The sequence below is a fragment of the Pseudomonas sp. GX19020 genome (genome assembly GCF_023371075.1).
In the GTDB taxonomy this organism is placed as follows: Bacteria; Pseudomonadota; Alphaproteobacteria; order Rhodobacterales; family Rhodobacteraceae; genus Pseudogemmobacter.
Map to the genome: position 1 here is coordinate 1 of NZ_JAMCCR010000024.1, position 53,954 is coordinate 53,954.

Below are 53,954 nucleotides of genomic sequence, written 5' to 3' on the forward strand. Positions count from 1 at the left end.
AGGGGAATATTTTTACAAACAGGCAGCGATTCCCGGTTCGCTGCTGCGGTTCAGCCATTCGGGGCATCTGGTACAGCGCCCAACCTGGCCCTTTGGCACAGCCAGCCTGGTCGGCACGGTCGGACACAGAGCGCCGACGCCTGCTGCTCGCCCCGGAATCAGCAGAAAAACCTGATATCTTCGCCTCTCACATCCAGATTTTTCCACGCTCTATCAGTCTGTTAAACGGGGTCCGACCGGAGCAGTCTTCCCTATGGGAATAGTTTTTTCCTGGATGGTTGATTTTCATTTCGCTTGCTCGCAATGTAGCCCTGCACACCAGACCAGATCGGCAATCGGTATGATCTGGCGCGGCAAGTGGTCTGCCCTCTGGTCCATTGGAACGGTACTTTTCTCGGTTGGCGCTTTTCTGCTGCGGGAAATTCAGCCCTCACAGCATGAAAGAAAGCCGGGAAGACCGGCAGCAAGGACCGGCGGGCAGGCGGAATAATCCGGCGCTTCCGGGACGCAGCCCTGCTGCGCGCGGAACTCCAAAAGACCGGAACGGCCGGCGACATGCCGGAAAGACCAGAAACCGGCCCCATGAGAGGAGCCGGACCCACAACAGGGAGTGCGTATATGGAAGAAACTGCCACGTTCTTCGCGGAACAGGTAAACCTCAGCCAGCTCGTCCAGAACCTCGTCTATGCGTCTGGTACGGTGGGGGCGCTGATGGTTGTCGCCGGGCTTTTAATGATCGATGCCGGCACAACGCGAAGCGCTAATCTCTACAACTCCACCATCGAGAAAATGGTGGGGTTTTTTATTGGATTCGCGACCTATTTCGCGGTCGGCTTCGGCTTCTGGGCCGGGCAATATTACATCATGGGCGGCGCCACGATGATGGATTCGCTGAAGGACTGGTGGTTCTTCGGTACGTTGTCGAATGCCCATGCGCAAAATGTCGATCCCGCCGTCTGGCCGGGGCTGAACACATTCCAGATCTTCATCTTCTTCCTCGCCACCTTTGCGGGGATCGTGAACGTGCTGCTGCATTTCGCGGTGTCCGAGCGGATGAAGGCCTCGGCCTTTTACATCACCTGCGTGGTGGCAACGGTCGTTTCCTCGATCCTGAGCTGGGTGGTCTGGGGTTCGGTCGGGCCGCTGACCAATGCCGGCTTCCATGACTTCTTCGGGATCGGCTTCGTCTATATCTTCCCGACGGGGATCGCGATGGTGCTGGTGCCGCAGCTTGGAAAGCGCCCCGGCATGTTCGCGCCCCATCCCAAGGTGCCCTCTTACCAGGCGCCGTCGATCGGCCTCGCGGCAACCGGCATCATCACCATTTTCTCGGGCCTCCCGATGGTGATTCTTTCCTGCCTGTTCTTTGTCGACCCGGAAGCCCGCGCGATTTCGGTCACCATGGCCGATACCTCGCTGGGGATTGCCTTCAACAACTATGCGCTGGCCTGGGCCGGCGGCGCCATCACCGGCGCAGCAATCTCGTATAAGACGAAGAACTACATCTACCTCCTGTTCGGACCGCTCGGCGGCTATGTCGCGGGTGCGCCCGGATTTGACGTCTGGCTGCCCTGGCAGATGTTCCTCGTGGCGCTTGGCGCACCGCTGACCTGCTGGCTGGTCTATGATTTCACCTCCAAGCGTGAAATCGACGAGCACAAGCTGTTCCCCCTCTTCATCGGCTGCGGCTTCTACGGCCTCGTGATGATTGGCCTCTTCAAGGCCGGCACGCCGCGCGGCGGGTATTGGGGCATCACCGAAGGGCCCTTTGCCTATCAGCATGGCCATATCAGCCTGCTGATGCAGCTTGCGGGCTTTGCGCTGTGCCTTGGCGTCGGCATCATCACCGGGCTGATCCTGTCGGTGGTGCTTAAGGCAACGACCGGGCTGCGTGTGCCCGAAGAGGAGCAGGCCGAAGGGCTCGACAAGCTTCGCTGGGGGCTCGACAACGGCAAATAAGCCGGGCCTTCGCGTCCCTGACTGCAAGCCGGCGGGAGATCCTTCCGCCGGCTTTGCCATGTCGCATCCAGGCGTCGCACAAGGATCGGGCAGCTCCGCGCGCCGCGCCCGGAGACAGAATGAGGAACAGGAAAATGTTCTCTGTCAGGAAACCTTTTTTAACATGAATGTTGCTTTTCCGATCCCGACCTTTCAGAATGAGTCGCAACATTCATTAAGAAAACGACGGGAGGAATCATGACCAATTCCTGGAGATTCTCTGCACTCGGTGATCGCCACCGCGCGCTCGGCTCGGATATGGAAGACTGGAGCGGGATGGGCACGGCCTGGTCCTACAAGGTCGGTGACGCAGATGCCGAATATATGGCCATCCGTACCAAAGCCGGCCTGATGGACGTTTCGGGCCTGAAAAAGGTCTATCTGAACGGACCGGCCGCCAGCCACGTGATCGAACGCGCCACCACGCGCAACGTTGAAAAGATCATGCCGGGCCGCTCGTCCTACGCGACCATGCTGTCGGATGGTGGCAAATTTGTCGATGACTGCGTGATCTACCGCACCGGGCCGAACAATTTCATGGTCGTCCATGGCACCGGCAACGGCCATGAGCAGCTGGCCATGTACACCACCGGCCGCGATGTCGATATCCGCTTTGACGACAACCTGCATGACCTGTCGCTGCAGGGCCCGCTGGCCGTTGACTACCTGCAAAAGCACGTGCCCGGCATCCGGGACCTGAACTATTTCAGCCATATGCAGACCTCACTTTTCGGCAAGCCCGTCATGATCTCGCGCACCGGCTATACCGGCGAGCGCGGCTATGAGATCTTCGTGCGTGGCCAGGATGCCGGCATGGTCTGGGACCGTATCCTGGAAGAAGGCGCCGATATGGGCATCATGCCCTGCCGCTTCACCACGCTCGATATGCTGCGGGTCGAAAGCTACCTGCTGTTCTACCCGTTCGACACGTCGGAGAATAACCCCTTTGACAACGAGCCGGGCGGCGACACACTGTGGGAGCTTGGCCTCGATTTCACCGTCTCGCCGGGCAAGATCGGCTTCCGCGGCGCGGAAGAACATTACCGCCTGAAGGGCAAAGAGCGCTTCAAGATCTGGGGCCTGAAGCTTGAGGGCAACAAAGTCCCGGGCAATGGCGCGCCCGTGTTCAAAGACGGCAAGAAAGTGGGTGTCGTGACCCAGGCGATGCATTCGCCGCTGAACAACTGGACCGTCGCAATTGCGCGACTGCCGGTTGAATATGCCAATAACGACACCAAACTTGTGGTGAATTGCGAGACCCATGGCGAGATCGCGGCGACCAGCCATTCGATGCCGTTCTACGACGTCGAGAAAAAGCGCCGCACCGTCAAAGGCTGATACCGTCAAAGGCTGATCAGGTTCAGCCCTGTCTGTTCCCCTCCCCGCCGCGCATCTTTGTGGCGGGGAGGTCATCACCCTCCAGGGAGGAAGGCCCGCAAGAGGCTTTGGGGTGAGGAAGAGACATGAAGCCGATGCGCCGGCCCTCGCGGGTGCATCATGCCAGAGCGAAAGAAGAAGAATGTCGCAAACGCAAGCAGATGACATCATGAGATCCCGGCCGCTCTATGGCCGCCTTGTTCCACGGCAGGGTTCCTCGCATTTCATTGTGGCCGATGGCGAAGGGGGCGAGGCTGTGGCTGCGCTTCTGACGGCCGCGCCGGATCTGAAATCCACGACCCATATCGTCTATATTCCCGGCACCAATGGCACCGATCTGACCACGATGGTCTCGGGGCTTGGCGCGCAGGTTTTCCACCCCGCGCCCAGCTATGCCTCTGCCTCGCAACGCATCCGCAAGGTGCTGGGCGATGCGCATATGGGGTTGCAGCTTTACGCCGCCGGCACCGAGGGGCTGATCGGCCAGGTGCAGCGCGACGCGATTGCCGCCGGCCTGCCGCATGATGCGCTCCAGACCGAGCAGCGCGGCTCACTCGCGCGGCGTGTGCAATGCGTCCATTGCAAAGGCATCACCGAAAACGTGACGCTTGACCCGTTTGTCTGCTCGCATTGCGGGCTCAACCTCTTCGTGCGCGACCATTATTCGCGCCGCCTCGCTGCCTTCCAGGGTGTCTGTATCGACGCCGAAGATCCCGGCGAAGTGCCCGCCTCTGAGGAGCGTTTCAAATGAGCGGCTCGACCAGATTGCCCGTGATCGTGACCGAAGTGGTCGAGGTCAACAGCCTGATCAAACGCTTCCGTTTCGTGCGCGAAGATGGCGGGCTGATGCCGGGTTTCTCGGGCGGCGCCCATACCGTCGTCGAGATGGATGACAATGGCACCCGCCGCCTGAACGCCTATTCGCTGATGTCCGACCCGTCGGACAGCTCGGGCTATGAGATTTCTGTGCGCCGCGACGAGACCGGGCGCGGCGGATCTTTGTTCATGCATTCCGGCGTGAAGCCCGGCATGAAGATGGTGATCTCGCAGCCGGTGAACCTCTTCGGGCTGGACCTGCGCGCGAAGAAACATCTGCTGATCGCAGGCGGTATCGGCATCACCCCCTTCATCGCGCAGATGGCACAGCTGGACACGCTCGGCCATAAGTTCGAGCTGCATTACGCCATGCGTGACCGCGAGCTGGGCGCCTATATGAAAGAGCTCTCCGCCCGTTACGGCGACCGGGTTCATCCCTATTACGACCTGGAAAAACAGGCGATCGACCTCGCGACCCTGTTGAAAACGCAACCCCTTGGCACGCATCTTTATGTCTGCGGCCCCAAGGGGATGATCGGCTGGGTGCTTTCGACCGCTGAAAAGATGGGCTGGCCGAAAGGCGCGCTCCATTCCGAAGAATTCCTCGCGCCCCCGGTGGGCGAGGCGTTTAAGGTCGAGCTGTCAAAGTCAAATATCACCGTCAATGTCGGCCCGACCCAGTCGATGCTGGAGGCGCTGGAAGCCGCAGGCGTCGATGCCCCCTATCTCTGCCGTGGCGGTGCCTGTGGCCAATGCGAATGCAAGGTCAACGCCGTCGAAGGCGAGATCCTGAATTATGATCACTGGCTTTCCGACGAACAGAAAGCCGCGAAATCCCATATCATGCCCTGCGTCTCGCGTTTCAAAGGCGAGCGCCTGGTGATCGAACTCTGAGGAGGATGCGATGAGCCTTGATAATGCGTTCAAAGACCCGTTCTTCCGCGACGAGAGCTTTTTCGGCGATTACACCTATCGCAACTCGCCCCATGCGGTGAACCGTTTCCCCTTCCCCTTCCCCGAAGACGACTACATGTATTCGGTGAATATGGAGCCCCATGTCGCGGGCCGCCCCGGCTCGATCTTTGAACATTACTTTGACGTGGACGAGCATTACGTCTCGGAAATGCGTGACCGCGCCCGGGTGCTGGAACAGGACCCGCTGCGCTGCCAGTCGCTGCCACATATGACGCTGGCGGGCTGGGATCTCCTTGAACTGATCATGGAGAAATTCTCGGAGGAATACCCCCAGTGGTTCTCGCTGACGAAAGACGGGAACAAGTGGCACTGGATCAACCGCCCGCTGGGGATCGACCAGAAGTTCACCTTCCTGGACGAATCGACTCTGCCGATGGGCCCGTTTGAATATATCACCCGCCAGGCCCAGGGCGATTTCACGCTTCAGGATCAGCGCGACGACAATCTCTGGATCGAAGCCGGCATGGTGACCAGCCAGGCCGACTGGAGCCTCGATTTCGATATCGGGATGAATTTCCACGAATGGCATGCGCCGGTGCCGCTGGCACATCAGATGGGGATCTTTGACCGGGCGCTGAAATTCCTGCTCGCGCTTCAGTATGGTGCGCCGGTGCGGCGGTTCAACTGGACGATGACCGTCGATCCGCTTCTGGATACCAGCCCCGAAAATTACCACAAATGGGGCCCGTCAAAGACCACCATGACGCCCGAGACCATCGGCAAGCGCCAGCATCTGCGGGTGGAATTGCAGACGCTGATCCGGCTGCCGCGCTCGAATGCGATTGTTTTCCCGATCCGCTGCTACCTGATCAGCCTGGATGATCTGGTCACCAAGCCGAAATGGGCGCGGCGTTTCCACCGGGTGATCAAAACCGTGCCCGATGAGCTGGCGACCTATAAGGGCTTCATCCGCAACAAGCCGATGATCCTCGACTATCTGGCGAAATATGATGATGGCGCGCCGACCTCGCCCGGCTGGTGGCCAGAAGACTGACCCTGAGACTGACCCGGAGACGAGAATGACCCCGCGCCGCCCCTCCCCCGGGCGGCGCTGGCTTATCCGCACCGGGCTTGCCATATAGCAGGCATGGAACAGCTGCCCGTCACCGAGATTCTGCCTGACCTGCGTGCGGCGCTGGCCCGCGCGGGGCGGGCCGTTCTGCAGGCCCCGCCCGGCGCCGGCAAGACCACGCTGGTGCCGCTCGACCTGCTGAAATCAGGGCTGTTCGCGCAAAAAATCCTGATGCTGGAACCGCGCCGCCTTGCCGCCCGCGCCAGTGCCGAGCGTATGGCGGAAACCCTTGGCGAAAAGATCGGCGAAACAGTCGGCTACCGCATCCGGGGCGAGGCGAAGGTCTCGGGCGTTACCCGGATCGAGGTGGTGACCGAGGGCATTCTGACCCGGATGATCCAGTCTGACCCCGAACTGCCGGGGATCTCCTGCATCATCTTTGATGAATTCCACGAACGCTCGCTCCATGCTGATTTCGGCCTTGCGCTGGCGCTCGAGGTCCGCGCGGCCTTGCGCCCCGATCTGGCGCTGCTGGTCATGTCTGCGACACTCGATGCCGCACCGGTCGCGGCCCTGATGAATGACGCCCCGATGATCACGGCAGAGGGCCGCGCCTATCCTGTCGAGACCCGCTGGCTGCCCCGCCCGGTTGATGCCTCGATGCGGTTTGATGCCGCCATGGCCGGGCTGATTGCCCAGGCGCTGGAAGAAACCACCGAAGGGGGCCTGCTGGCCTTCCTGCCCGGCGAAGGCGAGATCCGGCGCGTCGAGGCGCGGTTGAAAGACATCCCCGGGATCGCACTGCGCCCGCTGTTTGGCGCAATGGATTTTCAGGCGCAGCGCGCAGCACTGGCACCGGTCGAAGGTCTCAGGCGTGTGGTGCTGGCGACCTCGATTGCGGAAACCTCGCTGACTTTGCCCGACATCCGCGTGGTGGTCGATGGTGGCCGTGCGCGCCGCGCGCGGTTCGACCCGGCTTCGGGCATGTCGCGGCTGGTGACCGAGCGGGTCACCCGCGCCGAGGCAGAACAGCGCCGGGGCCGCGCCGGCCGGGTTGCGGCTGGCATCTGCTACCGGCTCTGGACCAAAGGCGAGGAAGGCGGGCTTCTGGCTTTCCCGCCGCCCGAGATCGCCTCGGCCGACCTGACTGCGCTCGCGCTCGAACTGGCGGAATGGGGGTCGGACGATCTGCCTTTCCTCACGCCGCCGCATCCCGCGACCCTGCGCGAGGCGCGCGATCTTCTGACCACGCTGGGCGCGCTCGACGGCTCAGGCTCGATCACCGGTCACGGGCGCCGGCTCTCGCGCCTGCCGCTGCATCCCCGCCTTGGCCATATGCTGATGATCGCCGGGCCAGATGCCGCCCGCCTGGCGGCGCTGGCGGAAGAACGCGACCCGATGCGCGGTGCCGGGCCGGATCTGATGCTGCGCCTCAAAGCCATTGAACGCCCGCCCGAAACCGCCAGCCGCGCGGTGATCGAACGTATCCGCCAGGAGGCGAAACGCCTCGCGCGCGCGGTGCCGGAGGGCGCGCGCGCCGGGCTTTCGGTCGCGCAATGGGCGGCACTCGCCTGGCCTGACCGTATCGGGCTCCGGCGTAAAGGTGACGCACCGCGCTACCTTCTGGCCAATGGCAAGGGTGCGGTGGTCGCGACCGGCACCGCGCTGGCCAAAGAACCGCTGATCATTGCAACCGACCTCGATGGCGATCTGCGCGAGGCCACGCTGCGCCTTGGGCTGGCCATCAGCGAAGAGGAGCTGCGCGAGATCCATGGCGCGGCGATCACCTGGTCCGACGAGGTGATCTGGAACAGCCGTGAAAACCGCGTCCAGGCGCTGAAACGTGAACGCTTTGGCGCGCTGGTGCTGGCCGAGCGCCCCTGGCCTGACGCACCCGCCGCAGCGCTCGCCCGCGCGGCTCTGGACGGTCTTCGCGAAAACGGGATCTTCTGGTCGCCCGCCGCCGCGCGGCTGCGCGCCCGTATCCGCCTGACCCGTAACGCGGACTGGCCAGAGGTCAGTGACGAAGCACTGCTGGCCAGCGCCGAAGACTGGCTCCTGCCGCATCTGACCCGCGCCCGCAGCCTGTCTGACCTGAAGGCCCTGGATCTGATCGAGCCCCTGAAAGCCCATATCGGCTGGGACCACATGGCAGAGGTGAACCGCCTTGCCCCCGCCCATTTCACCACGCCTCTGGGGCGCGAGGTGCCGATCGATTATGACGGCGACCACCCCGCAATCGAGGTCCGTCTGCAGGAAATGTTCGGCGTCACCCGCCATCCGGTGGTCGGCCAGAACCGGCTGCCTTTGCGCATCACGCTTCTGTCGCCGGCGCGCCGTCCGGTGCAGGTGACACTGGATCTGCCGGGTTTCTGGGCCTCGTCTTATGCCGATGTCAGAAAGGATATGCGCGGGCAATATCCGAAACATCCCTGGCCAGAAGACCCGCGTGAGGCAGAGCCGACCCTGCGCGCCAAACCCCGCAGCTGATCCCCCTTCCCGCCGCCATTAGCCCAGGATAGGGATGCTGGCGCTAACGGAGGAACGACAGCCATGAGCCTCACCATGACCCGCCAGGAAGCGACACGTGCCCGCTGGGCGCTGGCCGCGATGTTTGCCGGCGGCGGTATGCTGGTGGGCGCCTGGGCGCCCCAGATTCCGCTTTTGCTGCCAAAGCACGGCATCGACAAGGCGGTGCTCGGCTTGCTGATCCTGGGGCTTGGGGTGGGGGCTATGCTTGCGATGCTGGTTGCGGGCAAGGCGATCCAGAAATATGGCACGCTGCCTTTGCTCCGCCTCGCGGCGCTGGCCCAGGCGCCGGTGCTGCCCCTGGTGGTTTACGCGCCCTCGCTGCCGCTGCTTGCGCTGGCGATGGTGCTCTTTGGCCTGATGATGGGCTTTCTCGATGTGCTCGCAAATTCCAATGCGGTCGAGATCGAACGGCGGCTCGGGCGGGCTGTGATGTCATCGCTGCACGGGTTCTGGAGCCTTGGCGGCTTTATCGCGGGTACTGTCGGGGCATGGATCATCTCGAAAACCTCGGCTGAGACCCAGTCCCTGGTGGCTGCGGGGGCGATTGCCGCGCTGGTATTGATTGCGATGCCCTATCTCCGCGGTGCTCCGCCCGAGGGGGTGCCCCAGCCGGGGACTGCTGCGGCAGTGAAGGACAGTTTCCTGCCGAAAGATCCAGGCATCTGGATCCTTGGCGTGATGGCGCTGATGGCCTTTGTACCGGAAGGATCAATCCTGGACTGGGGCGCGCTTTACCTTGGCGAAGCCTTTGGCGCCGATGAGTTCACTGCGGGCCTTGGATTCGCGTTTTTCGCGGCGAGCATGGCGATCACCCGCTTTCTTGGTGACCGGCTCAGGAATATTTTTGGCGGCGTGCGGATCTTCTTTTTCTCAGCTCTGATTGCCGGGATCGGGATGGCGCTGGCTGCCGCCGCGCCCGGGTCCTGGATTGCGATCTTCGGCTTTGCCATTTCCGGGCTGGGCTGTGCCAATCTGGTGCCGGTGATCTTTTCTGCCGCCGGCAATTACCCCGGCCAGCGCGCGGGCGCGGCTTTGTCGGTGGTGACGATGGTGGGCTATGCGGGCATTCTGATGGCGCCGGCCTCGATCGGCTGGCTGGCCGAGCATTTCGGCCATCGCGTCACCTTCGGCGGCCTCGCAGTGATGATCTTCGGGCTTGCGGCGCTGGCCGGACGAACCGCCAGCGCCGATGATCGCCAGGTGGTGTGAGACAGTCTCAGACCCCGAGGCACCAGCGCATCACGGCCTTCTGCGCATGCAGGCGGTTCTCGGCCTCGTCGAAGATCACCGAATGCGGACCGTCCATCACGGCGCTGGTCGCCTCGTCATTGCGGTGTGCCGGCAGGCAATGCATGAAGAGCGCATCGGGTTTGGCGCGGCTCATCAGCTGTTCATTGACCTGATAGGGGCGCAGCTGATTATGGCGGCGTTCGCGCGCGGATTCCGGGTCATGCATTGAAACCCAGGTGTCGGTGACCACCAGATCGGCACCCTCAATCGCGGTGAAGGGATCGCGCTGGATGGTGACTTTTGAGCCTTTCGAGCGCGCGAAATCCAGCCATTTTCCTTCGGGGTCAAGCGTTTCCGGCCCGGTGAAGGTGAAGTCAAATCCAAACTGCCCGGCCGCATGCAGAAAGCTTGCGCAGACATTGTTGCCGTCTCCGGCCCAGACCACCTTGCGGCCCCTGATCGGCCCGCGATGTTCTTCATAGGTCTGGATATCGGCCATGATCTGGCAGGGATGGGTGCGGTTTGTCAGCCCGTTGATCACCGGCACCGTGGCATGTTCGGCCATCTCGAGAAGCGTGTCTTCCTCGAAGGTACGGATCATGATCAGGTCGACATAGCGCGAGAGCACTTTGGCGGTATCGGCAATGGTCTCGCCATGGCCGAGCTGCATTTCCTTGCCGGAAAGCACCATGGTCTCGGCCCCGAGCTGACGGGCGCCGACATCGAAGGAGACGCGGGTACGGGTCGAGGGCTTTTCAAAGATCAGCGCGACCATGCGGCCTTTCAGCGGCTGGTCATCATCAGGCGTGCCTTTCGGGCGATCCTTGCGGGCGGCCTTCATCGCATGGGCCTTGTCCATCATCGCCCGGAGATCATCGGTCGAAGTGGTGTGGATATCGAGGAAATGTTTCATTTCGGTTCGCTTTTTGACAGGTCGGGCAGCGGGGGCCAGCCCCCGCACCCCCGGGATATTTAAGGACAGATGAAATCAGGCGGCCTTCAGGCTGGTCGCCACCTGGTCGAGGCGGGCAAGCGCCTCGGTGATGTCTGCATCGGGAATATTGAGGGCCGGGAGGAGGCGCAGAACGTTGTCAGCGGCGGCGACGGTCAGGAGACCGGCCCGGTAGCCTGCAGTGACCACATCGCCCGGCGCCGGGACGCATTTCAGCCCGAGCATCAGGCCTTCACCACGGACTTCGGTGAAAATATCCGCATGGCGCGCGACGAGGGATTCGAGCCCCTGGCGCAGCAGCGCCGATTTGCGCGACACCTCTGCGAGGAAAGCCGGGTCAGAGATGATTTCGGTGAGTTTTGCGCCCACGGCACAGGCGAGCGGGTTGCCGCCATAGGTTGAGCCATGTGTGCCTGCGGTCATGCCTTTGGCGGCGCGCTCGGATGCGAGCACCGCGCCGAGCGGGAAGCCGCCGCCGATGCCTTTGGCGACCATCATGATATCAGGTGTGACGCCCTTCCATTCATGCGCGAAAAGACGTCCGGTGCGGCCCATACCGCATTGTACTTCATCGAGGATCAGAAGCGTGCCGGTCTTGTCGCAAAGCGCCCGGATCTCCTGCAAAAGCGCGTCGGGCACCGGGCGGATGCCGCCTTCGCCCTGGATCGGCTCGATGATCACGGCACAGGTCTTGTCGGTGATGGCGGCGCGGATCGCGTCTGCATCATTCCAGGCAAGCTGCTGGAAGCCCTCCATCAGCGGACCATAGCCCTTGACCATCTTTTCCGAGCCGGCAAGCGCGATGGCACCGGTGGAGCGGCCGTGAAAGGCGCCTTCAAAAGCGATGAAGCCGGTCCGCTCCGGCTGGCCATTCTCGTAATGGAATTTCCGCGCCATTTTGATCGCAAGCTCGGCAGCTTCCGTCCCGGAATTGGTGAAGAAAACGGTGTCGGCAAAGGTTTTGTCGACCAGCAGCTCTGCCAGCTTTTCCTGTTCCGGGATCGTATAGACATTCGAGACATGCCAGAGCCGCCCCGCCTGTTCGGTCAGCGCGGCCACCAGTTCCGGCGCGGCATGGCCAAGCGCATTCACCGCGATCCCGGCGCCGAGGTCCAGATATCGGCGGCCGTCGCTCGCCTCCAGCCAGCTGCCCTCGCCCTTTACGAAGGACAAAGGCGCGCGGTTATAGGTGGGAAGCACGGGCGTGATCATGGATTTTCCCTCAGGAATGGAAGCCAAAGGCGTAAAGCCGGGGCAATGGGGGTGTCAACATGCGGATTCTATTCCTGCGTGGTGACGGGTCGCTGACAGACAGAGCTCTGTCGGGATATGCGGGGGATTGCCCTGAGTGACCGGCGGGCAAGCCGGGACCAACGCCTCAGCGGCGTCGCGAATGAATAAGCTGTTTCGCATTCATGGTCATGCGCATCTGATAAAACGACGATGGCGCTTTGTAAACGGGAATGCGGGGGATCTGCGGTCAGGATTTTGTGCGGCGGGGCTTTTGCGCGGCAGGCCGGGCCATGCGAGGATCTGCGGATGCGTGATCCCCTGATTCTGCCCCTGATCCTGACCGGCTGGCGCCACAGCATCCACACTGCCATCGTGCGGCTGACCCTCGCTGAAAAAGGCGTGGCAGCGCGTTTCGTCGAGGTTGACCCGTTCCGGGCGCCTGATGCGGCGGGGCTTTCCCCCTTTGGCATGGTGCCAGTGCTGCGCCAGGGTGAGTTCACGCTTTATGAGACCGGGGCAATCTGCCGCTGGATTGACGAGGGTTTTGAGGGCCCGGCGCTGCAGCCCGGGGATCCGAAGGCGCGGGCGCGGATGGTTCAGGCCATCGCCATCATGGATGCGCATGGTTTTCGCCCGATGCTGCGCGACCATTACGGGGCGGGGGTCTTTGCGCTGGCCGAGGGCGAGCCGCCGGATCCGGCGCGGGTTTCGGTCGGGCTGCGCGCGGCGATGTCGGTTCTGGCCGCGCTGGACGGGATCGCGGCTGAGGGCCTGGTGCTCTCCGGTCCGCTGACCCTTGCCGATCTGCATCTGGCAGCGATGTTTGCAGGTTTTACCCGCAGCCCGGACGGAGCGGCAGCGGTGGCTGCCTTTCCGGCCTTGCACAACTGGTGGCAACGCCAGGTAAAACGCCCGCATGTCGCCACCTGTCTCGGCCCTTTGCCGGACCATTAATCCTGACCTGCGATCAGGAACGGGATTTGATTCGCTATCCCCTTGCGGCCCCCTGCCCCCTCCCCTTATTATGCAGCGGTTATCAGACAGGCGGAGAGGCATATGTCCTGGACGGACGAGCGGGTTGAAACCCTCAAGCGCATGTGGGGCGAGGGTCAGTCGGCCAGCCAGATCGCCAAGGAACTTGGCGGCGTCACCCGCAATGCAGTCATCGGCAAGGTCCACCGGCTGGGCCTTTCGAACCGCGTAGGCGGCAAGGATGACGAAGAGGCCGCGCCGGCTCCGGCAGCAGCGGCCCCGCCGCCACGCCCGGAACCCGTCGCCGAGGCAGCCCCGGCTCAGCCGGCGCCGCCGCGTGAAGAGCCCGCACCGGCTGCACCGCGCGCTGCACCTGCGCCGTCGGCGGCTCCGGTGTCGAATGTCACGCCGCTGCCGCTCCGCAAGGCCATCGTGCCCGCAGGTCAGCCGCTGCCGCCGCAGCCCTCGCTCAACGAAATCAGCCCCGAGGCGCTGGCTTCGGTGCGTGAAGTCGAAAAGCGTGCCCGCAAGCTGTCGCTGATGGAACTGACCGAACGCACCTGCAAATGGCCGATCGGCGACCCGGCAACCGATGATTTCTGGTTCTGCGGCCTGCCCTCGCTGCCCGGCAAACCCTATTGCGAGGCCCATGTCGGCGTCGCTTTCCAGCCGATGAGCGCCCGCCGCGACCGCCGTCGCTGATGCCTTCGGACGTATTCGCCCGGGCCCCGGAATGACAAAAGCCCGCAGGAGAAATCCTGCGGGCTTTTTGCGGTACCCGCCCTGCTGAGACTGAGCGGGCCAGAAGATCAGAAGGCCGAAGGTCAGAAGGCCGGGTTGAGCTTTGTCTCGAACGCCCCGGTGATATCGCGGCAAAGCGCGGCATCCGGCTCTTCCTGGTCCCAGTCTGTGACCGAACAGACCCTGCCGCTGAAGCTGCCGCTGATCGCCCCGGCCTGCCCGTCAAAGGCGTAGCGGGTGACCGTGACCTCCGGCGGGCTGGCCAGAAGGCTGGCAAAAAAGGGCGGCTGCTGCCCGGCCGGATACCAGGTGATTTCAGGCTTCAGCACCGGCTCGGCGCCTTCGCCCGGCCAGCCGAAGGCGAGGTGGAAGAACGGCCCGCTGCCATCCGGCTCCTGTCCGCCCGAAACGGCCACAATCGTTTCATTGCCGGTCAGCGCGCCATCTGCAACCGAAGCTGTGCCGACCCTGACCGTGTCGAACAGGAAGCTGACCGTCATGAATTCATGGCTTTCGCCATCGCTTTCCAGCCTGATCCAGCCATCGACCTGCTGGCCGGTGACTTCCTCCATCTCCTCCCCCTCTTCCTGTGCCAAAGCCGGGCTCGCAGAAAAGACCGCAGGAATGGCCGCAGAGAGGATCACGGAAAGAAGGGCGGCAGAACAGACAAAGCGCATGGCGCGGATCCCCGGAGAGAGGTGAAAACTGCGGGTAAACTGGCGGCGCAGGGTCGGGATGTAAAGCCGTGATCCGGATATGGAAAACCCGCCTCTGGCACAGCCGGGGCGGGTTCGGGTCTGTTCCCGGACCAGATCAGCCGCGGCGGATCGCCGCGCCGAGCCCGTTCATCAGCGTCTCGAAGACCGGGAAAGAGGTCACAATCGGCGAGCCGTCATCAACCGTGATCTCGCGCTTCGCGGCCATGCCGGCGACGAGGAAGCTCATGGCGATGCGGTGATCAAGATGGGTCTTGCAGGTGGCGCCGCCCGGCATTCCGCCCGCGCCCATGCCGTGGACGATCAGCACGTCTTCCTCTTCCTCGATCTTCACGCCACAGGCCTCAAGGCCGCGCGCCATGGCGTCGATCCGGTCGGATTCCTTGACGCGGAGCTCTTTGACACCGCGCATGGTGGTGACGCCTTCGGCAAAAGACGCCACGACCGAGAGGATCGGATATTCGTCGATCATCGAAGGTGCGCGATCCTCCGGCACTTCGATGCCCCTGAGATCGGGCGAGAAGCGCACGCGCAGATCTGCCACCGGCTCGCCGCCCTCTTCTCGCGGGTTCTCAAAGTCGATCAGGGCGCCCATCTCGACCAGGGTCAGGTAAAGCCCGTTGCGGGTGAGGTTCTGGCTGACGCCCGGCACGCGGATATCCGAGCCCTCGGTGATCAGCGCGGCGCAGACCGGGAAAGCAGCCGAAGACGGGTCACGCGGCACAGCCACAATCTGCGGGCGCAGTTCGGGGCGACCCTTCAGCGTGATGACATGGCCTTCCGAGGTTTTTTCAACGGTCAGATCGGCGCCGAATCCCAGCAACATACGCTCGGAATGATCGCGGGTCGGTTCGCGCTCGATCACGACGGTCTCGCCCGGCGCATTCAGACCGGCGAGCAGCACGGCAGATTTGACCTGGGCCGAGGCGACCGGAAGCGTATAGCGCACCGGAACCGGATCGGCGGCGCCGACCACGGTCATCGGCAGACGACCGCCCTTACGCCCGTAAGCTTCGGTTCCAAACAGCGACAAAGGGTCGGTCACCCGCCCCATCGGCCGTTTCCGCAGGCTCGCATCCCCGGTGAAGGTAGCCGAGATCGGCGTCGTCGCCATGGTCCCCATGATCAGCCGCACGCCGGTGCCGGAATTGCCGCAATCGATCACATCGGCAGGTTCCTGAAAGCCACCGACGCCAACGCCGTTCACCGACCAGATCCCCTCGCCATGGCGGGTCACGGTCGCGCCGAAAGCGCGCATCGCTTTCGCGGTATCGATCACATCCTCACCTTCCAGGAGGCCGGTGATCTTCGTTTCTCCGACAGCCATAGCCCCGAAGATAAGCGAGCGATGCGAGATCGACTTGTCGCCAGGCACCGATGCCACGCCTTTCAGCGGCCCGCTTTTGGCGGAAATCATCACCTGTGCGTCACCATGGCCAGACATATTTCTCTCCCGTCCCGCAAATGCCCCTGCCTGATAGCGCAAGCAGAAGAGGGGGTCCAGCATCGCAGCGGCATGAGAGACGGAAAGCGCAGATGCCTCCGTCGGGTGCCTTTGGATCAGGAGGAAATACGGGCTTACGTTTGACGGAAATACGCCCCGCGAAGCGTTCCGCGGTTTCAGTCCCGCCGGAAGGTCAGGTAATGCGGGAAACGCCCCTCACGAAAGGCCTTCTGCTCGTACCGGGTTGAGATCCAGTCTTCCCATGCGCCGCCGTCGCCGGCTTCACGCTCCAGCCGGAACCCGGCCTCGGGCACTTCCTCATGCGCCTGACGGACATAATCGGGGATATCGGTCGCGATGCGGAATTCGGTCGCGGGCGCCATTACGCGGTGAAGCGCGCGCAGATAGCCCTGCGTCACAAAGCGGCGGCGATGGTGGCGGGCTTTCGGCCAGGGGTCGGGGTAGTTGAGGAAGGTCTTGCCGATCACCCCATCCGGGAGCACGTCAAAAAGGTCACGCACATCGCCCGGATGGATCGAAAGATTCGTCACCCCGGCGGCGCGGATCTTACCGATCAGCATCGCCACCCCGTTCACAAAGGGTTCGCAGCCGATCAGGTGGATCTGCGGGTTCAGCGCCGCCATATGCACCAGATGTTCGCCACCGCCAAAGCCAACCTCCAGCCAGAGCGGCAGGCCACCGAATTGCGTCAGATCCAGCGGCGCACGGCCCGGGTTTTCGTCACGGGTGACGCCCCTCAGCCGCAGCGTCTCGAGATCATTGGCGAGATAGTCTTTCTGGCTCGCCCTGAGGGTCTTGCCTTTTGAGCGGCCGTAGAAATTGCGGCGGGGCTCGGCGGGGAGCTGTTCCGGAGCAACGGGATCGGACATCGGGCGGGCCTCTGGCGGGGTGCGGTCAGGGCGCGCGTCTAAGCGCCGCGCGGCACCGGGTCAAGCACAGGCCGGCCGGGAAGCATGAAAAAGGGCGCCGCTATGGGCGCCCTTTTTAGAATTTGGCAGGCAGACCGGCCTCAGACCGCTGCTTTGAGGGCAGCGACGAGATCGTCGCGCTCCCAGGAGAAACCGCCATCCGCTTCCGGCGCGCGGCCGAAATGGCCATAGGCCGAGGTGCGGGCATAGATCGGGCGGTTCAGACCCAGATGGGTGCGGATGCCACGCGGCGTCAGATCCAGCACTTTCGGGATCGCAAGCTCGATCACGCTGTCAGGAACCGCGCCGGTGCCATGGGTATCGACATAGATCGACTGCGGCTCGGCCACGCCGATGGCATAGGAGACCTGCACGGTGCAGCGATCCGCAAGGCCGGCTGCGACGATGTTTTTCGCGAGGTAACGCGCGGCATAGGCGGCCGAGCGGTCAACCTTTGTCGGATCCTTGCCCGAAAACGCACCGCCACCATGGGGGGCAGCCCCGCCATAGGTGTCGACGATGATCTTGCGCCCCGTCAGACCCGCATCGCCATCCGGACCGCCGATCACGAAAGATCCGGTCGGGTTGACATGCCAGACGGTCTTTTCAGTGATCCAGCCCGAAGGCAGCACTTCGCGGATATAGGGCTCCACGATGGCGCGGATATCATCCGAGCTTTGCGCGATGTCGGAATGCTGGGTCGAGAGCACGATCGAGGTGGCCTCGACGGGTTTGCCATCCTCGTAGCGCAGCGAAAGCTGCGATTTCGCATCCGGGCGCAGGGTCGGCTCGGCGCCGGATTTGCGCACTTCCGCGAGGCGGCGCAGGATCGCATGGCTGTACTGGATCGGCGCCGGCATCAGCTCGGGCGTTTCGCGGCAGGCATAGCCGAACATGATTCCCTGGTCGCCTGCCCCGTCCTTATCAACGCCCTGCGCGATATGGGCCGATTGTGCATGCAGCAGATTGGTCACTTTCAGCGTGTTCCAATGGAACTCGTCCTGCTCGTAGCCGATATCTTTCACACAGTCGCGCACGATGGTCTCGACGCGCTCCAACATGGAGGTCAGCGCGCCCTTGTCGGTCAGACCGACCTCGCCGCCCACGACCACGCAATTCGTCGTGGCGAAGGTTTCACAGGCGACGCGGGCATTGGCTTCCTCAGTCAGGAATGCGTCAAGCACGGCGTCGGAGACGCGGTCGCAAACCTTATCGGGATGCCCCTCCGACACGGATTCGGAGGTGAAGACATAGTTCTTGCGGCTCATTGGGGAAGTGCTCCGTTGGAAAGGACCGCGTCACGCCAGGAAGCCGTTGTGACGGTGTGTCATTGCGCTTAGCGCTCACGGGGCCAACAATCAAGCGCCAGCTCGGCCCACGGCCCGGCGGCGGGCCGACAGAACCCGCACCAAAAGGCCAGATAGCAGGAAGATCAGCAACGGCGCCTCGCCGACACTGCGCAGCATCCGCGCATAGGGCGGCGGCGCCATCGGGCCGGGAAGCTGCGCATCGATCACGCCCTGCAGCCCGAGGCCAAGACGCGCCGGCTGGCCTTCGCGGTCTGTCGCGACAAAGCCCCGCGCATCGACCACGGCCGAGATCCCGGTATTGGCAGCACGGATCAGCGGCAGCCCCTGCTCAATCGCGCGAAGCCGGGTCTGGGCGAAATGCTGATACGGCCCGGTCAGGGTGCCGAACCAGGCGTCATTGGTGGCCTGCAAGATCCAGTCGGGGCGCTCATCCGTGACCAGATCGCCGGGAAAGATCGCCTCATAACAGATCAGCGGCAGCGCCCGCCCCCCCGTGGCGCCAAAATCCAGCAGATTGCGTGCGAGCCCCGCCGAATAGCCCGCCCCGGCCTGGCTTGCAAAAGCGCGGATGCCGAAACGATCATAAAGCAGATCCCCCATCGGCATATATTCCCCGAACGGCACCAGATGGATCTTGTCAAAAGTCTGTGAGATGCGCCCGCCCGGACCAAAAACGCCCAGCGTGTTCCAGGCCGCGGCACCTTCGTCGCGCTGATACCCGGCGACGACCAGCGCATCGCCTCCTGCCTGTGCGATCGACAGCGCAGCGCCATCGCCCTCTGTCACCAGATAGGGCACCGAGGTCTCGGGCCAGATCACCAGATCTGCCCGGGCGCCGGCGGTCATCGACAAAAGCCGCGTGAAATTGCTGCGCGCCTCTTCGGGATCCCATTTCAGGTTCTGCGCGATATTGGGCTGCACGATGCGCAGGACTGTGTCACGCGGCGCGGGCTCGGGCAGGGAAAGCCGGTAGCCCGACCAGCCGACGCCGAGCGCGAGAATTGCAGTGGAAACCGCCCCTCCGCGCCGCCAGCCATAAGAGAATGGTGCGGCCAGCGCGATCAGCGTGAGCGCCGTCATGCCATAGCCGCCCATAAGCGCGCCCATCTGCACCAGCGCGGTATCGAGCCAGATATGGCCGGGTAAAGACCAGGGAAAGCCGGTCAAGACGAAACCACGCGCCAGTTCCGTCAGCGAAAGCGCAAGCGCGAAGGCCATCGCCCCCCCGCCGGCACGCCGCGCGATCAGCCCGGCAAGGCCCCAGAACAGCCCCAGCCCGAAGGCGATCAGCAAAAGCGCGAAAGGCGCCATCCAGCCATGCCGCCAGGGATCAACGAAAAACGGCTGCACGATCCAGTTGAGCGAAAGCCCGAACCAGCCGGCCCCGGCAAAAAGCCCGCGCCAGAAGGCCTCGCGCCCGGTCTTTGCCGCGCCCACCCGCCTGAGGATCAGCGCCAGCGCCACCAGCGCCACCGGCCAGAGGCCAAAAGGCGAAAGGCCCAGCGCCGCCACGGCACCGATGACAAAATCACGCAGCCTCTGATGCCAGAGGCGATTGCGCTGAGGCTGCATGAGACCTGTCCCCGTTCAGTTTCCCGCCGGGATGACCGCCGCCTGCGGCAGCCGCAGCCGCAGCCGCTTGATCCGGCGCACATCGGCATCGATCACTTCAATCGTGGCGCCGTTTTCCAGCACCACCATCTCGCCCCTCACCGGCACATGGCCGGTGCGCAGGAACACCAGCCCGCCCAGAGTGTCGATATCATCATCTTCCGCGAGGCCCCGCAGCCGGATGCCATAAGCGGCCTCCAGATCTTCGAGCTCCGCCGTGGATTGCGCGAGGATCACCCCCGGGCTTTCCTCTTTCCACAAAAGCCCGGCGACCTCGTCATGCTCATCCTCGACCTCGCCGATCACGGCTTCGATCAGATCCTCAAAGGTCGCCAGCCCATCGACGCCGCCATATTCGTCGATCACCAGCGCCATATGTGCGCGTTCCTTTTGCATCTTCTGCAAAAGCACCGCCGCCGGCATCGAGGGCGGAGCGAAGAGGATCGGCCGCAACAGGTCTTTCAGGGTGAAAGCCTCAGATGCGCCGAAGCCGAAACGCAGCGCCACATCCTTCAGAAGCACAAGCCCCAGCGGGTGATCAAGGCTTTCCTCATAGACCGGCAGGCGCGAAAATCCATGGCTGCGGAAGACACGGACCAGATCTTCAAGCCCGGTATCAAGCGCAACCGCCACGATCTCGGCCTTGGGGATAGCCACATCATCGACGCTGACCTCGGCCAGCAGGGCAAAGGCCTGCTCGCCCTGGGTCAGCGCGGCCCCCTCGGCATCTGTGCCCGAGAAAGCCGAGATCAGGCGACCGAAAAAGCCCCTGGGACCACTTTGCCCGCCACCAGGCATTCCTGCCGGCGTATTCCCCTGTCCCGCATTATCCTGCGGGACCGTTGTTCCCGCTAATGACGCCGCATCCTGCGCCGTAACCGGCCCGTCGCTGCTACTGCCCATTGTCCCTTTGTCCAGAGCCACCCGTTATGTGGGTGCGTTTCAATATGGGTCAGGAATGCCCAGGCCCGCAAGTATCCGCGTTTCGAGATTTTCCATCACCGCGGCATCTGCGTCATCAATGTGATCATAGCCCAGAAGATGCAAAATCCCGTGAACCATCAGATGGGCGACATGTTCCCGTGGCGCCTTCTCCTGTTCTGCGGCCTCCCGCATACAGGTCTCATAAGCGATGGCGATATCACCAAGCTCTTCGGGATCCTCGGCATCACCCGGCTCCGGCAGGTCGGGAATACCGCCGGCCTCCTCCGCCGCGCGCTCCTCCGAGGGCCAGGACAGCACATTGGTCGGCACCGGCTTGCCACGAAATTCGGTATTGAGCGCGGCGATCCTTTGGTCATCGCAGGCGAGCAGCGAGATCAGGAAGCCGGTCGGGGAAAGGCCAAGCTGCGCAAAAACTGCGGCCGCAGCTGTTTCGGCGAGGCCTTCCAACCCGAATTCCTGCCAGCGCGGATCTTCAAAAACGGTATCTACGATCTGTTCCATAGAACCCGCGCTATCGCGCTGTTTTGCACATGACAAGAGAGGAAAGAGAGGGGGCCAGCCCCCTCGCGGCACTGCCGCTCATCCCCGGGATATTTAAGGACAGATGGAAGGGGCAGTGTTTTCATCTGTCCTTAAATATCCCCGCCGGAGGCATTCCCGGAGCCATGGCTCCGGGAAAGTCTTATATGTCGCGATCAGACCGATGCTTCGTCTTTCTCCCAGGCCTCAATGATACGGGCGACCAGCGGGTGGCGTACGACATCGGCCGAGTTGAAATAGTTGAAGCTGACGCCCCTGACCCCTTTCAGGATCCGCTCCGCCTCGGCAAGACCCGAGGTCACGCCGCGTGGCAGATCGACCTGGGTGCGGTCCCCCGTGACCACCATGCGCGAGCCCTCGCCAAGCCGGGTCAGGAACATCTTCATCTGCATTGCGGTGGCGTTCTGCGCCTCGTCCAGCACGACGAAAGCATTGGACAGGGTGCGCCCGCGCATGAAGGCCAGTGGCGCGATTTCGATGCGTTTCTCGGCGAAGAGCTTCTCGACCTGGCGCGCCGGCAGGAAATCATTCAGCGCGTCATAGAGCGGCTGCATATAGGGATCGACCTTCTCCTTCATATCGCCGGGAAGGAAGCCGAGCCGCTCGCCGGCCTCGACCGCGGGGCGCGAGAGCACGATCTTTTCAACCGCACCGGAGATGAACATTGTCACCCCGACCGCGACCGCGAGATAGGTTTTACCCGTGCCTGCCGGCCCGATGCCAAAGCCCAGCTCATGTTTGAACAGGTTCGCCACATAGGCCTTCTGCGCCTCGGTGCGGGGCTCGATCGGCTTTTTGCGGGTACGCAGCTCCATCCCGGGGGAAAAGAGTTCGATCTGTTCGCCGTCGCGCGGCGGCGCCGGGATCGACAGGCGCAGCGCACCATCAACATCGCCGGCTTCAACGCTGCGGCCGGCTTCGAGCCGGGCATAGAGCGCGCGCAGCACGGCTGCGGCCTGCTCTCGTGCTGCCGGAGCGCCGACCACCGTCAGGCGGTTGCCGCGCCTGAGCACATGGACCCCCAGCTGATGCTCGACCTGGGCCAGATTGCGGTCGTATTCGCCGCAAAGCCCGATCAGGAGCCGGTTATCGGGAAATTCCAGGACGGTTTCCACCATATCCTCGGGGCTGGTCGGGGGGGTCAGCGCGCTGATGCCCAAATGGGCCTCCTTCCTGCAAGAGCCTTAATCATGATGCTGCGCCTGAACGCGGCATCTGGCAAGACCTTTCATTGCCACCACCAGATCTTGCGGATGAAGATCAGAATTTGATGACAACCTCTACAATATGGGACGTCATGCGCCGGAGGGAAGGCCCCGGATGTGAAAACGGGCCGCAGGTTCCCCTGCAGCCCGTTGAAGTCAGCGATCTGACTGTGCAGTTCAGTTCGTGCGGCGCACAACCACGGTCTTGCGGCCCGGGCCAGAGACACGGTCCCGGATCCCCGGATTGGCCGACTGATAATCGCCCAGCACGGTGCCCGGGGGATATTTGTCATTGCAGATCGGCAGGCCCGAAACCGGGTCGAAACGCGGCGTCGAATAGCCTTCAAGACCATCATCGATGATCCAGTTCTGGCAGCCATCCGGATCATAGGCGATGGCGGCGCGGCCATTTTGCAAAACGCCGCGGTCGCGGCCCTTGTCCACACCGGTCGCGATCACCGAATCCGGGCCATAATAGGCCCGGGTGCCTTCAAAACTCTCGGCACAGCCGGCCACCAGGCCAGCCCCGAGCAGCACAGTCACAAGTTTCATGCTCATGCTCATGCCCCCTTACCAGCGATAGCAGACGATTTCGACACGACGATTCTTCGCCATGCCGGCAGCGGTCGAGTTGGTGGCGATCGGATTGCGCTCGCCGAAACCGATCTCGCGCTCAACCGAGGCGCCGACCGAACGGGCCACATCCGCCACCGCCTTCGCGCGGCGCTGCGAGAGGCTCATATTATATTCATCCGAGGCGCGGCTGTCGGTATGGCCGTAGATCGCGTAGCCAAACGCATCGGTTGACGTGAAGAAATTCGCCAGCCTTTGCCGCCCGGCTTTGGTGAGCTTCGCACTGTCGGTCGCGAAAAGCTGATCAGTGTTCTCGTTCAGGCAAAGGTTCTTTTTCAGGCAGACTGGCTTGCCGGTTTTCGGATCGCGTCGCGGCACCATATAGCCTTCGAGACCGCCATCGGCCCACCAGTGCATACAGCCGTCATCATCGACCCAGACACCCCATTCGATCTGGCCGGTGACCACGGTGCGATCAATCGTGCTTTGCGACAGGGCAGCACTGCCCCCGGAAATCGCAATTGCCAGCGCGGTCGCCCCCAGGCTCATTCGAGCGCCCATCTTCCGCGCGGCGCGTGAAAGCATATTCACAGCCAGCCCCCTGTTCTCTTGTGCAGCACCTGCAGATTTGCCCCCCGCTCACGCGCAAGTAAAGGAGAATTTACCGTAACCAATTCATTTATGTAGACTTCAACTTTAAGTTGCACACAAGATGATGTGGTTCCCGTGCCTGATCTCCCAGGCCCGAAAGCAATGCTGTCCGGCCCGGATCACTGGCGCATTCCCGGCACAGGGGGGATCAGAAAAGCCGTTCCGCCGCAAGGGAGTTAGAGGACGCAGCTGTCACACGCGCCCGGACGAGGTCGCCGATTCGGCCCTCCGGATCGGTGACATGCACCGCCATCAGATGATCTGATTTGCCAACCATCTGCCCCGGGAGACGGCCGGGTTTCTCATAGAGCACAGAAATCTCGCGCCCGACCATCGCCGCCTGGGCCGCGTGCTGCTGATCCAGGATCAGCCTTTGCAGCGCCTGAAGCCTGGCATCCGCCACCGCCGCCTCAACGCCGGGCTTTTCCGCCGCAGGCGTGCCGGGACGCGCGGAATATTTGAACGAAAACGCCGCGCCATAGCCGACCCGCGCCACCAGATCCATCGTATCGGCGAAATCCTGGTCGGTCTCGCCCGGGAAGCCCACGATGAAATCCGAGGTCATCAGAATATCGGGCCGCGCCGCGCGGATCCGGTCGATCAGGCCGAAATACTGCTCGCGCGTATGCTTGCGGTTCATCGCTTTCAGGATGCGGTCGGACCCGGATTGCACCGGCAGATGCAGATAAGGCATCAGCTGTGGCACATCACCATGGGCGGCGATCAGATCGTCGTCCATGTCATTGGGGTGGCTGGTCGTATAGCGGATGCGGTCCAGCCCGTTGATCTCTGCCAGCTCGCGGATCAGCCGGGCAAGGGTCCAGTCTTTCCCCTCCCCTTCGCCGTGATAGCCGTTGACGTTCTGACCCAGCAGCGTGATCTCGCGTACGCCGCGGGAGACCAGCTCGCGCGCCTCGCGCATCAGCCGCGCGGCAGGGCGCGAGACCTCGGCACCCCTTGTATAGGGCACCACGCAAAAGGCGCAGAATTTGTCGCAGCCTTCCTGCACGGTCAGAAATGCCGTCGGGCCGCGGTAGCCCTTCCGTTGCGGCAGATGTTCGAACTTATCCTCGACCGGGAAATCGGTATCGATCTGGGCGCCGCCCGCCTCGACCATCGCGGGCAGCCGATGATAGGCCTGCGGGCCGACCACGATATCCACCAGCGGCATGCGGCGGCGGATCTCAGCGCCCTCGGCCTGGGCAACACAGCCCGCCACCCCGATCTTGAGGTCCGGCTTTTCCCGTTTCAGCGGCTTCAGCCGGCCAAGATCGGAATAAAGTTTTTCCGATGCCTTTTCGCGGATGTGACAGGTGTTCAGCAGCACCATATCGGCGTCATCCGCCTTATCCGTCAGCACATAGCCCTTCGCGCCCATGGCTTCGGCCATGCGCTCGCTGTCATAGACATTCATCTGACAGCCGTAAGTCTTGATGAAAAGCTTCTTTACCGCATCCGCATCACTGCCCTTTGCAAGGCCGGCATTGCTTTCTGCGACATCTGTCAGGCTTTCGGGGTTCGACATGGCGTGCCTCCTGGAGCGCGCTTTTACACGCGCGGGCCGCCCGGGGCAACGCCATGCCCGGCAGGGCAACGACCAGGCCCGCTTTGCGGATTTATGCGGCCATACACCGCCATCCGCGCCTGGGTAACGTCTTGTCATCGGCGGCGTGATAGCAGAGTCTTATTCGCGGCCGGATGCGGGCCGATCCTCCACCCGGGCGAGACATGCAGTATAGTTCAATTGGCCAGTTTCTGGAAATGGCGAAGCCCGCACCGGGCAAGGGCCCAGTGGCGCTGATCCTTGCCGAGGACAATTGTGAGACCGCCGCGACGCTGCGCCATCACCTCAGGCTGGGCTTCGGGCGCGTCGTGTTGCTGGCCGGCGAAGAGATCATCCTGCCCCCCGAGCTGGAAGCGCAGATCGACCGGATCGAGACCGATGCCTTTGCAGAAGACGCGCTTGTCACTGCCGTGAACCTCATCGCCCAGGGGATGCAGGGCGAATGGATCTACTACGGCTACAACGCCGAATTCCTGTTCTTTCCCTTTTGCGAGACCCGCTCGATCCGTGATCTGACCACCTTCCACAGCGAAGAGCGCCGAAATGCGATGCTCAGCTATGTGGTTGATTTGTATTCCTGCGATCTGGCCGCCCATCCCAACGCTGTCTCGCTGGACCACGCCCATCTCGACCGCGCCGGCTATTACGCCCTGCCCCGCAAGGATCCGGAACGCGACTGGGTCGAGAAAGAGCGCCAGATGGATTTCTTCGGCGGGCTGCGCTGGCGGTTCGAAGAGCACGTGCCCTGGGCGCGGCGCAAGATCGACCGCATCTCGCTGTTTCGTGCAACGAAGGGCGTGAAACTCAGGCCGGATTTCACCTTCTCGGATGAGGAGATGAACACCTTTGCCTGCCCCTGGCATCACAATCTCACCGCAGCGGTCTGTTCATTCCGCACCGCAAAAGCGCTGCGCACCAATCCCGGCAGCCGCAATGAGATCCGCAGCTTCCGCTGGCACAGCTCTGAACCGTTCCGCTGGGACAGTCACCAGCTGATGGATCTGGGCCTGATGGAACCCGGACAATGGTTCTGACCGCTGCCTGAGCGTTGTCTGTCACCTGCGGGCAAACTTGCCGCAATTGACAGGTTTTGGTCCGCATTTGCCATTCACGGCTTCCGCAACGGTGTTTTCAGTGCTTTTGGCGGTCTTCCAGCGAGCGGCAGACAGGTAAGGGTCTTAAGTTGGGCGCGAGCAGCTAGCCTCGTTGACGGAGGCGACCAGTCCAAAATCTACCGTCCACATGACTTCGCATCGTCAAGGTTTCCTGCGTATAGCAAGCAGGTCTCGATTTCATCTAGCCTCGTGGCCATCCCTCTCGCCAACTCGAGGTTTTCGTTGAAATCGTCGACCAGCTCATTGTGCTTTCCCAGCAGTGCAGCATGGGCCTCGGCACATTCCGTGACGTTCGATTTGCAGGTGAACCCCTCGTAGTTGCATTGATACTTGTCGAAACAGGCGGCGTTCTGGTCGACGCACATACCGCTGCTCGAACAGACCTTGTCCCCATAGTCGAGGCAAGCTGGCTGCGTGCCGATCCGGCAGGAAAAATCTTGGCCTAGTGCGGGCGAAACGAGCGTCAGGGCCAGCAGCAGGATCGGCAGCCGCATCACATCACCTCCAGCTTCGGCAGGCTGCGGACGATTTCCATGGTTCGCAGGCTGACGGTGACGACGCGTTGGAAGAGTTCCAGCGGGTAGGCGGGGTTGTTCATCGTCTCGACGGCATAGCGGTTGGCGTCGTTTTCGATGCCGCTGTCCTTGTCGGTCTTGACCACCTGGCGTTCGATCACCCACTCCAGCGCGGGCTTGCCGTTCACGACGTAGTCGTAAGCCTCCAGTGGGATATCCTGCATGGTTATGTTGGCGTTGTAGATGACGGTGGTCTTGTCCTTTCCCTTGCCCGCCTTGCCGAAAGCCCATTTCGTGACGGGGTAGAAGGCTTCGGGGTTCTTGATGTCGGCCAGGCGCAGGTCGCCTTGCTTGATCGTGACCTTGTAGGGTTCGACCGTTTCGTAGTTTACGTGCAAGTCGCCGAGTTCGCGGCCAGCGCGGCTGAATGCCCAGAAGTCAGCGGCGGTTTTCACGCGTGGGATGCGAGGAAGTTCCTTGGACAGGTTATCGGCATATTTCGCGCGGTATTCCTCGGAGTGAGGCAGGCCGTAGACGTAGCAGAACAAGTCTTCTTTGGTGACCGTCTCACCGACATAGGCGTCTTTGAATTGCTTCAGGCCAGCGTCTGTTATGCCATCGCGTCTCTGAAGACCGCCTTCCATATCATTCTGCGAGAATAGATCATCTGAAGAATCCGCGTCCGATGTTTGCTCATACAAGTTCAGGGGAAAGCACTGAGCCCCACCGTCAGGTTGAAGACACACAACGCGATCAATCATCGGTGCCAGTTGGCCATCACCCCGCCAGTTTCCCTTAACCATGATTGCCCGATTCAATACGCTATCGTCAGGGAAGATTTTGGGCATTTGATATACCACCTCATTGAGGCGGCGGCCAAAAAATATCCATTGAGGACTAAAGGGTCGATAGGTCGCCTTCGTGAGCACACCTTCGCCGACACTAAGCGGCTTGTTGCGCCGAAGATCGGATTTCAGGCTTCGCGTCCAAGCTATTTCTTTCGGATCAATCGATAAGACATCCTCAAGATCCTCGACGTTGTAAAGTAACCCGCTTGAATGTAACCGCGCTCGCCCAACCTCGTAGAAGTTGATCAGGCGGGTGACGTTTGAAAGCAGATCTGCTCTGCTTAAGTTGAAACACCAGCTGTCCCGATTTGTGACCACGCCAAGCGAGTAATTCTCAAATAACGTTACTTCAGTCTTGTCCTTCTTGTCGCCAACGCTGATGTATTTTTCAAAGCTGCTGTCACGCTGGTTGATCCAGTCATGTTGTTTGTCCGGTGTGATGGTAGACCAAGCATTTGCTTTGGAAATTCCGCCAATACTGGAAAAGCTCCTGATAAGATTCAGTTTTTTTTGATCTAAGTAATCACCGATGTCGTGAAAATGAACGCGGCCATGTTCGGCGGCGTCAGGGTTCTTAACGAAAATGCTGATTGATACAGGAGTTCGAGTTCCTTCCCCAAAGACGTTTCCCTTTTCCTTGCGGCGCTGTTCACCAGACGTGCGGGCGTTTCCCCGCAAGTGGAAAACAAAGTGGTCCGAAAACTCTTCTTTTAGACAAACCCGCATGCCATCTGCAGCATTTCCGTCGACCCAGCCCGCGTTGCTTACATAGGCCATTACCCCCGCATCGCCGATACGGTCAGATGCCCAACGGATTGCTCTTATATAGCTGTCATAAAGGAACCTTTGCAGCGTTGCCTTTGAGCGAGCGCCGTAGGTTTCTGAGATCCTCGCATCAAGGGTTGGGTATTCGACGTTCTTAGCATTGTCGTCTTCACTTCTTTGACCCGCCGAATAAGGCGGGTTGCCCACAATCACCCGAATGTCCGTCGCCTTCTGCCGCTTCCGTCGTTCCGAGTTGTCGGGCATGTAATGCGAGATCAGATCGTCGCTTTCATACATCTGGAAGGTGTCGGTCAGGCAGATACCCTCGAAGGGCACATATTCGCCGCCCTGCAACCCATGATAGACCGCCTCAATGTTGATCGCAGCGATGTAGTAGGCCAGCAGCACGATCTCGTTGGCGTGGATCTCATGGAGAAACTTATGCTCCATTTCTTCGGGCGCGATCAGGCCAGATTGCAACAGGCGGGTAGCCTCGCGGTGGTTCGGGAAGGGCCTGCGTGAGCATATCGCCTGTGACGGGGGAACGCCTCTCGCCACAACGGCACTGAACCGAAGGCCAGACACGCCAAACCACGCCACGAGGCAATTTCGTGACGCAAAAGGCAGTTTTGCCTGGAGTTTACATGAATTTTATGGCGGACCCAGAGCGATTCGAACGCCCGACCCCCAGATTCGTAGTTTCGAGGCATGGTCAAAACCCCGTCAAGATGTGACATTTCGAAAGAAGGGGGCAGGCTTTACAAACTACTGTTTTATAACGATTCATTTTCACATTCCGTAAGCCATTGTAGCAGGCCGATTCTGCGGCTAGACCGGATTCTGCTACAGCAACTGTAGCAGCATTGTAGCAGGCGGCGGGTAGGATCGGACGAATGGCAACGCGGATCAGATTGACAAAAGCAGCGGTCGAAAGGCTCTCGCTTGAACGGGATGGACAGTGGATCGTAGACGCGGAGATGGCGCAACTGGTGGTGCGGCTGACCCCCACGTCAAAGACCTACACCGCGCGCTGGTCCGGGCGTGACGGGAAGCGGAAGCAAGTCACCATCGCCCCTGTCGGTTCGATCAGCGTTGACGAGGCGCGAAACCGGGCGCGCAAGCTGGTTTCTGACGACACGAATCCGACTGTCGAGACTCTGGCCGATCTGTTCGGGATTTGGGATGAAGCCTATTCGACCAGCGGCGGCGAAGAACACGCGGACAACATCCGGTCAGCCTGGAAGAACCATATCGGCCCGGATCTCGGCAAGAAGAAGATCAGCCGCCTGACGCATGACGCGCTCCAAGACTGGTATAACAAAAAGATCAGCGGCACCTGGTCCAGCCCGAACGGAAAGGTGCAGGACGCACCATTCGCCGCCGCCACGGTCAACCGCTGGATCGCCTATCTGTCGAAGTTTTTCACCATCGCCCGGAAGCGCGGGCTGATGACCGGAAACCCGCTGGAAGGTATCGAGAAAAGCACCGCGAAGCGGCGGCTGGACATATTCACCCTGGAGGACGTGGACACCCTCTCAGACCGCCTGACGGCGGTGCAGGACAAGTACCCTGTCGGTGTGGCGCTGATCCGGTTTCTGATGATGGTCCCGGCGCGCGGTATCGAGGCGCGGGAACTGCGCTGGGCCGATCTGAACCTGACGGCGGGGACATGGACGATCCCGGCGGATCGGTACAAGACCGATGAAGATAAGGTTTTTGGCCTCCCTCCCCATGTCGTCCAGTTTCTGAGCGCCCTACCCCGCCGGTCGAACACCTATGTGTTCCCAGCCCCGAAGGATGCCGGAGCGCCTGTCAGGAAAGAGCATCAACGCGATGTTTGGGAACGGGTCCGGCGAAAGCCGCTTGGCGCCCACGCCCTGCGGAAAACCATCGCCACGGCCATGTTGAACAAGGGGGTGCCGCTGGAAGCGGTCAGCAAGTTGCTGGGCCATTCGTCAACGCTGGTAACGCAGCAAGTGTATGCGCACCTCGCACCTGCGGTAGCGGGCAAATATCTGGAGGTTTGGCACCATATGCTCAACGATGATGCTGAGGACGCCCGCCAGAAGGCGCTGGCGGCATCCGATCCGGGAACCATACAGATGCTGGAAGTCCAGAAGGCGCTGGCCGTGGCGCAAGCCAATGGTGAGGAAGATCCGGCCCCTTGACTTGTACAGAATATGGTACATATTGAGGCCAGAATATATGAGCATCAATATAGATCCGAAACAGCACGATATGAACATCATGACCTACACGGATGCTCGCAAGCATCTGAAAACCGTCATGGATAACGTCATCCATGACAAAACCGAAACCGTGATTACCCGCACGGGGCAAGAGGCAGTCGTGGTCGTCAGCAAAGAGGAATGGGACTCGATTCAAGAGACCTTGCACCTGCTTTCGTCACCCGCGAATGCTCTCCGCCTCCGGGAATCTATCGCCCAACTGGATGCTGGGCGGGGAACTGAGCGAGAACTGATCGAAGATGAGGCTGACATTCTCTGATGCTGCCTGGGATGACTATCATCACTGGCGGCAGACCGATGCGAAGCTATTTCAGCGCATCAACGACTTGATTAAAGAAGCCCAGCGCTCCCCCTTCAAAGGGACCGGAAAGCCCGAACCGCTCAAAGGTGATCTGTCCGGCTGGTGGTCGCGACGGATCACCAGCGAACATCGGATGGTTTACAGGGTGGCCGGGAAGGATCAGGCGCAAGCGCTTGAGATTGCGCAGCTTCGGTATCACTACTGATAAAGTGAAAAGTAAAACTCCGGCCTATCTTGCGCAAAGGACCACAGATCAGATTCCTTGAAAGGGGCGGAAGTTCAGAGATATCTCCGCCCCTATAAACCCTGACCAATATCACAATAAGTCGTCAAAATCCGAAGCGCCGCTATATAATTTCAGTCGCTTCAACTGCTGTTGTATATGAATATTCATGCGCACCGAAATCCAGTGAGATGGACTCGATGAATTAACCTGTCCACCTGCCGCAGATCGTATTTCCCGAACACCCCAAGATGTAGCGTCTCTGCTCAAATTATCATTTATGAACCTGTCGTCAGATACAACCTTGCTAGCGACGCTTCTATAGTGGTGAGAGTAGGTGGTGAGATACTGCTTATCACTTCCTTTCCCTTTTGAAAGGCGCTTTTCTCGGTGATAAAATACCGCATCACCTGCGAATGGATAGTCAATCCTCGGACGCCAACCGTTTGCTCCGGTAACTGCGTCATTTCGCGTCGGGTTTATCGAACCATAATCACCAAAAATAACATTTGAAAACTTGTTGTGAACTTGTCGCGAGACTGCTGCATGAAGGACAACCTCCTCTTCACTGAATTGACCGCTATCTTCGCCACCAATATCTGTGACTGAACTTGGAAAGGAAGTTGAAACCACAACAGGAACAACCTGAGGAACAATATCAAAAACCGCATCGAGTATCTTTGCGGCCTCGACCGCGTGAAGATCTCCGGTTCCAGGGCGAATGTAGTCGTAATCGAGAAAAAATTTAACGATCCCACCATTTCTTGTGTGGCTCTCAATTCTATCTTGTAGTGCGATCAAGTCAGCATCAAATGAGCTATCAGTTTTAGCGGACGCTCGATATCCAATAACTTGACATTTACTCGCAAGCGCATCAAACTGATTGCAAAGCGATGCAGCATAATCGTCCCAAGACTGCCCGTCTGGAGGGTTAACTTGAATTATGGGCGCACATCCACGCTTATTCACCTGTATATTTGTGACAAAATCCACCCAGTTCCTGTATCCCCCTCTCCAATCCCTCAAGTTATTTGTTTGAGCAGAAGACAAATCATTAACACGGGTCACATCGAGAAAAAACTCCTGCGCATCTGAAATTTCAGCACCGACAAAGGACTGAATCGAGACAAAATTATACTCCTGCCTTGTTTTGGCAAAAGTGCTAGGATGGTTCTTTCTTCCACGAGTCAATTCGACAATCGGAACGATACCAAATCTCTGGTCAGCCGTTAGATTCTTGAAGGCTTTTATTTCGGCCTGCCCCGTCTTGAGGATTAAATGATACTTATTTTCCATTATTCAATCCAAGGTTGGCAAGGCGAAAATCAAGCGCGGCAATTGAAACTTGCAGGAGCTTCGCAGCGGTCGCTACATCATTGCTAGCCGCCTTCAATGCTTTCCTCACACTCGCCTCAGGCATAAGCAGATTGGCAGCGAAATTATTCGCCTGTCGTTCTACAGGATTTATTTCCCCATCACGATGCAAGATCCTCTCACCGACAGCCATTCTTTTAATATCAGAACGATGCAACTGATAATGACCGTACTCATGCGCCATAGAAAACCTCTGCCTATTGCGATGATGCCTCTTATTTATCCCTATTTCAAAATCTTCATCCGAATTACACTTTATGTAGGCATCTTTATCTTGAAGATCGACATATACCAGACTTAACGCTTCATCCCTTGCAATTAAATCTTCAATATTTGCCGCATCGTAATCTGTTAGCAAGTCATGATTCTTGCAATATTCCAGAACTCTCTCTGCCGTATCCAAGGCAGATGAAAGCATCTTCGGAAGTTTTGACTGATATCCGGGGGGAGTTGGCCTCATTTCATTGCTCCTCTTCTTCCAGAATTCGAACTTCTAACGCCTCTAACCTGCGCTCAATGGCATTGACCATCGAGATAAACTCACCACGCTCTGGTATAGGAAGGTTATTCAGAAGTGCACGAACATCTTGCGTCACTATATCAACTTGAGCAGAAGCCGCATCAATAATTTTCTTATGACCATCGACCTGACGAAAGTATCCATCAATAAGGGTTGGCAATTCCTGCTCAGCTTGCGCCTTCAAGCTAGACTTAATCGTGTATGCGCCGACCGTTGCTACGATAGCAATTATCCCGATCAGAACGGTTATGACCGAACTGTAGAATCCAGTTATTGTTTGAAGATATGAAGAGTCCGACCACACCTTAGCTTCGCCAAAATAGCAGAACTGGAATTTTTTAGCCTCGTAGCATGATTCATTTGAGTAAAAAACTGATTCCGACATGAATGCATAAAAGCCGTACGCAACTGCGAACGACGAGATCAATGACACTACGACACAGAAGAAAACAATCTTAGTAAGCAAAAACCCTGTCGCGGTTGAAATTTTAGACATCCCACTGCCTTCATTAAATTTTGCCTTCATCTGTGCTGCCACGATTTCAAAATCCGATCAAGTCTCTGCTTCTCGGAATCGTGGCCGCTCCCGCACAAGGCTTGCGGGTTGTTCCTGTTCATCACTCACCATTGCAATGTTGCCGTGGTGAATATGGACATGGCCCACAACCTCGGTACCTGCACCACAGAAGGCACGGGTATGACACGGACTCAGGAACTCAGTAGCCCCCGTCGATACTCAAATCTATCTGCCATACTTGCGGGATGCTCCAAGGCATTTATGTGCATCACTCTCCAGCCTCGCCTGACTTGATTGCCTTGGCAAGCCGCCGTGCTCCATTCCGTCCGACATCTATTCTTGCCCCTTCTGGACCGAAGGAAGCGGAACCCGCAAACCCTAGCAGCGCACCAAGGGCCTGCGCTCCCTCGTCCGGGGAAGCTCCAGGCTGCGCGCGGTCGAACAGGCCGTGCGTGACACCCTCAATCCATTCGCGAGGAACTTCGCCTTTCTTCTCGTGCTGGACCTCTAGCACGGTCTCGATGATCCAGCTTGCACGGCTCAGGTCATAGTTGAACTGTTGGAGATCGCGCGCAGCCTTGGCGTCAGCCTCATAGAACGACTTGAGCCACCCTGCGGCATATACAGCGGCACCGACAGCGACCACACTACCGATGATGCCACGAGTTAAAAGAATCCAGTCGATAGCTGTATGGGTGCTATCCGCGCTCAGCGCGGCGAAGCTCTGAAAGGATAGCGCTCCGGCTACGCCGGACACTGCCAGAGAGGCAAAGAAGACGCCCCAACGCATCGCATTAGCGCCGCGAGGGAGTTGGCTGGCAGCGGCTTGCTCTCGTGCGGTTTGAGACAGCGTTTCCAATAACCGTCGCCGTTCGGCCATGTGGGATTGCAGCGACAGTTTGGCGCGCTCAGCTTCAATCTGTTCCAGCACAAGACGATGTTCATCCCGTCTCGACGCCTCGCGCTCGCTGGCTAGGTCATCCGCCTCAACCCGTCTTTCATCTGCCAGCTTGATACGCTCATCAAGTGTGTCCAGCATTTGTCTATGAGTTGCTGAGAATCCGTCGATAACTGCTCGAAATGCATCTGAGTTCTCGGATGCCTCATCATAGGTGGGATCGGCGTCTGATCCTCCCACAATGTCAAATACTTGCTGAACCTCTGCATTCCGGGATGCCCAGTTCCCAGAGTTTTGTCCAAAACGAAGAACAAATTCGTCAAACTTCGCGGACGGCACAATAGAACCTTGATAGGCGACTATTTGCCGCCTGAAATTGATCGTGATACTTCTCTCGCTATCCAACTTAATCGAGAGCTTAGCATCAGTGAAATTGAAGCGCCCTTTCAGCTTCTTTCTATCTATATCTGCGGGTGACAAATTGACACCCGGAATATATGAATAGTATATATTTGGGGGCGTCTCACTTAATATCTTGCAAATTCTCTCAAAAACTGAAACCACAGTGGCATCGTCAGTTTTGTTGACGCGGCGAATAATCTCGTGGCTCATTGTATCACCTTAGCATTTTTGGCGTTACCGTAAGGCCCTCGCTGAGGTTTGCATAGCCTGAACCAGATATTTCGTGACCGGCACCCATTGCTCCCGTCAGGTGGTTGCCGTTTTGACGGCATACTCTCGCCCCATACGGCTGTCACCGCTGCACAGTGAAAGCGATCAAGGCACATACATGTTGAAGAAATCCACGATCTCCACGTCTACCGCCGCTATAATCGCAACAACCTTCGGTGGCGCGGCTCTGGCCGATCCCTGCCCCGGACAGATGTTCGTTGCCAAGAATGAGACTGCTCCCCCAACGTCAGTTAGTGCTTCGGACATCGCCACCTTTGTCGCAGCCGCGCCGTGGGCAGAAGGGGTCAGGGTAACGGCAGAGGAGCGCGACGCGGAACTCTGGGTGGACGTGACAGAGTTCCCTGGTAACACAACCGCCGCTGCTGCTCCCAGGACAGCTTGGCTTGTCGGCAGGATCATGGACACAGATGCCACAACAGTCGTCTTTTTCGACGCAGATCAGGCGTTGTTCCAGATCGAGGCGCGGGCGCTGAAAGACATCGGGTGCCGCTTCGTGGTCGGCGAAGAAGCCGGAGAGAACCCAATCGCATTGATGCGAGAGTTCTATGATGCGGTAACGCGTTATGGTTCGGGTGAGAGGATCGCACCGCGCTTTACGGGAAGCCTTCTCGGAGACACCACCACAGCCATGACGGCAAATAATGAGGTGTTCGTGCCAGAGTGGATTCTGTCAGCAGTCAAGTAGAGGGTGAAGTACCGCAACAGGCCCCGGCTACCGCCGGTGTGGTGCCGTTATCCAAGAACTTGCGACATTGAGCAACCGCCAGAACTGATGAACAATCTGGCGGTTGCCGATTTCACGAGCATAAGAATCCTGATTAGTGCACGACGCGCCCGGCAGAGCTTTCCGTCAGCATATCAACGCTCAGGAACAGGTCCGGGCTGATTGGATTGAAGGACATGTACCACGACCTAGCCTTGACCATTCCCCCGCCGCTCTTGTTGACCACCCGCAGCCATTCCCGGTCGATACGCCCGCGCGCCCACGGTATCCACTCGGTGACAGCATCCGGTGGCAGATCAACGGTGATCCGTACAGCACGTTTGTTGGGGAAACGGTGCGGGCTATCGGGCGGCAGACCAAGCAGGGCCTTCTCCTGCAAAGTCAGGGGACGGCCATCTGTCAGTTCATGCCCAAGCGGCGAAGTTTGGGTGGTGAACCAAACAGCGTTGAGGCAGAAGGTCCGCGTCATCGGAACCTCCCCTCTCGTCAGCCCTTCGGCCATGATTTTCGGCAGGTATTCGAGGGCAGTGTAGTGATGCAGGATCATGCGCCCCTCAGTGAATAAAAGGGTGAGGTTTGGCCGGGACCTGATTTTCGCCTTCCGACGCAGTGCAATCGTCCACATCATCTTCGTCGCAATCAAGGAACGCCAGGTCGTCGGGGTCGAAACCCATCTTTCCTGCCCAATAAGTCCAAGCATCATCTGCCTTGTCTCGCCACAGGTCATAGTTATTGCGCATCACGGTAAGAGCGAGCCGCGCCGCACGGCGAAACTCCACGTCGTTCCCACAAAAATCGACATCGAAAGCCATTTGATCATCACCGAGGAGATGTTCATAAAAATCTCCCACAGTTGAGGCACGGTGCCCAATCAGGAAAAAGGCCGCGTGTGGTGCAAGATTGGCCGCATGAGTGTTAAGCCGCGACAAATCACCCTTCGCATTAAAGGCAACAGCGACGATCTTATCCCCTGAATTGTCTTCCGCCTCATCAACAGACAGATTGGAAACAACACCGACCCCGCATTTAATATCCGCGAATACCTCAACTGCGGCGGCGCATACGAGATATCAAAAAGCGCAAATGCCGTCATCGGGCCGGATTCGCAGTAGGTATATGCTGAATTCAGTTCCAGCTTCCTGGCTCTATCTTTCGTCATTTCTTGCATCTTTCGAAGCCTCCTTGCGCTACATGAGCAACGAGCTAGGCGCACCCGAAACCCAAATCAACCCCCTGAATTGATGTGACTTTTCGCACAAAATGGCACATGTCACGCTTTGTGACACATCGTCAAAATCAATATTGCATGGTGCACTCAATTATGATCAAAAACCATGCTTATTGTCACGAATTGCGACACCCAATCCTCCCCAATACAACAAATGGAACCTTTAAAAATAATTCTGCACCAGATAGACAGTTTCCAGACTGAAAACAAAGATGCTGTTCTGAGAGCATTGAGCGCCTCGGATTACTGATCAAAGACTCACTGGCGAATCTGGAAAGCCTAAAAGGCACCTTGCGCGATGCCTTCAGTGAAGTGATCCGGGCTGGTGCATGAGAAGCTGGTCCTATACAGCCTCAAGGATACGCTTATCCGGCGCTTACAGGGCCTGGACGCGTCAGACGATCTTATGCGCGGGGTGATCGGTCACAGCACGGGCCAGAGGGCCTTGAGGAACTATAAGACACCGTTAGGGCAGTCGCGTGAGGGGCTGGCGAAGATGCGGAAGGCTCTGGACGCGATTGTTTATTGGTGACTAGATCGGGGCGTTTGGAGGAAGGTAATGATCATTACACATCTAAATATCAGTGCGTCAGCCTCTCAGGCTTTAGATCTTTCAACTACAGTGCCGATCTCAGCGGCTGCTATCCCGCGCCCGGATGGAGGGTTGAATATTTCAGGTTTCATCGGAGAACAGCGCGGACATTATTATCAAATCTCGCTGACACCCGAAGACATGCTCCGGCTGATGGAAACAGTTGTGACCAATTATGTTGCAGCGCGCTTGCCACCGGAGTAACGCCGCCGTCAGGCAGGTGGGTGACAGCAACCCTAATGGCCCGATTCTACAAAAAATTTTCTGGCCAGAGAGGGCTGGCCGGGGAAAGCAACTGTATCCGGATTTCGGTGATTTTTGTGCAGGCAGCTACTACGCGCCCGGCCAGACCAGGGGGTTACCCCCGCCTGGGTCCCCCCTGATTTCGGCTCTACAGGCCTTTGCGGCCCATGGGCGGGCCTGGTCAGCCCTGCCTGGTCACGCGGCCAGGCGCTGCATCACGTTGCGAACGGTGGTGGCGTACCAATCGCCGCCTCGCGCGGTCTTGATACCACGACGTTTCAGTTCGTCAGCCAGCGCGCGCAAGCTGGTGAAGCCTTCGGCCTGGATCATTTGAAGGGTCTTCGCCAGCTTGGCAGCGCGTTCGTCAGCGCTGGCCCGCTGTGCAGCCACACCCGCACCGTTACCACGTGCGGCGCGCAACAGGGCTGCGGCGCCGTTGGGGTTGCCCAAGCGGGTGCCGCGCGCCTTTGCGGCAGCAAGTGCGGCCTTCGTGCGTTCACTGATCGCGCGGGCTTCCTCCTGCGCCACCACCGCCATAATACCGATGGTCAAGGGCGTTGCGGCCTGGTTGTCGCAGGCAACGAAGTCAACGCCCGCGTCTTGCAGGTTCAACAGAAAGGCAGCGTTACGGCCCAACCTATCAAGTTTGGCAATTACCAGGCGCGCGCCGGTCAGTTGCGCGCATTCCAGGGCGGCTTGCAGTTGCGGGCGTGAGTTCTTCCGACCGCTCTCGACTTCCACGAACGCACCGACCGTCACCGCGCCGTGCGCCGCAACATAGGAGGCAATGGCGGCTTGTTGCGCTTCCAGGCCCAGGCCTGATGCGTTCTGTTTTTGGGTGCTGACGCGAATGTAGCTGACGATCTTCATCCCAAAGCCTTCCTGTATAAACCTACCTAACGCCCGTTACTTAAGTTTATACATGCGCCCCGTAATATTCGCGAGTCCATTCAATGACTTATCAGGAAACAGTCGCCGCGATTGTTGATCCGCGGTCGGTCGATAAGGCTTGACTTGCCCGCCCCGCTCGATTGGCGTCAGGAACGAATCGTTCTCTGTTTGTTTCAGAATGGGCTCCCCGCTTGGCTCGGGCGTTCTCGCGCCCTCATTATGCGCGGCGACTGGATAGGTCCGGATTGAACCCAATTTGATCAAATTATGATGGATCGCTCGGGATGGACTGCAACTGAGAATGATTCTTAACTGATGCACCACGCAACCGGACTGCAACCTGATCTGGTCGGGATTGCAACCCAGGTTGCATAGGTGCTGTTCGGGTGACCGAAACCGGCGCCGCCGGACGTTCAGCTAATCGAGCGCCAGTATCTCACCCAAGCAGCGCCACAAATCGAACACGCGGCGGCGAGACACACAACCTGTTACAGCAGCCAGATTGAACGGGACAACCATGCGTATTGCTCTATCCGCCATTATCGCCCTGACAATGGGTATCGGCAGCCTCCCCGCACATGCCGACGAACTTCTTGAACAGGTCGCAACTGTCATCAACCTCAACGGCCATCTCTGCGCCCGCGTGACCGATGTGCGCCCACTTGAGCAGTCCAATACATATGAAGTGACCTGCATCGAGTATCGCGGGGGATCGGGGACCGTGCGCTACATTATGAATGCAGCGACCGGCGTTGCATTCAAAGCAGGCTGATCGGGCGTCTGGTCAGTGATTGGCGGCGCGGGCGGCGTTTTCCCGCGTCAGCGGGCGGCAGGGTCGGCAGGGAGGTGGCAGGGAGGTGGCAGGGAGGTGGCAGGGAGGCCTGCCTGCCGAAATATTCATTTAATATCAATACATTACTCAATTCGACAGGCTTGGCAGGGAGAAATCGCGTTTTCTCTCGGCCCCTATGACGGCATATATTTTTTATGTGCGGGACTCCACTTCCGCCGGTGGCGGCAAAGGCAAGGGAAAAGGCAAAGGCAGTAAAGAGAAGAAGACGGACGACGAGAAGTCCTACGAGAAGCTCATCAAGAATATCAAAGATACCACCAACTCGTTGAACGACGAGAATGATGCTCTGATGTTGGTCGCTTCCGGACGCACCAAGAACGTTGAGACTGCGCAACTGATGATTGAAGCGGCCCGCCTGACCGGTGGCGCCGTCGATGCGACCACGCTCTCCCTGATCAAGCAGAAAGAGGAAGCTGAAAAGCTCAACGAGAAGCTCAAGATTCTCGCTGCCGACCCGCTGAAAGAGTGGCTGGACGGCGTCCCCTCCTGGATTGAAGCAGGGCAGCAGATCGAGACTGAGGTGTTCCAGTCCCTGTCGGATTCCATTTCTGACATGATGCAGAAAGGCACGATGGACTGGGAATCCCTCGGGGATGCCATGGTCGGGATCTTCGCTGACGTGATCGCAGACAAGGCGACGAAAGAATTCCTCAACCTGATGGGCATGGGGGGGGAGGAGACGGCCAAAAAGCCGGGTTCAACCTCGGTGGAATCCTGGGCGGACTGTTCAAGTCGCCGGGCGATGAGATCGTGGACGCATCGGTAGGTGATGCGGCGCAGATGGCTACCGGCGCAACGACTGCCGGAACGACCATCAGCACCGCTATGACGACCGCCGGGCAACAGGTTGCGATGCAGATCCAGCAGGCAATGACATCCGGCGCGGCTGCTGCCGGAGGCCAGGTACAAGCTGGTATGCAAGCCGGGGGCGCTATGGCCGGAACACAGGTGACTGTGGCCGGGACCACCGCCGGTGCAACCATGCAGTCCGGCGTTGTAGCTGGTGGTGCGCAAGCCGCGTCCACAATGAGCAACAGCATTGCCGCAGCCGGTGCGGGCGGCGGTGGTGGTGGGGGCTTCATGGGACTCTTTGGGGGAATGCTCATTCCTGGCATTCTCCACGATGGCGGGCCGGTAACCGGTGCCACCGGTAATCGTCCCATTCCGGCGGCGCTGTATCAGGGCGCACAGCGCTACCACAGCGGCGGACCGGTCCTGAAAGCGGGGGAAGTTCCGGCGATCCTGCAAACGGGAGAGCATGTTCTGTCTCGCGCTCAGGTGGCTGCGATCCAGGCGGCGAACAATACTGTGGGTGGCGGTTCTGGCGCTGGCGGCTATCAGCCGGGCGCTCCGGTGACGACGAACAACATCAGTATGAACATCTCGACGCCGAACGCGGATTCGTTCCGGAAGTCGCAGAAGCAAATCGCCTCGGATATGGGGGCAGCTACCCAACGAGCGATGAAGTCGAACACCTGATCCCGGCGGCGCCGGGATTGGTCCAAGGGCGGTGACTGTGAGGGGTCGCCGCCCTTTTTGTTTCTCGCCGGACCCGGCTCCCGCCGGACCTCCATCGCATTACCAAACCTGCCCAGCGCTGGGCCTGCTACAGCCCTGCTACAGCTATCAGACCACCAAGCGGAATATTGCACCACGCGAATCGGGATGTGACGAATTGCCAATCAGGCGTGTCCCCTGCACTCCCTGCTACAGTAACCAATTGATTTGTAGCAGAACTGTAGCAGTAGCAGCGGCACGGCGGAGCCGATCTCGCTTAACTGCCTGATTTTCCTATGGAAAAGTGGCGGACCCAGAGCGATTCGAACGCCCGACCCCCAGATTCGTAGTCTGGTGCTCTATCCAGCTGAGCTATGGGTCCGCTGTGAGGCCGGTATCTAGAGGGCGCGGCGGGGGGATGCAAGAGACAAAATGCAGCCTCACTCGATTTGCTGCGGATCAATGACAAGCGCGATCTTCGGGAGGTGGATCATGAACTCCGTTCCTTCGGAATCGCTGTGCAAAAGCTCGATCCGGCCGCCATGGCCGCGCACCAGCTCGGAGGAAATCGCGAGGCCAAGCCCGGTGCCGCCCTTGCGCACGCCGCCCTGGAAGGCCGCAAAAAGATGCTCGCGCGCCTTTGGCGGCAGGCCCGGGCCGGTATCACCCACCCTGATCCACCATTCAGAATCACTCTCTCCGGCGGAAATCTCGATCGTGCCGGCCTGGCCGGTCGCCTCGATCGCCTGCCGCGCATTCCGGATCAGGTTCGATATTACGCGGTAAAGCTGTTCACGATCGGCGCGAAGCGAGAGATTCGCTGCGATATCTGTCAGTGAGGTCACAAGGGCCGCGGGCGGCAGCTCTTCGCCACTGGACAGCCCCTCGCCTTCGATCACCTCATTCACCAGCACGGCCAGCGGAAAACGCGTCAGCTGCGGCGGCGCCTCTTCGGCCTTACCGAAAGTCAGCGTCGCCTCGCAAAGGCTCACCGCGCGGCTGATCGAATTGACCAGTTTCGGCGCAGAGCGTGCCACGACCGGATCGGCGCTGCCCTCAATCCGGTCGGCGAACAGCTGCGCCGTGGTCAGGATGTTCCGCAGATCATGGCTGATCTTTGCCACCGCGCCGCCAAGCTGCGCCAGCCGTTCCCGCTGTTTCAGCGCGCCGGTGAGCTGACGCTGCATGGTGGCCAGCATCTCCTCGGCCTCACGCAATTCCTCGACCCGGGCCGAGGGTTCGATCACTGTGCGCGCATCTTCGGGCGCCTCGGCATAGGCCTTCATATGCAGTACCACGCGCCGAATCGGATGCACGATCAGCCGCTGCGCCGCGAGGAACAAAAGCACCGCCATCACCGCCGAGATCAGCGCCGAAAACAGCAGGAGCCGCCAGGCGTATAGCAGCATCGCCTTGCGCAAAGGCTCTTGCGGCATGGTGATCTCGATCAGCTGGCCGCCCTCCTGGACCGGGCTGCCAATCACCCGCACCACCCGGTGCTCGGCGTCGAACAGCGTCGACAGCGCATCGCGGATCAGCTCCCAGGGGCCAGAAAGCCGCAGATCGTAATCGGCATGGACCGGTTCCGGCACCGGCGAGGACAGCACCAGCTGACGGATATCATCACGCCGCAGCACCACGTTATAGACCCCGGCATTGGCAAGCAGTTCCGCCTCGAGTTCAGGCGAGACGCCGCTGTCCGAGGCCAGTTGTGTCAGCACCGCGATCTGCGCCTGACGTAAGCGTTCCAGCAGAAAATCAGCGCGATAGCGGGCAAGCGAGGGAACAAAGATCAGCACATCGGCCAGAAGGACGAAAATGACCGTCAGCATGAGGAAACGGCCGGACAAGGTCCGCAAAAACCGCCGCCCGCTTTGCCTCTGCGTCACCCGTCCCTCCTTCGGCCTGGCCTTCCGCGCTGGCCGTCTGTTCTGCCGCCCCGGTTTGCCGCCCGCTGCAGTCCCGCCAGAGGCTTTCGCCCCATTTCGGCGGGCCGTGCGCGGCGGGGATCCGTATGACCCGCCCGTTCCTGAAAATATCTAGCAAATCGCGGGCAGGTTGGACAGTATGGGAAGACCCATGTAAAAGCTGCAAAACAACGCCGGATCAGCAGGGTTTCCTGTCAGGATACGTTGACTTGGGCGCTGGCTGCCCCTATAGGCCGGGCTTCAGGATCAACGTCCGCGAATCCCGCGCCGTCCAGGCGCAGTGGGAAAGCAGCGACAGGCATCCGACTGAGATATGGCCGCGAGGCCGCGAGATATGGCCGAAAGGCCTGGAAACAGGCCCCGGGCCACAACAAACGCAGAAGGAATGCCGCAATGAAGCGCACCTATCAACCCTCGAAGCTGGTTCGCGCCCGTCGCCACGGCTTCCGCGCCCGCATGGCCACCAAAGGCGGCCGTCTCGTGCTGGCTGCCCGTCGCGCCAAAGGCCGCAAGGTTCTTTCGGCCTGATCTGCCACCGCCCTGCACCTGCAGGGCCGGAGGAACGGATAATGGCACCGCCGGAGGCAAAGGGTATGAGGCAATTTGCCGGACAGCCCGAAAAGCCTCCGGCGGTTTCCGTTTTGGAACATCCAACTGCCCGCAGATGGGAAGAGTCCGTGACGGAATTGCACAAATCAAACAGTTCGGCGCTTGTGGTCATCCCGCAGCGTAAAGATTTCCTGAAAGCCGCTTCGGCGCGGCGTCAGGGGACATCATCTTTCCTGCTTCAGGCCCGCGACCGGCGCGATGGCGATCAGGTCACGCGGATCGGCTTTACCGCTTCGAAGAAGATCGGCAATGCGGTGGCGCGCAACCGGGCCAAACGGCGGATGCGAGAAGTGGCGCGGGCCGTTTTGCCCGAGCTTGGTCGCGACGGCTGGGACTACGTTCTGGTGGCGCGGCCGGAGGCAACCCTCGCCCGCGTTTTCAGTGACATGGTGAGCGATCTGCGCGACGCCTTCGCCTCGGTTCATCGCGAAAGGGCGCCAAAGCCGCCGCGCGACTCTGCGACCGGGCCAGCGCCACCACCCGCCGGAGCAGGGCAATGACCCCCCTCGCCTTCCTCGTCTCGCTGCCCGTGCGCGGCTACCGGCTGCTGCTGAGCCCCTGGGTCGGGCATGGCTGCCGGTTTCAGCCGACCTGCTCGGCCTATGCGATGGACGCCCTGTCACGGCATGGCGGCCTTAAGGGCGGCTGGCTTACCGCATATCGGCTTTGCCGCTGCCATCCCTGGGGTGGCGCGGGTTATGATCCGGTGCCCGGCTCCGACCCGGAATTTGATAAAATGTTGCAAAAGGGAAAGCCCGCAGCAGAAAACCCGCTGATAAGGGGGAAGAAATGATGCATTTTTCTGGCCTCTTTGCCCTCGCTCTTGGGGGGGCCGCCGGCACTGTGCTGCGCCATCTGATCATTTCCCTTTTCGGCGCGCCCTGGGCCGTCGCGGCCATCAATATCACCGGCAGCTTTCTGATCGGTCTCGCCTGGGTCATGCTGAGCCAGCGCCTCTTGCTCGGCCCGGTGGTGATGACCGGCCTTCTCGGCGGTTTCACCACCTTTTCCGCCTTCTCACTCGACACACTGAAACTTATCGAGACAGGCCGCCTCGCCGAAGCGCTGGCCTATGTCGCGGTTTCGGTCTTCTTTTCACTTTTCGCCGTCTTCCTCGGCGTTACTTTAGCGAGGCAGCTTTCATGAGCGGCGTTCAACTGATCCAGGTCACCGAAGATGATGGCGAACAGCGGCTGGACCGCTGGCTGAAAAAGCGCTTTCCGCAGCTGACCCAGGGCAATATCGAAAAGATGTGCCGCACCGGCCAGATCCGCATCGAAGGCGGGCGGGCAAAGGCGGCAGACCGGGTGCAGCCGGGCGAGACGATCCGCGTCCCCCCCCTCCCCGCCGCCGAGGCGCCGGTGCGCGAACAGACCAAAGGCGTCTCGGATGCCGATGCAAAGATGATCCAGGCCGCGGTGCTGTGGAAAGACGAACATATCATCGTGCTGAACAAGCCGCCGGGCCTGCCCTCGCAAGGGGGGTCGGGCCAGGGTGACCGCCATGTCGACGGGCTGACCGAGGCACTGAAATACGGCTATAAGGACCGGCCGAAGCTGGTGCACCGGCTGGATAAAGACACTTCGGGGATCCTCTTGCTGGCGCGGACCGACCGCGTCGCGCGCGCGCTGTCCGAGGCGCTGCGCCACCGGCTGACCCGCAAGATATACTGGGCCGTGGTCGCCGGCGTGCCGCATCCCAAACAGGGCTCGATCAAGTTCCACCTGATGAAGGCGCCAGGCCGTGGCCGGGGCGGCGAAGGCGAGAAAATGATCGCCATTCACCCCGCACAGGCCAAAGACTACCCGGACGCGAAACGCAGCCAGACCGATTACTTCACCCTCTGGTTCCTTGGCACAAGGCTGAGCTGGATGGCGCTGGAACCGGTGACGGGCCGCACCCACCAGCTGCGCGCCCATATGGCGGAAATCGGCCATCCCATTCTGGGGGATGGAAAATATGGCGGCGGCGATATGGAAAATGCGGGCGATGGCTGGGGAGCTGGCATCGGCGGGGATCTGTCGAAAAAGCTGCATCTTCATGCGCGGTCCATCGGGTTTGAACATCCGATCACCAAAAAAGAGATGCTCTTCCAGGCGCCATTGCCCGACCATATGAAACGCACCTGGAAAGCCCTGGACTGGAAGGAAGACGACGTCCCCTCCGATCCGTTCAAAACCTTCGGAGGGCGCTGAGATGTCGGCCTGGGCCCCGAAACGGTTCTGGAAAGAGACACGCCTTGCCGAGGCCGATGGCGGCTTCACCGTCCATCTGGACGGTCGCCCGATCCGCACGCCGCAAAAGGCGCCGCTGATCGTGCCGACGCGGGCACTGGCGGACCTGATCGCCACAGAGTGGGAGGCGCAACAGGGCAAGATCGACCCCGAATCGATGCCGGCGACCCGCTCGGCCAATTCGGCGATCGACAAGCTCAGCCAGCAGCGCGAGGCCGTGGTGACCATGCTCGCGGCCTACGGAGAGACCGACCTGCTGTGCTACCGCGCCGAGCGCCCGCTAGCCCTTGTCACCCGCCAGGCCGAGGTCTGGAACCCGATCCTCGACTGGGCGGCCAACAGCCTGCAGGCGCCACTTGCCGTGACCGCCGGTGTGGTGCCGGTGGCGCAGCCTGCGGCAAGCCTCGCCCGGCTGACCGCCGAAGTGGCCGCGCTGGACAATTTCCGCCTCACCGCCTTCCACGATCTGGTGGCGATCTCCGGCTCGCTGGTGCTTGCGCTGGCGCTGATCTCCGGCAGGATTGACGCCGGGCAAGCCTGGGAGGCCTCGCGCCTCGATGAAAGCTGGCAAAGCGAGCAATGGGGCGTGGATGAAGACGCCGCCGCAACTGAGGCCGTGAAGCGGTCGGCCTTTGACTTTGCCTGGCGATTCTACGGATTGTGCGGGTAACAATTCAGGCTGATTTCCCGGGAAAGCCGATCTGAGCAGCATTTTTCCGGCGCAACGCCCAGAAAAACGGCGATTTTCCCGCATTCGTACCTCGGCTATTGACCGATAAGCGACCTTGCTCTGAAAATATGCTCATCGGGCGATCAAAGACCCGAGAGACAGCCTGCGAACAGTCAGGCGACACCCCCGCCGCGGCCCGGCCGATGGCGGCAGCTCAGGAAGAGGTAATTATGAAGAAATCAGCAATCATCGGCGCGCTGGCGGCCAGCACCATGCTCGCAGGCGCTGCCAGTGCGGCCACGCTCGATGATGTTAAGGCGCGCGGCGAATTGAATTGCGGCGTCAATGTCGGCCTCACCGGCTTTGGCATGGCGGATGCGAATGGCACCTGGGTCGGCTTTGACGTCGATCTGTGCCGCGCGGTTGCCGCGGCAGTGCTTGGCGACCCGACCAAGGTAAAGTTTGTTCCCACAACCGGCGAAACGCGCTTTACCGCACTGGCCTCGGGTGAGGTTGATCTGCTTGTCCGCAACTCGACCGCAACCTTCACCCGTGACGTTGACCTGAAATTCGATTTTGTCGGCATCAATTATTATGACGGCCAGGGCTTCATGGTCAAAAAAGACCTGGGCGTTTCTTCGGCCAAAGAACTCGAAGGCGCCACTGTCTGCATTCAGACCGGCACCACCACCGAACTGAACCTCGCCGACTTTTTCAAGGCGAATAACATGACCTATACCCCGGTCACGGTTCAGGACGACTCTGAGGCGCAACGCCAGTATCTCGCCGGCGCCTGCGACACTTATACGACCGACGCGTCGGGCCTGGCGGCTGGTCGTGCAACCATGGCGGATGCCGAAAACCACATCATCCTTCCCGAGATCATCTCGAAAGAGCCACTCGGGCCGGCCGTGCGTCATGGGGACAATGTCTGGGGCGATATTGTGCGCTGGACCTATAACTCGCTGCTGATCGCCGAAGAAAAAGGCATCACCAAAGCCAATATCGAAGAGGTCGCCGGCTCCTCCACTGACCCCGAAATCCGCCGTCTGCTTGGACTTGAAGGCGAAATGGGCAAGATGTTCGGTCTCGACAATGACTGGGCGAAACGTGCGATTGCCGCCAACGGCAATTATGGCGAGATTTTTGAAGCAAATCTCGGAACCGGTACTCCGATCGGTCTGGCGCGCGGTCTGAATGCGCTCTGGACGCAAGGCGGGCTGCAATACGCCTGGCCGATGCGCTGATCTGCCCCGGGGGCGCGTCCGAAAGGCGCGCCCCCAGTTCTTTAAGATCAAACACTCAGAACAATCACGACCACGGACTGCCCGACAGCGGCAGTACCATAACCGGCAAAAGCCGGAGGCGGTCGGGCTCAGGGGGAATTCATGGCCTTTGCCACCAGTCGGGCGGAGGCGTCGAAGGGCGGCTTTCGCCTTTCGATGCTGATTTATGACACCCGTTTCCGTGCCATCACGCTCCAGGTGATCGCGCTCATACTCTTCCTGCTCTTCATCGGCTGGCTGACGGATAATGTGATCCGCAACCTTGACGCCAAGGGCAAGGACATCAATTTCGGCTTTCTCTGGGTCAGGGCCGGATATGATATCGAGCAGACCCTGATCCCCTATACCAATGATTCCACCCATGGCCGCGCGGTTATCATCGGGCTTCTGAACACGCTGGTTGTGGCGTTTTTCGGCTGCATCCTGGCCACGGTGATCGGCGTGATCGTGGGGATCCTGCGGCTGTCGAACAACTGGCTGATTTCGCGACTGATGACGGTCTATGTCGAGATCTTCCGCAATGTGCCGCTGCTTTTGTGGATCCTTCTGACCTTCGTGGTGATCTCCGAGACCATGCCGGCGCCGGCGGCCTTCAAGATCACGCCTGCAATCCTTGAAAGCCGGGCCGCGCTGGAAGGGCTGGAGGCCCGGGCCGGTGGCTATGGGCTTGCGGCGCGCCTTGCCGGCCTGCAGGTTTCCTCACCGGCCTTCCTGCTCTGGCTCCTTGCATTTATCGGTATTACCGGCGCGGCCTGGCAATATGCCCGCAGCCGGTTTGACGCCGGTAAGGCGGCGCTGATCACAGCCGTTCCGGCGATTTTGTGGATCATCGCGGCCCTGACCGTGTTCAGCCCTTCACTCTCGCCGGTTCTGGCCGAAAGCGAGGCCAGCGCCATCGGGCCCACAGAGCCCGCGGCCTCGAAATTCTTCTTCGATTCCATCGCATTGACCAATCGCGGCACCAATATCCCATCGCCGCTGCTGGACCGCCCGCTCGGCGGTACGGAAATCGCCTCTGTGCCGGTGAATTTCTCGGTGCTGGCGGTGCTGGCTGTGATCATCGTGTCGGTACTTGCAAATCGCTCGGTCACGCGGCGCGCCAACAAGCTTCAGGAAGAGACCGGCCGCCGCCCGACGACCTGGTGGATCTCGCTCCTGATCCTCTTCCTGCCCCTGGTCATTTTGCTGACCGCGCTTGGCCTGCATTGGGAGCTGCCGGGCTTTCCGGTGAATGACCAGGGCGTGAGCCAGGGCTTCAACTTCCAGGGCGGCATCCAGGTGATGCATTCCTTCACCGCGCTCCTCATCGCGCTCTCGCTCTACACCTCGGCCTTCATCGCCGAGATCGTGCGGGCGGGGATCCAGGCCATTTCGCGCGGGCAATCCGAGGCTGCCGCTGCCCTTGGCCTCCGCCCGGGCCGCACGATGAAGCTGGTGATCCTGCCTCAGGCCCTGCGGGTGATCATCCCGCCGCTGATCAGCCAATATCTGAACCTCACGAAAAACACCTCGCTGGGGATCGCGGTCTCTTACCTTGACCTGCGGGGCACGCTGGGCGGCATCACGCTGAACCAGACCGGGCGCGAGCTGGAATGTATGCTCCTGATGATGCTGATTTATCTGACAATCAGCCTGATCATTTCCTCGGGCATGAATGCCTTCAACTCTGCCGTAAAGCTGAAGGAGCGCTGAGATGACCGAGACTTCGCATCTCTGGGTCCGCGAGGAAATGCTGCGCCCGGCGCCGCCGCCACTGCGTGAGGCGGGAGCGGTTAAATGGCTGCGCGAGAACCTGATCTCTTCGCCGGTCAATACGCTTTTGACCTTTGCCGGGCTTCTGGTAACGATCTGGATGGTCTGGACCGCCTTCCCCTGGTGGTGGCATTCGGTCTGGAACGCCAATTCGCTGGCGGAATGCCGCGAGATCGTCGCGGCGGCGGGCGGCGAAAGCGGCGCCTGCTGGGCAGTGATCAAAGCGCGCTGGCACCAGTTCCTCTTCGGCTTCTTCCCGCCCGAGCAATACTGGCGCCCGGTGCTCACCGGCGGGCTGCTCTTTGCCGCGCTGGCACCGATCCTGTTCTGGAAAGACCGCAAGAGCGCCCATATGGTCGGTTTCGCGGGTATCGCGACCCTTGCCGCGCTTTACGCGATATCCGCAAACAGCCTTGCCTTTGCCGCGACTGCCGCAATTTTCGCGGTGATCTGGGTAACGGCGAGCCTGCGCCCGGCGGCGCTGATCTGGGTGACCGGGCTTTTCCCTTTCATCTCGATCTGGCTGATCTGGGGCGGGTCGTTCTGGTCACCGGTCACGCAGCTGCTGGCCATAGCGCTTGGTGCCCTGGTGGCCCGGCTCTATTACAACAACCCCAATAAATGGCTGAATGATGCCTTTGCGCTGGTCGTGGCCCTGGCCGCGGCCTGGGTGGCCTCGGTGGTGATCAATTACAGCGATGCCATCTCGACCGATTTCTTTGCGCGGCTGCGCATGGCAACCTTCTGGCAGGGCTTTGGCCAGGGCGGGAATATCCTGGCCATGGCTTTCGGTGCCCTCGCCTCTTTCGTCGTGATGCTGCTGACGGCGGCGATCTGGCTCCTGCTCGCGGTGATGTATGTGATCAGCGCGGTACTGAACTACAATCTCACCGACCTCGCCCGGCTTTTCGGCTATGAGACCCTGCCCGCCTGGGCGGCGATGATCAGCCTCGGCGCGCTGTTTGCCTTCGCGCTGGTCTTTGTCGCGGCGCGCAACCGGTCGGTCGTGATCGGCGTTCTCGCCGGGCTGCTCGCGGGCGGTGGCTGGCTTTTGTATCAGGCGCCGAAGATGGTTTCCTATATGGCAACCGACCTGCCGCTGACGATTGCGCCGGTCGGCTCCAATATGATCGGGGGATTTTTGCTGGCCCTGATCATCGGGGTCACGGCCATCGCGGCCTCGCTGCCTCTCGGCATCATGCTGGCGCTCGGGCGCAGATCGGACATGTGGCTGATGAAGATGCTCTCGATCGGCTTTATCGAGTTCATCCGGGGGGTGCCACTGATCACCCTCCTCTTCACCGCTTCCCTGCTTCTGCAGTATTTCCTGCCGCCGCAGACCAATTTCGACCTGATCCTGCGGGTGATCATCCTCGCCTCGCTCTTCTCGGCCGCCTATCTGGCCGAGGTGATCCGGGGCGGTCTCGCCGCCCTGCCGCGCGGTCAGTACGAGGCCGGTGACAGCCTTGGCCTGACCTATTGGCAGGCGCAGCGCCTGATCATCATGCCCCAGGCCCTGAAGATCTCGATCCCCGGCATTGTCTCGACCTTTATCGGGCTCTTCAAGGATACGACCCTGGTCTCCTTCGTCGGTCTTCTCGACCCGCTGAGGGGCGTTACCACCACCGTGCGCGCCGACATCAACTGGAAGGGCATCTATTGGGAGCCCTATATCTTCGTCGGCGCCATCTTCTTCATTATCTGCTTTGGTATGTCACGATACTCTATGTATCTTGAACGCAAGCTGAAGACAGACCATCGCTAAGGACGCATCATGAGCCAGGCACAGAAGATCCCGGACGTCCCGGGCGAAATCGCGATCGAAATCCGCAAGATGAACAAATGGTACGGCCAGTTCCATGTCTTGCGCGATATCGACCTGACGGTGGCACGCGGTGAGCGGATCGTGATCTGCGGCCCTTCGGGGTCCGGGAAATCAACGATGATCCGCTGCATCAACCGGCTGGAGGAACACCAGTCCGGCAATATCATCGTCGACGGCACCGAACTGACCAATGACCTCAAGAATATCGACAAGGTGCGCTCTGAGGTCGGGATGGTATTCCAGCATTTCAACCTGTTCCCGCATCTGACGGTGCTGGAAAACCTGACGCTCGCGCCGATCTGGGTCCGCAAGATCCCGAAAAAGCAGGCCGAAGAAACCGCGATGCATTTCCTGACCAAGGTGAAGATCCCGGATCAGGCGCTGAAATATCCGGGCCAGTTGTCGGGGGGCCAGCAACAGCGGGTCGCCATTGCGCGGTCTTTGTGCATGCGCCCCAGGATCATGCTCTTTGACGAGCCGACCTCGGCCCTCGACCCCGAGATGATCAAAGAGGTGCTCGACACCATGATCGAGCTCGCGGAAGAGGGCATGACAATGCTTTGCGTCACCCATGAAATGGGCTTTGCCCAGGCCGTGGCAAACCGCGTTGTGTTCATGGATCAGGGCCAGATCGTCGAACAGAATGCGCCGAAAGAGTTCTTCTCGAACCCGCAATCCGAGCGCACCAAGCTTTTCCTGAGCCAGATCCTCGGCCACTGACTTACCCGCAGCTCACCCTGAAAACCCGCCGCACCCGCTGGCGGGTTTTCGCTTTTGACGCAATCCTGCCTTACAATCACAGGCCTGGCGGCTATCACTGAAAGAACGCTTTCAAAGGAGCATTCATGTCCCGCACCCTTCCCCTCGCCGCCGCCGTCATCGTGCTTGGCAGCCTGCCGGCCCTGGCCGCACTGCCGCCCTATTTCGACCGGATCGAGCAGATGCAGACCATCCTTGCCAGCGAGGCCGTGGCCGAGCGTCTCGGCGGGCGCCCCATCGACGGGCTTGAATATGAACGCCATGCCGAAGATGGCAGCGTGAAATGGGAAATCGACACCGATGGCTGCGATGTCGACATCTGGCTTGACCCGCAGCCGATGCCCGAAGGGATGACCGGCAAGGTGACTTATGAGGTCCGCACACCAGTCGAAGCCTGCGATAACTGAGCTTCGCGCCGAAGCCTTTGCCCGGGGGCCACCCCCGGGCGAATACCGCCCGGCAGGGGTCAGAAGGCGAATTCCGCCACCACCGCCCGGTGATCCGAGGGCCAGGGCATCACAACAATATCGCTGTGCGGCCCATCTTCGCCAATGATGGCGGCATCAATGACCCGCAACCCTTCGCCTTTTGCCAGCAATTGGTCGATCCGGTCCGGGTGGTCATCCGTGGCAGCCTCGTCATAACGCGGTGCCCAGGTGAAAGCAGGCTTCGCGACAGGATCGGGAAAGATCGCGCGATAGGCGTCGGTAAAGCCAAGATCGGCCAGCCGCTTCGTCGCCGGCCATTCGACCGCAACCGGATGCGTGCCCTGCGCCACCGCAGCCCCAGTCCAGTCCAGCCTGGACGGTTCATTGAAATCACCGGTCACGAACACCGCCGCCGCGCCCTCTGCGGATTTCAGATCTTTCTCCAGCAAATCCATCCCGCCGGCCCGGGTCCGCCGCGCCCAATCCGCCGCCTCTTCCCCCGTGGTCAGGAATGGCCCCGGGCCATATTCAATCCCGAGCAATTGGTAAGGCTGATAAGGTTCATCATCGAGATGGATATTGAAGAGCCAGACCGCCCTCCCCTCCACATCAATCCGGACACCAAGCTCATGCGGGCTGGCCTCGCCAATCGGATAGCGCGAGATCACCGCATTGGCCCAAAGCGCCGGCGCCCCGCCCTCCTGATCGTACCAGTGCCAGCCAAGCGCCTGGGCAATTGCCTTTGCCACAGAGGGACCGGTCGCATCGCAGGATTCGGCACTGCAATCCTCAGGCTCTGCCCGGGTCTCCTGCAGACCCACGATATCTGCGCCTGCGGCACGGATGGCAGCGACCGTCTCCGAGACGTCCTTATCCTCATTCACGCCCCCGCCCCAGATATTGAAACTCATCACCCGCAACACGGTCTCGGCCGCGACGGGCAACGGCATAAGGGACAGGGTCAGTACAGCCAGAATCGAAAGGCGCATGAAAACCTCCGCACAAAAATCAGGCCAGGCTATCCTGGCGCTAAATTGTAACGAGGCATAGCCTCTGGCACCTGCGGGCTCCCCCCGCCCGGGGCTTGCAAC

At 60.4% G+C, this 53,954-nt stretch carries 53 protein-coding genes, 1 tRNA gene and 1 riboswitch; of the genes, 29 read left to right on the forward strand and 25 right to left on the reverse strand.

Annotated features, from left to right (window positions below; genetic code table 11):
* The first annotated feature begins 618 nt into the window (after positions 1 to 618).
* The 7 genes from M3484_RS22295 to M3484_RS22325 all read left to right on the forward strand — a co-directional run bounded on the left by M3484_RS22295 (position 619) and on the right by M3484_RS22325 (position 9,919).
* Positions 619 to 1,959 carry an ammonium transporter family protein gene (locus tag M3484_RS22295; protein ID WP_092895978.1) on the forward strand — a complete coding sequence of 447 codons (1,341 nt, stop codon included), beginning with the start codon at positions 619 to 621 and terminating at the stop codon, positions 1,957 to 1,959.
* A 237-nt stretch (positions 1,960 to 2,196) separates the two neighbouring features.
* Complete coding sequence (locus M3484_RS22300; protein ID WP_092895976.1) at positions 2,197 to 3,336, forward strand: aminomethyl transferase family protein; 1,140 nt, start codon at positions 2,197 to 2,199, stop codon at positions 3,334 to 3,336.
* A 208-nt stretch (positions 3,337 to 3,544) separates the two neighbouring features.
* Positions 3,545 to 4,126 carry a dimethylamine monooxygenase subunit DmmA family protein gene (locus M3484_RS22305; RefSeq protein WP_249499309.1) on the forward strand — a complete coding sequence of 194 codons (582 nt, stop codon included), beginning with the start codon at positions 3,545 to 3,547 and terminating at the stop codon, positions 4,124 to 4,126.
* Positions 4,123 to 5,085 (forward strand): PDR/VanB family oxidoreductase, encoded by a 963-nt coding sequence (locus tag M3484_RS22310; RefSeq protein ID WP_092895974.1) that lies wholly within the window; start codon positions 4,123 to 4,125, stop codon positions 5,083 to 5,085. The genes M3484_RS22305 and M3484_RS22310 overlap by 4 nt, the downstream gene beginning before the upstream one ends.
* 10 nt (positions 5,086 to 5,095) lie before the next feature.
* Positions 5,096 to 6,160 (forward strand): heme-dependent oxidative N-demethylase family protein, encoded by a 1,065-nt coding sequence (locus M3484_RS22315; RefSeq protein WP_249499310.1) that lies wholly within the window; start codon positions 5,096 to 5,098, stop codon positions 6,158 to 6,160.
* A gap of 93 nt (positions 6,161 to 6,253) precedes the next feature.
* Entirely contained in the window at positions 6,254 to 8,668 is a 2,415-nt protein-coding gene (hrpB, locus tag M3484_RS22320; RefSeq protein WP_249499311.1) for an ATP-dependent helicase HrpB, read from the forward strand.
* Positions 8,669 to 8,731: 63 nt separating this feature from the next.
* Positions 8,732 to 9,919 carry an MFS transporter gene (locus tag M3484_RS22325; RefSeq protein ID WP_249499312.1) on the forward strand — a complete coding sequence of 396 codons (1,188 nt, stop codon included), beginning with the start codon at positions 8,732 to 8,734 and terminating at the stop codon, positions 9,917 to 9,919.
* A gap of 7 nt (positions 9,920 to 9,926) precedes the next feature.
* Here M3484_RS22325 and argF read toward each other — a convergent pair whose 3' ends face one another.
* Both argF and M3484_RS22335 read right to left on the reverse strand, forming a co-directional pair.
* The gene (argF, locus tag M3484_RS22330; protein ID WP_092895967.1) at positions 9,927 to 10,853 is read right to left on the reverse strand and encodes an ornithine carbamoyltransferase; all 927 of its coding nucleotides are present in this window, start codon (positions 10,851 to 10,853) and stop codon (positions 9,927 to 9,929) included.
* A gap of 75 nt (positions 10,854 to 10,928) precedes the next feature.
* Positions 10,929 to 12,104 carry an aspartate aminotransferase family protein gene (locus tag M3484_RS22335; RefSeq protein WP_249499313.1) on the reverse strand — a complete coding sequence of 392 codons (1,176 nt, stop codon included), beginning with the start codon at positions 12,102 to 12,104 and terminating at the stop codon, positions 10,929 to 10,931.
* A gap of 327 nt (positions 12,105 to 12,431) precedes the next feature.
* Between M3484_RS22335 and M3484_RS22340 the strand changes: the two genes are divergently transcribed.
* Positions 12,432 to 13,079 carry a glutathione S-transferase family protein gene (locus M3484_RS22340; protein WP_249499314.1) on the forward strand — a complete coding sequence of 216 codons (648 nt, stop codon included), beginning with the start codon at positions 12,432 to 12,434 and terminating at the stop codon, positions 13,077 to 13,079.
* 102 nt (positions 13,080 to 13,181) lie between these two features.
* The gene (locus M3484_RS22345; RefSeq protein ID WP_092895961.1) at positions 13,182 to 13,799 is read left to right on the forward strand and encodes a GcrA family cell cycle regulator; all 618 of its coding nucleotides are present in this window, start codon (positions 13,182 to 13,184) and stop codon (positions 13,797 to 13,799) included.
* A gap of 122 nt (positions 13,800 to 13,921) precedes the next feature.
* Here the strand turns inward: M3484_RS22345 and M3484_RS22350 are convergent, their stop codons facing one another.
* From M3484_RS22350 to miaB, 11 genes are all read right to left on the reverse strand, one after another.
* Positions 13,922 to 14,515: a hypothetical protein gene (locus tag M3484_RS22350; RefSeq protein ID WP_249499315.1), complete on the reverse strand. Its 594-nt coding sequence runs from the start codon at positions 14,513 to 14,515 to the stop codon at positions 13,922 to 13,924.
* Between the two features lie 136 nt (positions 14,516 to 14,651).
* Entirely contained in the window at positions 14,652 to 15,998 is a 1,347-nt protein-coding gene (gene aroA, locus M3484_RS22355) for a 3-phosphoshikimate 1-carboxyvinyltransferase (RefSeq protein ID WP_249499316.1), read from the reverse strand.
* Positions 15,999 to 16,174: 176 nt separating this feature from the next.
* The gene (gene trmB / locus M3484_RS22360) at positions 16,175 to 16,888 is read right to left on the reverse strand and encodes a tRNA (guanine(46)-N(7))-methyltransferase TrmB (protein WP_249499317.1); all 714 of its coding nucleotides are present in this window, start codon (positions 16,886 to 16,888) and stop codon (positions 16,175 to 16,177) included.
* Between the two features lie 140 nt (positions 16,889 to 17,028).
* On the reverse strand, positions 17,029 to 18,195 hold the full coding sequence (gene metK / locus M3484_RS22365; protein WP_092895953.1) for a methionine adenosyltransferase: 1,167 nt from the start codon (positions 18,193 to 18,195) through the stop codon (positions 17,029 to 17,031).
* A gap of 8 nt (positions 18,196 to 18,203) precedes the next feature.
* Positions 18,204 to 18,253: riboswitch (SAM-SAH riboswitch) on the reverse strand.
* 32 nt (positions 18,254 to 18,285) lie between these two features.
* A complete protein-coding gene (gene lnt / locus M3484_RS22370; RefSeq protein ID WP_249499318.1) occupies positions 18,286 to 19,809 on the reverse strand; it encodes an apolipoprotein N-acyltransferase in 1,524 nt (507 codons plus the stop codon).
* 15 nt (positions 19,810 to 19,824) lie between these two features.
* Complete coding sequence (locus tag M3484_RS22375) at positions 19,825 to 20,646, reverse strand: CBS domain-containing protein (protein WP_249499319.1); 822 nt, start codon at positions 20,644 to 20,646, stop codon at positions 19,825 to 19,827.
* Between the two features lie 144 nt (positions 20,647 to 20,790).
* Entirely contained in the window at positions 20,791 to 21,294 is a 504-nt protein-coding gene (ybeY, locus tag M3484_RS22380) for an rRNA maturation RNase YbeY (RefSeq protein WP_092895947.1), read from the reverse strand.
* Positions 21,295 to 21,488: 194 nt separating this feature from the next.
* Complete coding sequence (locus tag M3484_RS22385) at positions 21,489 to 22,493, reverse strand: PhoH family protein (RefSeq protein WP_249499320.1); 1,005 nt, start codon at positions 22,491 to 22,493, stop codon at positions 21,489 to 21,491.
* A 222-nt stretch (positions 22,494 to 22,715) separates the two neighbouring features.
* Entirely contained in the window at positions 22,716 to 23,096 is a 381-nt protein-coding gene (locus tag M3484_RS22390; protein WP_143040418.1) for a hypothetical protein, read from the reverse strand.
* 12 nt (positions 23,097 to 23,108) lie between these two features.
* Positions 23,109 to 23,660: an OmpA family protein gene (locus tag M3484_RS22395; protein WP_249499321.1), complete on the reverse strand. Its 552-nt coding sequence runs from the start codon at positions 23,658 to 23,660 to the stop codon at positions 23,109 to 23,111.
* A 250-nt stretch (positions 23,661 to 23,910) separates the two neighbouring features.
* Positions 23,911 to 25,287 (reverse strand): tRNA (N6-isopentenyl adenosine(37)-C2)-methylthiotransferase MiaB, encoded by a 1,377-nt coding sequence (miaB, locus tag M3484_RS22400; RefSeq protein ID WP_249499322.1) that lies wholly within the window; start codon positions 25,285 to 25,287, stop codon positions 23,911 to 23,913.
* 203 nt (positions 25,288 to 25,490) lie between these two features.
* Between miaB and M3484_RS22405 the strand changes: the two genes are divergently transcribed.
* Positions 25,491 to 26,360 carry a glycosyltransferase family protein gene (locus tag M3484_RS22405; protein ID WP_249499323.1) on the forward strand — a complete coding sequence of 290 codons (870 nt, stop codon included), beginning with the start codon at positions 25,491 to 25,493 and terminating at the stop codon, positions 26,358 to 26,360.
* A 197-nt stretch (positions 26,361 to 26,557) separates the two neighbouring features.
* Here the strand turns inward: M3484_RS22405 and M3484_RS22410 are convergent, their stop codons facing one another.
* Both M3484_RS22410 and M3484_RS22415 read right to left on the reverse strand, forming a co-directional pair.
* The gene (locus M3484_RS22410) at positions 26,558 to 26,935 is read right to left on the reverse strand and encodes a hypothetical protein (protein ID WP_249499324.1); all 378 of its coding nucleotides are present in this window, start codon (positions 26,933 to 26,935) and stop codon (positions 26,558 to 26,560) included.
* Positions 26,935 to 29,049: a type ISP restriction/modification enzyme gene (locus M3484_RS22415; RefSeq protein WP_249499325.1), complete on the reverse strand. Its 2,115-nt coding sequence runs from the start codon at positions 29,047 to 29,049 to the stop codon at positions 26,935 to 26,937. The genes M3484_RS22410 and M3484_RS22415 overlap by 1 nt, the downstream gene beginning before the upstream one ends.
* A 413-nt stretch (positions 29,050 to 29,462) precedes the next feature.
* On the opposite strand from M3484_RS22415, the gene M3484_RS22420 reads away from it, so the two are divergent.
* Genes M3484_RS22420 through M3484_RS22430 form a run of 3 tightly spaced genes read left to right on the forward strand, consistent with a single transcriptional unit; the run spans position 29,463 to position 31,324 of the window.
* Positions 29,463 to 30,737: a site-specific integrase gene (locus M3484_RS22420; protein ID WP_249499326.1), complete on the forward strand. Its 1,275-nt coding sequence runs from the start codon at positions 29,463 to 29,465 to the stop codon at positions 30,735 to 30,737.
* 37 nt (positions 30,738 to 30,774) lie between these two features.
* Complete coding sequence (locus M3484_RS22425; protein ID WP_249499327.1) at positions 30,775 to 31,077, forward strand: type II toxin-antitoxin system Phd/YefM family antitoxin; 303 nt, start codon at positions 30,775 to 30,777, stop codon at positions 31,075 to 31,077.
* A complete protein-coding gene (locus tag M3484_RS22430) occupies positions 31,058 to 31,324 on the forward strand; it encodes a Txe/YoeB family addiction module toxin (RefSeq protein ID WP_249499328.1) in 267 nt (88 codons plus the stop codon). The genes M3484_RS22425 and M3484_RS22430 overlap by 20 nt, the downstream gene beginning before the upstream one ends.
* Before the next feature lie 111 nt (positions 31,325 to 31,435).
* Here M3484_RS22430 and M3484_RS22435 read toward each other — a convergent pair whose 3' ends face one another.
* The 4 genes from M3484_RS22435 to M3484_RS22450 form a co-directional block, all read right to left on the reverse strand.
* Positions 31,436 to 32,638 (reverse strand): beta family protein, encoded by a 1,203-nt coding sequence (locus tag M3484_RS22435; protein ID WP_249499329.1) that lies wholly within the window; start codon positions 32,636 to 32,638, stop codon positions 31,436 to 31,438.
* Entirely contained in the window at positions 32,628 to 33,176 is a 549-nt protein-coding gene (locus tag M3484_RS22440) for an ImmA/IrrE family metallo-endopeptidase (RefSeq protein WP_249499330.1), read from the reverse strand. The genes M3484_RS22435 and M3484_RS22440 overlap by 11 nt, the downstream gene beginning before the upstream one ends.
* A gap of 1 nt (position 33,177) precedes the next feature.
* A complete protein-coding gene (locus M3484_RS22445) occupies positions 33,178 to 33,774 on the reverse strand; it encodes a hypothetical protein (RefSeq protein ID WP_249499331.1) in 597 nt (198 codons plus the stop codon).
* Between the two features lie 247 nt (positions 33,775 to 34,021).
* Positions 34,022 to 35,263 carry a hypothetical protein gene (locus tag M3484_RS22450; protein WP_249499332.1) on the reverse strand — a complete coding sequence of 414 codons (1,242 nt, stop codon included), beginning with the start codon at positions 35,261 to 35,263 and terminating at the stop codon, positions 34,022 to 34,024.
* Between the two features lie 178 nt (positions 35,264 to 35,441).
* On the opposite strand from M3484_RS22450, the gene M3484_RS22455 reads away from it, so the two are divergent.
* Positions 35,442 to 36,029 carry a hypothetical protein gene (locus M3484_RS22455; RefSeq protein WP_249499333.1) on the forward strand — a complete coding sequence of 196 codons (588 nt, stop codon included), beginning with the start codon at positions 35,442 to 35,444 and terminating at the stop codon, positions 36,027 to 36,029.
* 133 nt (positions 36,030 to 36,162) lie between these two features.
* On the opposite strand, the gene M3484_RS22460 is transcribed toward M3484_RS22455, so the two are convergent.
* Both M3484_RS22460 and M3484_RS22465 read right to left on the reverse strand, forming a co-directional pair.
* Complete coding sequence (locus M3484_RS22460) at positions 36,163 to 36,615, reverse strand: hypothetical protein (RefSeq protein ID WP_249499334.1); 453 nt, start codon at positions 36,613 to 36,615, stop codon at positions 36,163 to 36,165.
* 7 nt (positions 36,616 to 36,622) lie between these two features.
* Complete coding sequence (locus M3484_RS22465) at positions 36,623 to 36,997, reverse strand: hypothetical protein (protein ID WP_249499335.1); 375 nt, start codon at positions 36,995 to 36,997, stop codon at positions 36,623 to 36,625.
* A gap of 858 nt (positions 36,998 to 37,855) precedes the next feature.
* Here M3484_RS22465 and M3484_RS22470 point away from each other — a divergent pair.
* Positions 37,856 to 38,092: a hypothetical protein gene (locus M3484_RS22470; protein WP_249499336.1), complete on the forward strand. Its 237-nt coding sequence runs from the start codon at positions 37,856 to 37,858 to the stop codon at positions 38,090 to 38,092.
* Between the two features lie 234 nt (positions 38,093 to 38,326).
* Here M3484_RS22470 and M3484_RS22475 read toward each other — a convergent pair whose 3' ends face one another.
* Positions 38,327 to 39,001, reverse strand: a complete 675-nt coding sequence (locus M3484_RS22475; protein WP_249499337.1) for a recombinase family protein — start codon at positions 38,999 to 39,001, stop codon at positions 38,327 to 38,329.
* A gap of 538 nt (positions 39,002 to 39,539) precedes the next feature.
* Between M3484_RS22475 and M3484_RS22480 the strand changes: the two genes are divergently transcribed.
* The 3 genes from M3484_RS22480 (at position 39,540) to M3484_RS22490 (ending at position 41,354) form a co-directional block, all read left to right on the forward strand.
* Positions 39,540 to 39,794, forward strand: a complete 255-nt coding sequence (locus M3484_RS22480) for a hypothetical protein (RefSeq protein ID WP_249499338.1) — start codon at positions 39,540 to 39,542, stop codon at positions 39,792 to 39,794.
* Positions 39,795 to 39,990: 196 nt separating this feature from the next.
* A complete protein-coding gene (locus M3484_RS22485; protein WP_249499339.1) occupies positions 39,991 to 40,641 on the forward strand; it encodes a phage tail tape measure C-terminal domain-containing protein in 651 nt (216 codons plus the stop codon).
* Positions 40,626 to 41,354, forward strand: a complete 729-nt coding sequence (locus M3484_RS22490; RefSeq protein ID WP_249499340.1) for a hypothetical protein — start codon at positions 40,626 to 40,628, stop codon at positions 41,352 to 41,354. Before M3484_RS22485 ends, M3484_RS22490 begins: the two co-directional genes overlap by 16 nt.
* Before the next feature lie 323 nt (positions 41,355 to 41,677).
* Here the strand turns inward: M3484_RS22490 and M3484_RS22495 are convergent.
* Both M3484_RS22495 and M3484_RS23855 read right to left on the reverse strand, forming a co-directional pair.
* Positions 41,678 to 41,754 (reverse strand) — tRNA-Arg (locus M3484_RS22495).
* A gap of 58 nt (positions 41,755 to 41,812) precedes the next feature.
* Positions 41,813 to 43,261 carry a sensor histidine kinase gene (locus M3484_RS23855; protein WP_249499341.1) on the reverse strand — a complete coding sequence of 483 codons (1,449 nt, stop codon included), beginning with the start codon at positions 43,259 to 43,261 and terminating at the stop codon, positions 41,813 to 41,815.
* A 432-nt stretch (positions 43,262 to 43,693) separates the two neighbouring features.
* On the opposite strand from M3484_RS23855, the gene rpmH reads away from it, so the two are divergent.
* From rpmH to M3484_RS22555, 11 genes are all read left to right on the forward strand, one after another.
* Positions 43,694 to 43,828: a 50S ribosomal protein L34 gene (gene rpmH / locus M3484_RS22505; RefSeq protein WP_092895917.1), complete on the forward strand. Its 135-nt coding sequence runs from the start codon at positions 43,694 to 43,696 to the stop codon at positions 43,826 to 43,828.
* Positions 43,829 to 43,977: 149 nt separating this feature from the next.
* Positions 43,978 to 44,409, forward strand: coding sequence for a ribonuclease P protein component (gene rnpA, locus M3484_RS22510; protein WP_249499342.1), 432 nt, complete (start codon positions 43,978 to 43,980; stop codon positions 44,407 to 44,409).
* Positions 44,406 to 44,702, forward strand: a complete 297-nt coding sequence (gene yidD / locus M3484_RS22515; protein ID WP_249499343.1) for a membrane protein insertion efficiency factor YidD — start codon at positions 44,406 to 44,408, stop codon at positions 44,700 to 44,702. Before rnpA ends, yidD begins: the two co-directional genes overlap by 4 nt.
* Positions 44,699 to 45,055, forward strand: coding sequence for a fluoride efflux transporter FluC (locus M3484_RS22520; RefSeq protein ID WP_249499344.1), 357 nt, complete (start codon positions 44,699 to 44,701; stop codon positions 45,053 to 45,055). The genes yidD and M3484_RS22520 overlap by 4 nt, the downstream gene beginning before the upstream one ends.
* Positions 45,052 to 46,104: an RluA family pseudouridine synthase gene (locus M3484_RS22525; RefSeq protein WP_249499345.1), complete on the forward strand. Its 1,053-nt coding sequence runs from the start codon at positions 45,052 to 45,054 to the stop codon at positions 46,102 to 46,104. The genes M3484_RS22520 and M3484_RS22525 overlap by 4 nt, the downstream gene beginning before the upstream one ends.
* 1 nt (position 46,105) lies before the next feature.
* Positions 46,106 to 46,813: an ATP12 family chaperone protein gene (locus M3484_RS22530; RefSeq protein WP_249499346.1), complete on the forward strand. Its 708-nt coding sequence runs from the start codon at positions 46,106 to 46,108 to the stop codon at positions 46,811 to 46,813.
* 230 nt (positions 46,814 to 47,043) lie between these two features.
* Complete coding sequence (locus tag M3484_RS22535) at positions 47,044 to 48,060, forward strand: amino acid ABC transporter substrate-binding protein (protein WP_092895905.1); 1,017 nt, start codon at positions 47,044 to 47,046, stop codon at positions 48,058 to 48,060.
* A 141-nt stretch (positions 48,061 to 48,201) separates the two neighbouring features.
* Positions 48,202 to 49,791 carry an amino acid ABC transporter permease gene (locus M3484_RS22540; RefSeq protein ID WP_249499347.1) on the forward strand — a complete coding sequence of 530 codons (1,590 nt, stop codon included), beginning with the start codon at positions 48,202 to 48,204 and terminating at the stop codon, positions 49,789 to 49,791.
* A gap of 1 nt (position 49,792) precedes the next feature.
* Positions 49,793 to 51,616 carry an amino acid ABC transporter permease gene (locus tag M3484_RS22545; RefSeq protein WP_249499348.1) on the forward strand — a complete coding sequence of 608 codons (1,824 nt, stop codon included), beginning with the start codon at positions 49,793 to 49,795 and terminating at the stop codon, positions 51,614 to 51,616.
* Between the two features lie 9 nt (positions 51,617 to 51,625).
* Positions 51,626 to 52,396, forward strand: coding sequence for an amino acid ABC transporter ATP-binding protein (locus M3484_RS22550; RefSeq protein ID WP_092895901.1), 771 nt, complete (start codon positions 51,626 to 51,628; stop codon positions 52,394 to 52,396).
* Positions 52,397 to 52,521: 125 nt separating this feature from the next.
* Positions 52,522 to 52,842, forward strand: a complete 321-nt coding sequence (locus M3484_RS22555; RefSeq protein ID WP_249499349.1) for a hypothetical protein — start codon at positions 52,522 to 52,524, stop codon at positions 52,840 to 52,842.
* Positions 52,843 to 52,901: 59 nt separating this feature from the next.
* On the opposite strand, the gene M3484_RS22560 is transcribed toward M3484_RS22555, so the two are convergent.
* The gene (locus M3484_RS22560; RefSeq protein ID WP_249499350.1) at positions 52,902 to 53,852 is read right to left on the reverse strand and encodes an endonuclease/exonuclease/phosphatase family protein; all 951 of its coding nucleotides are present in this window, start codon (positions 53,850 to 53,852) and stop codon (positions 52,902 to 52,904) included.
* Positions 53,853 to 53,954 lie beyond the last annotated feature (102 nt).

Coding starts and splice junctions, on each gene's coding strand:
- yidD (WP_249499343.1), top strand. CDS start 44,406: ATGACCCCCCTCGCCTTCCTCGTCTCGCTGCCCGTGCGCGGCTACCGG.
- M3484_RS22295 (WP_092895978.1), top strand. CDS start 619: ATGGAAGAAACTGCCACGTTCTTCGCGGAACAGGTAAACCTCAGCCAG.
- M3484_RS22350 (WP_249499315.1), bottom strand. CDS start 14,515: ATGCGCTTTGTCTGTTCTGCCGCCCTTCTTTCCGTGATCCTCTCTGCG.
- trmB (WP_249499317.1), bottom strand. CDS start 16,888: ATGTCCGATCCCGTTGCTCCGGAACAGCTCCCCGCCGAGCCCCGCCGC.
- M3484_RS22475 (WP_249499337.1), bottom strand. CDS start 39,001: ATGAAGATCGTCAGCTACATTCGCGTCAGCACCCAAAAACAGAACGCA.
- M3484_RS22460 (WP_249499334.1), bottom strand. CDS start 36,615: ATGATCCTGCATCACTACACTGCCCTCGAATACCTGCCGAAAATCATG.
- M3484_RS22440 (WP_249499330.1), bottom strand. CDS start 33,176: ATGAGGCCAACTCCCCCCGGATATCAGTCAAAACTTCCGAAGATGCTT.
- M3484_RS22405 (WP_249499323.1), top strand. CDS start 25,491: ATGCAGTATAGTTCAATTGGCCAGTTTCTGGAAATGGCGAAGCCCGCA.
- M3484_RS22435 (WP_249499329.1), bottom strand. CDS start 32,638: ATGGAAAATAAGTATCATTTAATCCTCAAGACGGGGCAGGCCGAAATA.
- M3484_RS22525 (WP_249499345.1), top strand. CDS start 45,052: ATGAGCGGCGTTCAACTGATCCAGGTCACCGAAGATGATGGCGAACAG.
- rpmH (WP_092895917.1), top strand. CDS start 43,694: ATGAAGCGCACCTATCAACCCTCGAAGCTGGTTCGCGCCCGTCGCCAC.
- M3484_RS22410 (WP_249499324.1), bottom strand. CDS start 26,935: ATGCGGCTGCCGATCCTGCTGCTGGCCCTGACGCTCGTTTCGCCCGCA.
- M3484_RS22480 (WP_249499338.1), top strand. CDS start 39,540: ATGCGTATTGCTCTATCCGCCATTATCGCCCTGACAATGGGTATCGGC.
- M3484_RS22305 (WP_249499309.1), top strand. CDS start 3,545: ATGAGATCCCGGCCGCTCTATGGCCGCCTTGTTCCACGGCAGGGTTCC.
- M3484_RS22545 (WP_249499348.1), top strand. CDS start 49,793: ATGACCGAGACTTCGCATCTCTGGGTCCGCGAGGAAATGCTGCGCCCG.
- M3484_RS22375 (WP_249499319.1), bottom strand. CDS start 20,646: ATGCCTGGTGGCGGGCAAAGTGGTCCCAGGGGCTTTTTCGGTCGCCTG.
- M3484_RS22555 (WP_249499349.1), top strand. CDS start 52,522: ATGTCCCGCACCCTTCCCCTCGCCGCCGCCGTCATCGTGCTTGGCAGC.
- M3484_RS22390 (WP_143040418.1), bottom strand. CDS start 23,096: ATGAGCATGAAACTTGTGACTGTGCTGCTCGGGGCTGGCCTGGTGGCC.
- M3484_RS22550 (WP_092895901.1), top strand. CDS start 51,626: ATGAGCCAGGCACAGAAGATCCCGGACGTCCCGGGCGAAATCGCGATC.
- M3484_RS22310 (WP_092895974.1), top strand. CDS start 4,123: ATGAGCGGCTCGACCAGATTGCCCGTGATCGTGACCGAAGTGGTCGAG.
- M3484_RS22450 (WP_249499332.1), bottom strand. CDS start 35,263: ATGAGCCACGAGATTATTCGCCGCGTCAACAAAACTGACGATGCCACT.
- M3484_RS22430 (WP_249499328.1), top strand. CDS start 31,058: ATGAGGCTGACATTCTCTGATGCTGCCTGGGATGACTATCATCACTGG.
- miaB (WP_249499322.1), bottom strand. CDS start 25,287: ATGTCGAACCCCGAAAGCCTGACAGATGTCGCAGAAAGCAATGCCGGC.
- M3484_RS22395 (WP_249499321.1), bottom strand. CDS start 23,660: ATGAGCCTGGGGGCGACCGCGCTGGCAATTGCGATTTCCGGGGGCAGT.
- M3484_RS22530 (WP_249499346.1), top strand. CDS start 46,106: ATGTCGGCCTGGGCCCCGAAACGGTTCTGGAAAGAGACACGCCTTGCC.
- M3484_RS22485 (WP_249499339.1), top strand. CDS start 39,991: ATGACGGCATATATTTTTTATGTGCGGGACTCCACTTCCGCCGGTGGC.
- M3484_RS22560 (WP_249499350.1), bottom strand. CDS start 53,852: ATGCGCCTTTCGATTCTGGCTGTACTGACCCTGTCCCTTATGCCGTTG.
- M3484_RS22325 (WP_249499312.1), top strand. CDS start 8,732: ATGAGCCTCACCATGACCCGCCAGGAAGCGACACGTGCCCGCTGGGCG.
- M3484_RS22300 (WP_092895976.1), top strand. CDS start 2,197: ATGACCAATTCCTGGAGATTCTCTGCACTCGGTGATCGCCACCGCGCG.
- M3484_RS22470 (WP_249499336.1), top strand. CDS start 37,856: ATGATCATTACACATCTAAATATCAGTGCGTCAGCCTCTCAGGCTTTA.
- hrpB (WP_249499311.1), top strand. CDS start 6,254: ATGGAACAGCTGCCCGTCACCGAGATTCTGCCTGACCTGCGTGCGGCG.
- M3484_RS22420 (WP_249499326.1), top strand. CDS start 29,463: ATGGCAACGCGGATCAGATTGACAAAAGCAGCGGTCGAAAGGCTCTCG.
- metK (WP_092895953.1), bottom strand. CDS start 18,195: ATGAGCCGCAAGAACTATGTCTTCACCTCCGAATCCGTGTCGGAGGGG.
- ybeY (WP_092895947.1), bottom strand. CDS start 21,294: ATGGAACAGATCGTAGATACCGTTTTTGAAGATCCGCGCTGGCAGGAA.
- M3484_RS22340 (WP_249499314.1), top strand. CDS start 12,432: ATGCGTGATCCCCTGATTCTGCCCCTGATCCTGACCGGCTGGCGCCAC.
- M3484_RS22335 (WP_249499313.1), bottom strand. CDS start 12,104: ATGATCACGCCCGTGCTTCCCACCTATAACCGCGCGCCTTTGTCCTTC.
- M3484_RS22425 (WP_249499327.1), top strand. CDS start 30,775: ATGAGCATCAATATAGATCCGAAACAGCACGATATGAACATCATGACC.
- M3484_RS22315 (WP_249499310.1), top strand. CDS start 5,096: ATGAGCCTTGATAATGCGTTCAAAGACCCGTTCTTCCGCGACGAGAGC.
- argF (WP_092895967.1), bottom strand. CDS start 10,853: ATGAAACATTTCCTCGATATCCACACCACTTCGACCGATGATCTCCGG.
- M3484_RS22540 (WP_249499347.1), top strand. CDS start 48,202: ATGGCCTTTGCCACCAGTCGGGCGGAGGCGTCGAAGGGCGGCTTTCGC.
- M3484_RS22520 (WP_249499344.1), top strand. CDS start 44,699: ATGATGCATTTTTCTGGCCTCTTTGCCCTCGCTCTTGGGGGGGCCGCC.
- lnt (WP_249499318.1), bottom strand. CDS start 19,809: ATGCAGCCTCAGCGCAATCGCCTCTGGCATCAGAGGCTGCGTGATTTT.
- M3484_RS22455 (WP_249499333.1), top strand. CDS start 35,442: ATGTTGAAGAAATCCACGATCTCCACGTCTACCGCCGCTATAATCGCA.
- M3484_RS22345 (WP_092895961.1), top strand. CDS start 13,182: ATGTCCTGGACGGACGAGCGGGTTGAAACCCTCAAGCGCATGTGGGGC.
- M3484_RS22535 (WP_092895905.1), top strand. CDS start 47,044: ATGAAGAAATCAGCAATCATCGGCGCGCTGGCGGCCAGCACCATGCTC.
- aroA (WP_249499316.1), bottom strand. CDS start 15,998: ATGTCTGGCCATGGTGACGCACAGGTGATGATTTCCGCCAAAAGCGGG.